General features: G+C 59.0%; 40 protein-coding genes, 1 tRNA gene and 1 pseudogene (2 of these 42 cut by a window edge). 24 read left to right on the top strand and 18 right to left on the bottom strand.

Going from position 1 to position 57671, the window contains the following annotated elements; genetic code table 11:
- The 6 genes and pseudogenes from ACQR3R_RS06660 to ACQR3R_RS06685 all read left to right on the top strand — a co-directional run.
- Positions 1–697 carry the 3' end of a VRR-NUC domain-containing protein gene (locus ACQR3R_RS06660; protein WP_428271224.1) on the top strand. 956 nt of this gene lie to the left of the window's left edge, so 697 of the gene's 1653 nt are visible here — the last part of the coding sequence; the start codon falls outside the window, past its left edge; its stop codon occupies positions 695–697.
- Positions 694–2964, top strand: coding sequence for a helicase C-terminal domain-containing protein (locus ACQR3R_RS06665; RefSeq protein WP_428271225.1), 2271 nt, complete (start codon positions 694–696; stop codon positions 2962–2964). The genes ACQR3R_RS06660 and ACQR3R_RS06665 overlap by 4 nt, the downstream gene beginning before the upstream one ends.
- 136 nt (positions 2965–3100) lie before the next feature.
- On the top strand, positions 3101–4009 hold the full coding sequence (locus tag ACQR3R_RS06670; RefSeq protein ID WP_428271226.1) for a zeta toxin family protein: 909 nt from the start codon (positions 3101–3103) through the stop codon (positions 4007–4009).
- 129 nt (positions 4010–4138) lie between these two features.
- Positions 4139–5122 (top strand): annotated as a pseudogene (locus tag ACQR3R_RS06675) (PAS domain S-box protein); the annotation flags it as partial.
- Positions 5108–6022 (top strand): ATP-binding protein, encoded by a 915-nt coding sequence (locus ACQR3R_RS06680; RefSeq protein ID WP_428272597.1) that lies wholly within the window; start codon positions 5108–5110, stop codon positions 6020–6022. The pseudogene ACQR3R_RS06675 and the gene ACQR3R_RS06680, both read left to right, overlap by 15 nt.
- A gap of 24 nt (positions 6023–6046) precedes the next feature.
- Positions 6047–6634, top strand: coding sequence for a hypothetical protein (locus tag ACQR3R_RS06685; protein WP_428271227.1), 588 nt, complete (start codon positions 6047–6049; stop codon positions 6632–6634).
- 91 nt (positions 6635–6725) lie between these two features.
- On the opposite strand, the gene ACQR3R_RS06690 is transcribed toward ACQR3R_RS06685, so the two are convergent.
- The 3 genes from ACQR3R_RS06690 to ACQR3R_RS06700 form a co-directional block, all read right to left on the bottom strand.
- Entirely contained in the window at positions 6726–7022 is a 297-nt protein-coding gene (locus ACQR3R_RS06690; protein ID WP_428271228.1) for a hypothetical protein, read from the bottom strand.
- Between the two features lie 157 nt (positions 7023–7179).
- Positions 7180–8523 (bottom strand): cation:proton antiporter domain-containing protein, encoded by a 1344-nt coding sequence (locus ACQR3R_RS06695; protein ID WP_428271229.1) that lies wholly within the window; start codon positions 8521–8523, stop codon positions 7180–7182.
- A 181-nt stretch (positions 8524–8704) separates the two neighbouring features.
- Positions 8705–9850: a PatB family C-S lyase gene (locus ACQR3R_RS06700; RefSeq protein ID WP_428271230.1), complete on the bottom strand. Its 1146-nt coding sequence runs from the start codon at positions 9848–9850 to the stop codon at positions 8705–8707.
- Between the two features lie 36 nt (positions 9851–9886).
- On the opposite strand from ACQR3R_RS06700, the gene ACQR3R_RS06705 reads away from it, so the two are divergent.
- From ACQR3R_RS06705 to ACQR3R_RS06740, 8 genes are all read left to right on the top strand, one after another.
- Positions 9887–10009, top strand: coding sequence for a hypothetical protein (locus ACQR3R_RS06705; RefSeq protein ID WP_428271231.1), 123 nt, complete (start codon positions 9887–9889; stop codon positions 10007–10009).
- A 632-nt stretch (positions 10010–10641) separates the two neighbouring features.
- On the top strand, positions 10642–13707 hold the full coding sequence (gene fdnG, locus ACQR3R_RS06710) for a formate dehydrogenase-N subunit alpha (protein ID WP_428271232.1): 3066 nt from the start codon (positions 10642–10644) through the stop codon (positions 13705–13707).
- Positions 13708–14643, top strand: coding sequence for a formate dehydrogenase subunit beta (gene fdxH, locus ACQR3R_RS06715; RefSeq protein ID WP_428271233.1), 936 nt, complete (start codon positions 13708–13710; stop codon positions 14641–14643).
- Positions 14640–15293: a formate dehydrogenase subunit gamma gene (locus ACQR3R_RS06720; RefSeq protein ID WP_428271234.1), complete on the top strand. Its 654-nt coding sequence runs from the start codon at positions 14640–14642 to the stop codon at positions 15291–15293. Before fdxH ends, ACQR3R_RS06720 begins: the two co-directional genes overlap by 4 nt.
- A gap of 6 nt (positions 15294–15299) precedes the next feature.
- Positions 15300–16226, top strand: a complete 927-nt coding sequence (gene fdhE / locus ACQR3R_RS06725) for a formate dehydrogenase accessory protein FdhE (RefSeq protein ID WP_428271235.1) — start codon at positions 15300–15302, stop codon at positions 16224–16226.
- A 49-nt stretch (positions 16227–16275) separates the two neighbouring features.
- A complete protein-coding gene (selA, locus tag ACQR3R_RS06730; protein ID WP_428271236.1) occupies positions 16276–17697 on the top strand; it encodes an L-seryl-tRNA(Sec) selenium transferase in 1422 nt (473 codons plus the stop codon).
- On the top strand, positions 17694–19601 hold the full coding sequence (gene selB, locus ACQR3R_RS06735; protein WP_428271237.1) for a selenocysteine-specific translation elongation factor: 1908 nt from the start codon (positions 17694–17696) through the stop codon (positions 19599–19601). The genes selA and selB overlap by 4 nt, the downstream gene beginning before the upstream one ends.
- A gap of 6 nt (positions 19602–19607) precedes the next feature.
- Positions 19608–19703 (top strand) — tRNA-Sec (locus ACQR3R_RS06740).
- 43 nt (positions 19704–19746) lie between these two features.
- On the opposite strand, the gene ACQR3R_RS06745 is transcribed toward ACQR3R_RS06740, so the two are convergent.
- Both ACQR3R_RS06745 and ACQR3R_RS06750 read right to left on the bottom strand, forming a co-directional pair.
- Positions 19747–21054: an MFS transporter gene (locus ACQR3R_RS06745; RefSeq protein WP_428271238.1), complete on the bottom strand. Its 1308-nt coding sequence runs from the start codon at positions 21052–21054 to the stop codon at positions 19747–19749.
- Positions 21055–21149: 95 nt separating this feature from the next.
- Complete coding sequence (locus ACQR3R_RS06750) at positions 21150–22466, bottom strand: enolase C-terminal domain-like protein (protein ID WP_428271239.1); 1317 nt, start codon at positions 22464–22466, stop codon at positions 21150–21152.
- Between the two features lie 101 nt (positions 22467–22567).
- On the opposite strand from ACQR3R_RS06750, the gene ACQR3R_RS06755 reads away from it, so the two are divergent.
- The 7 genes from ACQR3R_RS06755 (at position 22568) to ACQR3R_RS06785 (ending at position 32353) form a co-directional block, all read left to right on the top strand.
- A complete protein-coding gene (locus tag ACQR3R_RS06755) occupies positions 22568–23533 on the top strand; it encodes a LysR substrate-binding domain-containing protein (RefSeq protein WP_428271240.1) in 966 nt (321 codons plus the stop codon).
- Positions 23534–23546: 13 nt separating this feature from the next.
- Positions 23547–24503 carry a LysR substrate-binding domain-containing protein gene (locus tag ACQR3R_RS06760; protein WP_428271241.1) on the top strand — a complete coding sequence of 319 codons (957 nt, stop codon included), beginning with the start codon at positions 23547–23549 and terminating at the stop codon, positions 24501–24503.
- 845 nt (positions 24504–25348) lie between these two features.
- The gene (locus tag ACQR3R_RS06765; RefSeq protein WP_428271242.1) at positions 25349–26902 is read left to right on the top strand and encodes a UxaA family hydrolase; all 1554 of its coding nucleotides are present in this window, start codon (positions 25349–25351) and stop codon (positions 26900–26902) included.
- A 29-nt stretch (positions 26903–26931) separates the two neighbouring features.
- The gene (locus ACQR3R_RS06770) at positions 26932–28512 is read left to right on the top strand and encodes an aldehyde dehydrogenase family protein (RefSeq protein WP_428271243.1); all 1581 of its coding nucleotides are present in this window, start codon (positions 26932–26934) and stop codon (positions 28510–28512) included.
- Between the two features lie 81 nt (positions 28513–28593).
- Entirely contained in the window at positions 28594–29811 is a 1218-nt protein-coding gene (locus ACQR3R_RS06775) for a fumarylacetoacetate hydrolase family protein (RefSeq protein WP_428271244.1), read from the top strand.
- A 37-nt stretch (positions 29812–29848) separates the two neighbouring features.
- Entirely contained in the window at positions 29849–31177 is a 1329-nt protein-coding gene (locus tag ACQR3R_RS06780) for an MFS transporter (protein ID WP_428271245.1), read from the top strand.
- Between the two features lie 96 nt (positions 31178–31273).
- Positions 31274–32353 carry an AI-2E family transporter gene (locus ACQR3R_RS06785; RefSeq protein WP_428271246.1) on the top strand — a complete coding sequence of 360 codons (1080 nt, stop codon included), beginning with the start codon at positions 31274–31276 and terminating at the stop codon, positions 32351–32353.
- Between the two features lie 4 nt (positions 32354–32357).
- On the opposite strand, the gene ACQR3R_RS06790 is transcribed toward ACQR3R_RS06785, so the two are convergent.
- A complete protein-coding gene (locus ACQR3R_RS06790) occupies positions 32358–32993 on the bottom strand; it encodes an MliC family protein (protein WP_428271247.1) in 636 nt (211 codons plus the stop codon).
- Positions 32994–33114: 121 nt separating this feature from the next.
- Positions 33115–34002: a LysR substrate-binding domain-containing protein gene (locus ACQR3R_RS06795; RefSeq protein ID WP_428271248.1), complete on the bottom strand. Its 888-nt coding sequence runs from the start codon at positions 34000–34002 to the stop codon at positions 33115–33117.
- Positions 34003–34239: 237 nt separating this feature from the next.
- On the opposite strand from ACQR3R_RS06795, the gene speB reads away from it, so the two are divergent.
- Positions 34240–35223, top strand: a complete 984-nt coding sequence (gene speB, locus ACQR3R_RS06800) for an agmatinase (protein WP_428271249.1) — start codon at positions 34240–34242, stop codon at positions 35221–35223.
- 162 nt (positions 35224–35385) lie between these two features.
- Positions 35386–35709 carry an FKBP-type peptidyl-prolyl cis-trans isomerase gene (locus tag ACQR3R_RS06805; protein WP_428271250.1) on the top strand — a complete coding sequence of 108 codons (324 nt, stop codon included), beginning with the start codon at positions 35386–35388 and terminating at the stop codon, positions 35707–35709.
- A gap of 142 nt (positions 35710–35851) precedes the next feature.
- Here ACQR3R_RS06805 and ACQR3R_RS06810 read toward each other — a convergent pair whose 3' ends face one another.
- From ACQR3R_RS06810 to ACQR3R_RS06825, 4 genes are all read right to left on the bottom strand, one after another.
- Positions 35852–37390 (bottom strand): cryptochrome/photolyase family protein, encoded by a 1539-nt coding sequence (locus ACQR3R_RS06810; protein ID WP_428271251.1) that lies wholly within the window; start codon positions 37388–37390, stop codon positions 35852–35854.
- A 21-nt stretch (positions 37391–37411) separates the two neighbouring features.
- Positions 37412–38122, bottom strand: a complete 711-nt coding sequence (locus ACQR3R_RS06815) for an SDR family NAD(P)-dependent oxidoreductase (protein ID WP_428271252.1) — start codon at positions 38120–38122, stop codon at positions 37412–37414.
- Between the two features lie 13 nt (positions 38123–38135).
- The gene (gene folE / locus ACQR3R_RS06820) at positions 38136–38696 is read right to left on the bottom strand and encodes a GTP cyclohydrolase I FolE (RefSeq protein WP_428271253.1); all 561 of its coding nucleotides are present in this window, start codon (positions 38694–38696) and stop codon (positions 38136–38138) included.
- Between the two features lie 66 nt (positions 38697–38762).
- Positions 38763–39203 (bottom strand): DCC1-like thiol-disulfide oxidoreductase family protein, encoded by a 441-nt coding sequence (locus ACQR3R_RS06825; protein WP_428271254.1) that lies wholly within the window; start codon positions 39201–39203, stop codon positions 38763–38765.
- 218 nt (positions 39204–39421) lie between these two features.
- On the opposite strand from ACQR3R_RS06825, the gene ACQR3R_RS06830 reads away from it, so the two are divergent.
- Positions 39422–49945 (top strand): autotransporter-associated beta strand repeat-containing protein, encoded by a 10524-nt coding sequence (locus ACQR3R_RS06830; protein ID WP_428271255.1) that lies wholly within the window; start codon positions 39422–39424, stop codon positions 49943–49945.
- A gap of 128 nt (positions 49946–50073) precedes the next feature.
- Here the strand turns inward: ACQR3R_RS06830 and mdtD are convergent, their stop codons facing one another.
- The 7 genes from mdtD to ACQR3R_RS06865 form a co-directional block, all read right to left on the bottom strand.
- Positions 50074–51468, bottom strand: coding sequence for a multidrug transporter subunit MdtD (gene mdtD, locus ACQR3R_RS06835; protein WP_428271256.1), 1395 nt, complete (start codon positions 51466–51468; stop codon positions 50074–50076).
- Positions 51462–52547 (bottom strand): alpha/beta fold hydrolase, encoded by a 1086-nt coding sequence (locus ACQR3R_RS06840; protein ID WP_428271257.1) that lies wholly within the window; start codon positions 52545–52547, stop codon positions 51462–51464. Before ACQR3R_RS06840 ends, mdtD begins: the two co-directional genes overlap by 7 nt.
- A gap of 44 nt (positions 52548–52591) precedes the next feature.
- On the bottom strand, positions 52592–53980 hold the full coding sequence (locus tag ACQR3R_RS06845; protein WP_428271258.1) for an MmgE/PrpD family protein: 1389 nt from the start codon (positions 53978–53980) through the stop codon (positions 52592–52594).
- A gap of 76 nt (positions 53981–54056) precedes the next feature.
- A complete protein-coding gene (locus ACQR3R_RS06850) occupies positions 54057–55109 on the bottom strand; it encodes a TauD/TfdA family dioxygenase (RefSeq protein ID WP_428271259.1) in 1053 nt (350 codons plus the stop codon).
- Positions 55110–55159: 50 nt separating this feature from the next.
- Positions 55160–56581 carry an MFS transporter gene (locus ACQR3R_RS06855; RefSeq protein ID WP_428271260.1) on the bottom strand — a complete coding sequence of 474 codons (1422 nt, stop codon included), beginning with the start codon at positions 56579–56581 and terminating at the stop codon, positions 55160–55162.
- A gap of 41 nt (positions 56582–56622) precedes the next feature.
- Positions 56623–56934, bottom strand: coding sequence for a DUF4387 family protein (locus ACQR3R_RS06860; protein ID WP_428271261.1), 312 nt, complete (start codon positions 56932–56934; stop codon positions 56623–56625).
- A gap of 3 nt (positions 56935–56937) precedes the next feature.
- Positions 56938–57671 carry the 3' portion of an acyclic terpene utilization AtuA family protein gene (locus ACQR3R_RS06865; RefSeq protein WP_428271262.1) on the bottom strand. Its footprint extends 631 nt past the window's final position, so only the last 734 of its 1365 coding nucleotides appear in the window; its start codon lies off the right edge, out of view — the gene reads right to left on this strand; the stop codon is at positions 56938–56940.

Consider the following 57671-nt stretch of genomic DNA (forward strand, 5'->3'; position numbering starts at 1 on the left):
AATGTTGCCCCGGCTGCGCCGCAAACTTGGCGGCCCGGCGCTGAAACGCCCATCGCCCAGAGCCCTGCAGCGTCTGGATTTACAGCTACCCAGGATCGACCCAACGCTGTCAGTGGAATATTACGTACAGGCGCATTTGGCGCAGGACAGTGCCCCGGTACATTACGTCGAAAATAGCCTGATCAATTCGCTGTTCGGGCTGCTGTGCTGGCCAGCGATTTTTGCGCCATTGCCGGGCGCGTTTTTCCACCCCTTCCAGCGCGGGCCGGTAGACCTGCTGAACGAAGATTTTCACCTTCGCCGCGCCGACCTTTTCGAATCCTGTCTGGCCGAACTCGATGACGGGCGCTATGTGCAGACCGTTCGTGAACGCTATGTCAGCAAGTGGGGCATACAGTCGCCATTCGTGTTTTGGGGAGCGCTCAGTGAAGACCTGTTGAACCAGGCACTCGACTGCCTGCCGGCGCAGCACCTCAAGCAGTGGTTCAATCGCCTGCTGGTCGACATCAAGGCCAATCGCGCCGGCATGCCCGACCTGATCCAGTTTTGGCCGCAGGACAAGACCTACCGCATGATCGAGGTCAAGGGACCGGGCGATCGCCTGCAGGACAACCAGCTACGCTGGCTCGAGTTCTGCCATGAACATCAGATGCCGATTGCTGTGTGTTACGTGCAGTGGGCGGAGCAAAGCGCTTGAGCTATAGCATCGCGGTGCGGGCGTTGTGTGAGTTCACCGCCAAGGTCGGCGATCTCGATCTGCGCTTTACGCCATCACCGACCGCACTGGAAGGCATCGTCGGTCACCGCACCGTGGCTTCCCGCCGTAGCGAGGATTACCAGAGTGAAGTCGCGCTTGAAGGCGACTATCTGACGTTGAAGGTCAAGGGCAGGGCGGATGGCTATGACCCGGCGCAAAACTGCCTCGAAGAAGTCAAAACCTATCGCGGTGACTTGAGCAAGCAACCCGCTAACCATCGCCAGTTGCATTGGGCTCAAGCCAAAATCTATGGGTGGCTGATGTGCCAGAAACTGGGGCTGGCACAGATCAATCTGGCGTTAGTGTATTTCGACATCATCAGCGAAAAGGAAACGTGCCTGGTTGAAGCCTATGGCGCCGAGCAATTGCAGCAGTTCTTTATTCAACACTGCACGCTGTTTTTGCATTGGGCCGAACAGGAAATGGCCCACCGTGACGCGCGTAACCACGCGGCGCAGCAATTGGCGTTCCCCCACGTCGATTTCCGACCGGGGCAACGGCACTTGGCCGAGTCCGTGTTCAAGGCTGTGAGCACCGGCCGCTGCCTGATGGCGCAGGCACCCACCGGCATCGGCAAAACACTGGGCACATTGTTCCCCATGCTCAAGGCTCTGGCGCCGCAGCAACTGGATAAAGTGTTCTTTCTGACGGCAAAGACGCCGGGTCGCAAACTGGCGCTGGACGCCGCGCAAGTCATTCTGCGCAGCGCCGATGCGCCGCCCATGCGCGTGCTGGAGATGATCGCCCGCGATAAGGCCTGCGAACACCCGGACAAAGCCTGCCATGGCGAGTCCTGTCCGTTGGCCCAGGGCTTTTATGACCGTTTGCCAGCTGCTCGCCAAGCCGCCAGTGAGCTGAGTCTGTTGAACCAGGCCGCTCTGCGCGAGGTCGCGCTTGAACACGACGTGTGCCCGTATTACCTCAGCCAGGAAATGGCGCGTTGGGCCGATGTGGTGGTCGCTGATTACAACTACTACTTCGATTTCAGCGCCTTGCTGTTCGGGCTGGCGCAAGCGAACAACTGGAAAGTCGCGGTGCTGGTCGACGAGGCGCACAACCTGGTGGAGCGTGGGCGACAGATGTACAGCGCCAGCCTTGACCAATCGACGCTTAATGCGGTGCGCAAGACTGCGCCGGATGTATTGAAGAAATCCTTGCAGCGGGTCAATCGTGAATGGAACGCGCTGCACAGCCTGCAATTTGGCGCCTATCAGGCGTATGACAAGGCGCCGGAAAAGCTCTTGCAGGCGTTGTCGTCCTCCAGCGCCGCCATTGGTGACTACCTCAACGATCATCCGCAAGGCGTGGACAGTGATTTACAGGCCTTTTATTTCGACATGCTGCAGTTTTGCAAAGTGGCGGAGCTGTTCGATGAGCAATACCTGTTCGATATCAGCAAGCGCGACCTGGACCGCAAACGCAACCTGTCACAGTTGTGCCTGCGTAACGTGGTACCCGCCGGTTTCATTCGTCCGCGCCTGACGGCGGCTCGCAGCACGGTGCTGTTTTCCGCGACGTTGAGCCCGCGCAACTATTACGCCGACCTGCTGGGAACACCGGCGAACACGGTGTGCATAGAGGTTGAGTCGCCGTTTCACGCGGACCAGTTGCACGTGCAAATCATCAGCCGGATTTCCACGCGTTTCGTACACCGCCAGACCTCGCTTGCGCCCATCGTCGAGTTGATTGCCCGGCAGTTCACCGAGCGCCCGGGCAATTACCTGGCATTTTTCAGCAGTTTCGATTATTTGCAGCAAGTGGCCGTTTTGCTCGCTCAAACCCATCCACACATCAACCTCTGGACCCAATCACGGGGAATGGCGGAAGGGCAGCGGCAAGCGTTTCTCGATCAATTCACACCCGATAGCCAGGGAGTCGGTTTTGCAGTGCTCGGTGGAGCATTTGGCGAAGGCATCGATTTACCTGGCGCGAGGCTTATCGGGGCGTTTATCGCCACCCTGGGGCTGGCACAACTGAACCCGATCAACGAGCAGCTTAAACATCGCATGGCCGCGATTTTTGGTTCTGGCTACGACTACACCTACCTGTTCCCTGGCGTGCAAAAAGTAGTACAAGCCGCGGGGCGAGTGATTCGCACACAGCAGGATCAAGGCGTGGTGATGCTGATCGATGACCGTTTTGGCGACAGCAAAGTCAGGCAGCTATTGCCGCGATGGTGGTCAATTTCTACAGCGAATGGTCATTGAGTGAGGCGGAGGATTTCTTTTTATAAACATAGACATACCTTGAAAGACACTGCGATTTGAATAATCAGCCGAAGCGTTCTTTATTCAATCGGTGGGATCTTACTTTCAATCCATTCCTTGATAAGGAAATCAAGGTATGTCACAAGCAGCGCACTATTCTTACACCGCAGCTCACGTCGCTTCAGCCGTCGATGAGATAAAGGCCACGTTATTTCGCGGCATCACCCGCGAAGCCATTCCCAAGGTATTGGTCATCGCCGGTTTGCAGGGCTCCGGCAAAACCTGGCTGCTGGAAAAAACCCTGCTACCGACCCATCGTTACGCGAACTATGTTCGCCTGTACTTGACCGGGTACCGGGAAAAACATCCGCATTACGCACAAATGCTCACGCTGGGCGTGCTGCACGCCTATGAGCACACCGAAGCGTTTGTCCGCGAAATTGGCAGCGAGATCTTCAAGGAAGCCTTCAGGCTTAAGTACAACATCATCATGGAGTGTGCTTTCGACAGCCTCGATTTTGCCGCTTTTGCTCAGTCGGCGAGCAACGAGGGGTATCAATTCGATGTGCATCTGGTGGCGTGTACCCAAGAGTTTGCGCACGTATCGAGCATAAAACGCGCCCTCAAAAGCCTGGAAACCCAGGCGCTCGAAAGATTCGTAACATTTGCCGCACTCGAGACCAGCATGAGCAATGCCCGTGCGATCATCCTGGCATTCGAGACCGCCGCAAAAGCGATCAGCGGCTCGCAGATATCCTTGTACGAACGCGGCCTGGGCGAATTGAAAGAGCGCACCCTGCGCGCTCAAAGCATCTACACCAAGGCCTCCGACGGCGTGTTGACGGTGACCGCGTCGACGCTGCCTTTTTCCTTTCGCGCCTATAGCGAGATTGTCGATAATCACGTTCACGCAATGAGCGAGCGTGACGAGATGGTCAAGGAGTGCCACCACGCGCTGCTGCGCACACTGAGCTATCGCGATCTCATCCCCGGTTTTGCCTATAACGATCTGTACGCTTACATCATCAAATACGTGAACCGATAACATGTGAACGTGCCTGGCCATTGAATTCCGGCTTTTCAAAACCATGGTTTGTCGCATACTTCACGCATACAACAATGACAGGTGTGATCGATGAGTGATGTACGGTCTAAAACCAGTTCCTCTGACGATATGCGTTTTCGTTTGCTTATCGATGCTGTGATTGACTATGCGATTTACATGATTGACCCCGATGGCATCATTACCAGTTGGAACGCCGGCGCCCGGCGTTTCAAGGGTTACGAAGAAGCCGAGATTCTTGGCAAGCACTTTTCGCGGTTTTACACAGAAGAGGATCAACGTGCCGGGTTGCCTCAGCGTGCGCTCGACACCGCCGTAAATGAAGGGCGGTTCGAAGCCGAAGGCTGGCGAGTACGCAAGGACGGTACGCATTTCTGGTCGCACGTGGTGATCGACCCGATTCGTGATCCGTCCGGTACTTTGCTTGGGTTCGCCAAAATCACCCGCGACCTGACTGATCGCAAGATGGCCGAAGAAACCCTCAAGCAAAGCGAGCAGCAGTTTCGCTTGCTGGTACAAAGCGTCACGGACTACGCCATCTACATGTTGGCACCCGATGGGCGGGTGACCAATTGGAACCCCGGCGCTCAGCGCATCAAGGGTTACCGCGCCGAAGAGGTGATCGGCCAACACTTCTCGATGTTCTACACCCCCGAAGATCGCGCCGCTGGAGAGCCGCAGAGGGCGCTGGACACTGCCGTGCGGGAGGGGTGATTCGAAAACAAGGCCTGGCGCGTGCGCAAGGACGGTACCCAATTCATAGCGCATGTGGTGGTCGATCCGATCTGGGGCGAAACCGGTACGTTGCTGGGGTTCGCCAAGATCACCCGGGACATCACCGAGGCCACGCAAACCCAGCGAGCCCTGGAAAAAACCCGTGAAGCGCTGTTTCAGGCGCAGAAGATGCAGGCCATCGGCCAACTCAGCGGCGGTATTGCCCACGACTTCAACAATTTGCTGACGGTTATTCTCGGCAACCTGGAAATTGTTCGCAAACGCGTGGCAGATGATCCGAGGCTTACGCGTTTGGTCGACAACGCGACCCAAGGCGCCATGCGGGGTGTTTCCCTGACCCAGCGCATGTTGGCGTTTGCCCGACGTCAGGAACTCAAATCCGAAGCGGTGGAAATCCCGGTGCTGGTGCGCGGAATCAGTGGCCTGTTACGCAGCTCACTCGGGCCCTCGGTCAAACTCGAAACACATTTCTCCCCGCAATTGATGCCGGTTCTGGCCGACGTAAACCAGCTGGAACTGGCGGTGCTGAATATCGCCACCAACGCTCGTGACGCCATGCCTCACGGCGGCAAAATAGTCGTCAGCGCCAGCACCGAACAGGTTGACGATTCAACAACGCTTTCGTTGATGCCCGGTCAATACGTTTGCCTGAGCATTACCGACACGGGTGAGGGGATGGACGCGGACACCCTCGCTTCGGCGATGGACCCGTTTTTCACCACGAAAGGTATCGGCAAGGGCACCGGCCTCGGGCTGTCGATGGTTCACGGTTTGCTCGAACAACTGGGCGGGCAACTCATCCTCAAGAGTCAGAAAGGCGCTGGGACGACTGCTGAGCTGTGGATTCCCGTGGCCACGGCCCTGTCCCGTGTAGCACCTGCGGTCCAGCAGGTCGAATTAGAGCCGGTTGCGCGTTTGTGTGTATTGGTCGTTGATGATGACAGCCTGGTGCTCACCAGCACGGGTTTGTTGCTTGAGGATCTTGGCCATCGCGTGATTAGTGCGACTTCGGGTACCCAGGCACTTGAGCTGTTCAAGGCCGAGCCAGGCATTGACCTGGTGATTACCGATATGGCCATGCCAAAAATGAACGGTGAGCAGTTGGCGCAGGCGATCCGTGTGATGAAGCCCGATATCCCGATCATTCTGGCGACCGGTTACGCAGAGCGGCTGGAAGGGTTCTCTGCCGATCTGCCACGTCTACCCAAACCCTTTACTCAACTCAATCTGGTGGAAAGCATCATGTCGGCCATGAAGTAAGGGGGGCGGTGAATTGGGCTGAACTTGTCTGCAGGTGCTTCTTCTAAATATTTTCCATGCCTGTGCGTGACCCCTGTGCCAAGAATACTGACTGAAGCAACTGCAGAAGATGCCCTGACCGAACACAATGCCAAGATTTTTGGTTCACCCAAAGAGCGACTGGATTTTTACCGTCGGGAAATCCAGTACGAGACCAGTATTCTGGCCAACCGCACCGATGCTTATCTGGCGGCGCAATCGTTTTTGGTGATTGCGTTCGCATCCTGCATGTCCAATCTGAATCCCGAGTGGGGAAAGCTGTTTACCTTGGTGGTGCCGCCATTTCTGGCGCTGCTGGGTTTACTGAGTTCACTTAATGCCTGGCCAGGTATACGGGCGGCTTACGACATTATTGATCATTGGCATTTCAAGCAAAGTGAGTTGTTGCGAAGCGAGCCGTTGATGGGGCTTGCTTACGACGAGTCGCCACTGTTTAGCGAAATGGAGTCTTCACATAAGGGGTATCGGAAGTCGTTGCTGTTTTCGGTACGCACGCCGTGGATCTTCGCGACGTTTTGGGTGTTGTTGGGTGGGTATGCGGTGTTTATTCAGGTGACCAATCCTGGCGGCTGAACTGACGTTACTGGAGTCTGGCTTGTCAGCGATGGCTAGATCGAAATTGCCATCACCGGCAAGCCGGTTTCCTAACGGTTTGCGTTGATGCTCATGCTCTCGATTCAAGCGCCTGGCGCAGCTGGTTTGAGTGGTCGGCAGACACCGGAATCGGTGGGAAGTCTTCGTTCAGTACTCGCAGATGCTCTATCGCTTCTTCAAACTTTAAATCAGCTTTCCTGCGCATGGCTTGGTAGCGATCGAACAGTTCGAAATCCAGTTCGCTGCCTTCAAGCAGTTCAAAGGCTTGTCGGCTGAGCGCATGGGCTTCTTCGAACATTTTGCGATTGCGTTCGAGTGCGAATGCCCGGCAGGCTTTGATTTCATCGCGAGTAGAATATTGCAACATGACCAGCACCTTGAATTTGAGGTCCCTAGTAACATCGTTGTGTCAGGGGAACCGAGCCTGTGGGGAGTTAATGTTGTGACTGCTGGCTTACACAGGGATTTCAAATTTATGCACGTGAAAATTCGATAATCAGACGCCTGAAGCCGTTCTCGAAAAATCAAATTTGTTGTTTTTTTCGTTGTTCATAACGGGCGAGGATGGGTTGGGTGCTGATGCCATGGATCAAAATGCTCAGCGCCACCACCGACAGCGTCAGGTCGGTGCACACGGTTGCCACAGCAGGGCTGAGACCGTGGTTCAGTGCATAAAACAGGTAGTACAAACTGCCGATGCCACGAATACCGAACCAGCCGAGCAACAGCTGTTGCCTGCGTTGCAGCAAGCCACCCCACGGTATTATCCCGACGCTGAGCGGCCGGATCAGGCAAAACAATACGGCCCCGATCGGCAAGGCTCGCCAATCCCAATGCGCGATCAGCACCACACCGAGCAGTGTCACCAGAAACACTTCCATGGCGCGTTCGACAAGGCCGCCGAACGACAGCATGTCGCTCATCATGATGCCTGCGGCAACCTGATTGGCTTCAAGCTTCTCGGTGTCGCCATGAATGGCGTGTTGGGGATCGACGTTTTGATGGCCGACCACCGGCTGCACCAGGTGCTCGGCCGGCACCGGGTCGTCGCCGGTGGTTTTCACCTCTGCCTGACGCAGGCCGAGGCCGGCGGCGAATACGGAGAGAAAGCCATACGCATGGATTGATTCCGCACCGACATACGCCAGGGCAATCAAGGCAAGGGCCAGATAGTCATTGGGGGAAAGGGTGCTGTCGTCGTTTTTGATGCTCATCGACAAGGTAATACGACCAATGCCGCGCCCCATCCAGTAGCCGAGGAGTAAACCTGCGGGCACTGCCCATAACAGTTTTTGCAGGACCCAATCACTGATCCAGCCAGGATTGCCGTCATGTTGCAGCAGGAGCAGGCCAAGGATAACGAACGGGAAGGCGATACCGTCATTCAGGCCCGCTTCACCGGAGAGACCAAACCGCACGCTGTCGTCATCACGCGCATCGTTCACCTGCACCAACGCCGCCAGTACCGGATCGGTCGGCGCCAGGATCGAGCCGATCAACACCGATGCGCCCCAAGAGATTTGAAAACCGTAGTGCAGCAACAGGCACACCGCAGCAATGGTCAGCACCATGACCGGCCCGGCCAGGCCAAACGCGATTCGCCAGTTTTTGTCCTTCAGCGGCAAACGCAGCTTCAAGCCGCAGACGAATAAAGAGAACAACACCGCGACTTCCGTCAGGTGCTCCATCCAACTCGAAGCGTCATCCGTGTTGAGATTCAGCAATCCCAATGCAGAAGGGCCGATAACCACGCCCAGCACCAGGCAAACGGCTGATGTGGTGACCGGCATCCAGCGCAGATACGACGATGTTAACGCCAGCGTCAACAGCACGGCACCCAACACCGCAACCCATACAATAAAACTCATGCCCGGCTCTCGTTTGGTGAGTGCTACAAACGTAGGGCCTGACTTTCTGGCGCCTGAAGTTTATGAGGGCTGTTTTTATCGGCGGGTTCATTTTTTAGCAGGAATCAGCTTTGCGCTCGCCCTCGACTGTTTTTCGCGGTCGAGGGCGTTTCGGCAGTTTTAGACTGGATTTGCGAGGATCTCAGCGGCGCAAGCTGCGTTCCATGCGCGCGATGCCTTCTTCGAGCAAGGCGCGCGGACAACCGAAGTTCAGGCGTACGAACTGTTGCTTGTCATCGCCGAAATCCAGGCCAGCGCTCAGACCGACTTTGGCGTGCTGCAGAAAAAACTGCTGCGGGTCCTGCAGGTCCAGTGCCGAGCAATCCAGCCATGCCAGATAGGTACTTTGCGGAACGTTCATGGTGATGCCTGGCAATCGGGTGCGCACAGCCTCCACCAGATAATCGCGATTGCCTTGCAGGTACACCTTCAGCTCTGCCAGCCACGGCTCGGCTTCGGTGTAGGCCACACGCGTGGCTTCAAGGCCCAACGGGTTGACGCTGTCGACCATCCCGCAGCGACTTTGATTGACGCGCTCACGCAGTGCCGGGTCTTCGATGATCATGAACGAAGTCTTCAGGCCGGCGATGTTGTAGGCCTTGCTGGCTGACATCAAGGTGATGGTGCGCTGGGCGATGGCCGGGCTTAGCGACGCCGTGGGGACGTGAACTCGGCCATCGAAGCAGAGTTCAGCGTGGATCTCGTCAGAGATGATCCAGGCATCCTGCTGCAGGCAGATATCGGCGATTGCCTGCAATTCTTCCCTTGGGAAAACCTTGCCCAACGGGTTGTGCGGGTTACTCAGCAGCAGTGCACCGCCGCCAGCCAGCGAGTTGCGCAAAGTGTCGAGTGGTGTGGTGTATGTGCCGTCTGCTTGTTCATCGAAGTTCAGCTCGACCTTGTTCAACTGCCAATGGGTCGGCGCATGGCGCAGCGGCGGGTAGTTGGGAACTTGCACCACAACGTTCTGTTGCGATTGCACCAGCGCTTTCAACGCCATGTTGAAGCCAGACTCCACACCCGGCAGGAAAATCAGCGATTGAGGCTCTACACGCCAGGCATATTTGTTCCAGAGGTCGGCGACGATGGCTTCGCGCACCTCGTGCCGAGCCATGCTGTAGCCGAGCATCGGATGCTGCAGTCGTTTTTGCAGGGCCTGGATAATCACCGGGGGCGCAGCGAAATCCATGTCAGCCACCCACATCGGCAACACATCGGCCGGATAGCGGCTCCATTTGGTGCTGCCGGTGTCATGGCGGTCGAAAACCTGATCAAAATCGAAAGTCATGCGCAGTCTCTAAAAAGCGTGGGTAGGCGATAAGCAATGATAAACGCCAAGCCCTGTGGCAGCACCGTTTTTGTAGGCGTCTGGCTTGCCAGCGATGGCGCCTTTGAAATCGCCATCACCGGCGAGCCGGTTTCCTACGGGGCTGCGTTGACGGCATAAATCCGTGATTCACCCCCGACCTGTAGGAGACTGGCTTGCCAGCGATGGCGCCGTTGAAATCGCCATCACCGGCGAGCCGGTTTCCTACGGGGCTGCGTTGACGGCATAAATCCGTGATTCACCCCCGATCCGTAGGAGTCTGGCTTGCCAGCGATGGCGCCTTTGAAATCGCCATCACCCGCAAGCCGGTTTCCTACAGGGCTGCGTTGACGGCACAAATCCGTGATTCACCCCCGACCTGTAGGAGTCTGGCTTGCCAGCGATGGCGTCTTCGGAAATGCCATCACCGGCAAGCCGGTTTCCTACGGGGCTGCGTTGACGGCACAAATCCGTGTTTCATCACCGATCCGTAGGAGTCTGGCTTGCCAGCGATGGTGCCTTTGAAATCGCCATCACCGGCGAGCCGGTTTCCTACGGGGCTGCGTTGACGGCACAAATCCAGGATTCACCCCCGACCTGTAGGAGGCTGGCTAGCCAGCGATGGCGTCCTAGAGGCCGCCGACGGTCGGTTTTCATACGGTATGCCCCTTCATTGACTAAGGTTTGAAGTATCGGCAGGGAAACTGCCGCAACTGTGTTTGCCCAGAAAAACCCGGCTCAAGTACCGGGCTATCATTGATCAGGAGTGAACGATGGACCTCAACCGTCGTCAGTTCTTCAAGGTCGCAGGAATCGGCCTTGCAGGTTCGAGCCTCGGCGCGCTGGGCATGCTCCCAACGCCAGCCTTCGCCGAACAGGTGCGTCATTTCAAGCTCACCCATACCCATGAAACCCGCAACACCTGCCCGTATTGCTCGGTCGGTTGCGGATTGATCATGTACAGCCAGGGTGACCAGGCCAAAAACGTCACGCAAAGCATCATCCATATAGAAGGTGACGCCGACCACCCGGTGAATCGCGGCACACTTTGCCCCAAAGGCGCGGGTTTGCTGGATTTCATTCACAGCCCAAGCCGACTTCAATACCCGCAAGTGCGCAAACCCGGCAGTGCCGAGTGGACGCGTATTTCCTGGGATGAAGCGCTGGACCGTGTCGCCGACCTGATGAAGGCTGACCGCGACGCCAACTTCATTGAAAAGAATGCGCAAGGCCAAACGGTGAACCGCTGGTTGACCACCGGGTTTCTGGCGGCGTCAGCGGCGTCCAATGAAGCGGGCTACCTGACGCACAAGGTCATTCGCAGTCTCGGCATGCTGGGGTTTGATAACCAGGCGCGTGTCTGACACGGCCCGACGGTGGCAAGTCTTGCCCCGACGTACGGCCGTGGTGCCATGACCAATACCTGGACTGATATTGCTAACGCGAATCTGATCCTGGTCATGGGTGGCAACGCAGCAGAAGCGCACCCTTGTGGCTTCAAATGGGTGACCGAAGCCAAGGCGCATAACAAGGCACGCCTGATCGTGGTCGATCCGCGTTTTACCCGGACCGCCTCGGTGGCCGACTATTACGCGCCGATTCGTACCGGCACCGACATCGCCTTCATGGGCGGGCTGATCAATTACCTGCTGACCGAAGACAAGATCCAGCACGAATACGTGAACGCCTATACGGATGTGTCGTTCATCGTCAAAGCGGGGTTCAGTTTCGAGGACGGGATCTTCAGCGGCTACGACGTGGCCAAACGTACCTACACCGACAAGTCCGGTTGGGGTTATGAAATTGGTGACGACGGCTTCGCCAAAGTCGACCCGACGCTGCAAGACCCACGCTGCGTTTATCAATTGATGAAAGTGCACTACAGCCGCTACAACATCGATCTGGCCAGCCAGATTTGCGGGATGCCGGTGGACGCGATCCAGAAAATCTGGGAAGAGATCGCCACGTGCTCGCAACCGGGCAAGACCATGACGATTCTGTATGCGCTGGGCTGGACGCAGCATTCGATCGGTTCACAAATCATCCGCAGTGCGGCGATGGTGCAACTGCTGCTGGGCAATGTCGGGATGCCGGGCGGAGGCGTCAATGCCTTGCGTGGGCATTCCAACATTCAGGGCCTGACGGATCTGGGCTTGCTCTCCAACTCGCTGCCGGGTTACCTGACGCTGCCCGCCGATGGCGAACAGGATTACGACACCTACATCGCAAAACGGGCCCTCAAGCCGCTGCGGCCGGGGCAGCTGTCGTACTGGCAGAACTACGGAAAATTCCACGTCAGCCTGATGAAAGCTTGGTACGGCGCCAACGCCACGGTGGAAAACCATTGGGCCTACGATTACTTGCCAAAACTCGACATCCCCAACTACGACATTTTGAAAATGTTCGACCTGATGGGGCAGGGCAAGGTCAACGGCTATATGTGCCAGGGTTTCAATCCGATTGCTGCGCTGCCGGACAAAAACCGGGTCATGGCGGCATTGGCCAAGCTCAAATGGCTGGTGGTCATGGACCCGCTGTCCACCGAAACCTCGGAGTTCTGGAAAAACGTCGGACCCTATAACGACGTCACGTCAGCCGACATTCAGACTGAAGTCATTCGCCTGCCCACGACGTGTTTTGCCGAGGAGGACGGCTCGCTGGTCAACAGCAGCCGCTGGCTGCAATGGCACTGGAAAGGCGCCGATGGTCCGGGTGAAGCGCAAACGGACGTACGGATCATGAGCGAGTTGTTCCTGCGCCTGCGCAAACGGTACCAGGCCAACGGCGGGGCATTTGCCGACCCGATCCTGAAACTGTCGTGGCCGTACAAGATCACCGACGAGCCTTCGCCCGAGGAGTTGGCCAAGGAAATCAACGGCTATGCGGTGACGGATTTCACCGATGTCACCGGCGCGGCGGTCAAGGGCAATTCGCAACTGTCCGGTTTCGCTCAACTCAAGGACGACGGCAGCACGGCGTCCGGTTGCTGGATTTTCTGCGGCAGTTGGACCGAAATGGGCAACCAGATGGCCCGGCGCGACAACAGCGATCCGTTCGGCATGAAGCAACATCTGGGTTGGGCCTGGGCCTGGCCAATGAACCGACGGATTCTGTACAACCGCGCTTCGGCCGATCCGCAAGGCAAACCGTGGGCCGACAACAAAAGGCTGGTGTGGTGGAACGGCAAGGTCTGGACCGGCACCGACGTGCCGGACTACAAGGCCGACGTCGCGCCGGAGGCCGGGATGAACCCGTTCATCATGAACCCCGAAGGCGTGGCGCGTTTCTTTGCTGTCGACAAAATGGCCGAAGGGCCATTTCCTGAGCATTACGAACCGTTCGAGACGCCCATTGGCATCAACCCATTGCACCCCAACAACAAGAAAGCCACCAGCAACCCGGCGGCGCGCATCTTCGATTCCGTGTGGGAAACCCTCGGCGTGGCCAAGGATTACCCGTACGCCGCCACCAGCTACCGGTTGACCGAGCATTTCCACTTCTGGAGCAAGCATTGCAAGCTCAACGCGATTGCCCAGCCAGAGCAATTCGTCGAGATCGGCGAAGTGTTGGCCAAAGAGAAGGGCATCGTTGCCGGTGACCGGGTTCGGGTCAGCAGCAAGCGCGGTTTCATTGAAGCGGTGGCGGTGGTGACCAAGCGGATTCGTCCGCTGCAGGTTAACGGCCAAGTGGTGCACCACGTCGGCATCCCGCTGCACTGGGGTTTTACCGGGCTGACGCGCCACGGTTATCTCACCAACACCTTGGTGCCGTTCCTCGGCGATGGCAATTCCCAGACCCCGGAATCGAAGTCGTTCCTGGTCAACGTGGAGAAAATTTAGATGGCCAGCCAAGACATTATTGCCCGTTCGGCCACCACCACCGTGCCGTCGTCCGTCCGCCAGCAGGAAGAAGTGGCGAAGCTGATCGACACCACCAAATGCATTGGTTGCAAGGCTTGCCAGGTCGCTTGCTCGGAATGGAACGAGCTGCGCGACGAGGTCGGCCACAACCTCGGCACTTACGACAACCCGCAAGACCTGAGCGCAGAAACCTGGACCCTGATGCGCTTCACCGAGCACGAAACCGATGCCGGCAATCTGGAATGGTTGATTCGCAAGGATGGCTGCATGCACTGCGATGAACCCGGTTGCCTGGCCGCCTGCCCAAGCCCCGGTGCAATCATCAAGCACGCCAATGGCATCGTCGACTTCGATCAGGACCACTGCATCGGCTGCGGCTACTGTATTACCGGGTGCCCGTTCAACATTCCGCGCATCTCACAAAAGGATCACAAGGCCTACAAGTGCACGCTGTGTTCCGACCGGGTTGCGGTGGGGCTTGAACCTGCCTGCGTCAAAACCTGTCCGACCGGTGCCATCGTGTTCGGCACCAAGGAAGACATGAAGGTCCACGCCGCCGAGCGCATCGTTGATCTGAAAAGTCGTGGTTTCGACAACGCCGGGCTCTACGACCCGGCCGGCGTCGGCGGTACGCACGTGATGTACGTGCTGCACCATGCCGATACCCCACAGGTATACGCCGGGTTGCCTAAAGACCCGGCGATCAGCCCGTTGGTAGGGTTGTGGAAAGGCGTGAGCAAACCGCTGGCGCTGCTCGCGATGGGGGCTGCGGTGTTGGCCGGGTTCTTCCACTACGTGCGCATCGGCCCGCAGATCGTCGAAGAGGATGAGTTGCCACCCTTCAAAGACCCGGCGGTGCATGAAGTCGATCCGGCGGTGCACACCTTCGATCCGCGCGGGGAGGACAGACCATGATCCGCAAACAGATTCTTCGCTACACCGCCAACCAGCGCACCAATCACTGGCTGGTGGCGATCCTGTTTTTCATGGCCGCGCTCTCGGGGCTGGCGTTGTTTCATCCGGCGCTGTTCTGGCTGAGTAATCTGTTCGGCGGTGGGCCGTGGACACGGATATTGCACCCGTACATGGGCGTGGTGATGTTCGTGTTGTTCCTGGGACTGGTGATCCGCTTCTGGCGCGCTAACTTCTTTATTCACAACGACGGCTTATGGCTCAAACGTGTCGGGCGAGTGATCAAGAATGAAGAGGAGGGCGTACCGCCGATTGGCAAGTACAACCCCGGGCAAAAGCTGCTGTTCTGGACATTGTTGGCGTGCATGCTGGCGCTGTTGTTCAGCGGACTGATTATCTGGCGCGCCTGGTTCAGTGTTTACTTTGGCATTACCACCCTTCGCTGGGCGATGCTGTTGCACGCGCTCGCCGGGTTTGTACTGGTGTTGAGCATCATCGTGCACATCTATGCCGGCATCTGGATCAAAGGCTCGATCAGTGCGATGTTGCACGGCTGGGTAAGCCGCGCCTGGGCGAAGAAGCACCATGAATTGTGGTACCGCGAAGTGACCCGCGACGAACACCCCGAACGGCCGCTCAGCAAAAAAGGATAAGCACCCTTGGCGACGATTCTTGAGCCTGGCGAAATCGAAGCGGCGGCGAGTTCGCCCCCGTTCCTGCACCTGCCGCCGCACAATTTGTTTACCTTGCGTGCGCAGCGTCTGGAGCAACTGACAGCGGGCCATCCATTGGCCGATTACCTGCGCCTGGTGACGCAACTGTGCCACCTGCAGCAGGCATTGATGGACGATGCCTCGTTGGCCAAGCCATTCGATCCGCAGCGTCTTCAGGTTTGCCAGCAGCATGGGCTGCCACCCTTCGCAGCCGATACGCTGGTGCGTGAGGATCATTGGCAGCCGTACCTCGACGCTTTGCTTGAACGCTTTCAGCCACCGATGCAGACAAGCATCGACAAGGCACTGGGCTCCTTGCGCAACGCCAATGGTGGGCAGCGCAAAGCCTGGGCGGTTGCCTTGCTCAGCGGCCAATATTCATTGCTTCCTGGCGCATTGGTGCCGTTTCTGGGCGCTGCGTTGCAAGTGGCCTGGAGCAATTGGTTGCTGAACACACCCAACCTGGCGCTGAAACCCGGTGACAGCTTGAGCCAATGCCCGGCCTGCGGTTCACCGGCCATGGCCGGCGTGATTCGCCATCGCGCCAAGTACAACGGTTTGCGTTATCTGGTGTGTTCGCTGTGTGCCTGTGAATGGCATGTGGTGCGGGTCAAATGCGTGTACTGCGAGCAAAGCAAAGGCCTGGAGTACGTAAGCCTCGATGATGACCGTCACGCCGCCAACCAGGCGCCGACCCGGGCCGAAGTGTGCCCCGGTTGTCGCAGCTACTTGAAGTTGCTGTACCTGGAAAACGACGCCGAGGCAGAGGCATTATCGACCGACCTCAGCAGCCTGATGCTCGACATGCGTCTGGAACAGGAGGGCTATCAACGGCTGGCACCGAATCTGATGTTCGCGCCCGGGGCAGATTGAACGCAGCGGCTACACTCAGACGCGACGGTCAATCTTTCCAGGAGCCCTGATGTCCTCCAGCCCCGCCGCGCCAACCCTGCGTCTCCCTTCCATCGACAGTCTGCTGCGTCACCCGGCATGCCAGCCGATGGCTGAGCGTTTTGGGCGCGATGCGTTACTGGCGAGCCTGCGCCAATTACTGGATGACCTGCGTGAGCCGGTGCTTTCAGGGCAACTGGCAGCCGTCGAAATAACCCCAGAAGTGTTAGCGGGCAGGGCCGGTGAACGCTTGGCCACCCAGCACCGTAGCCAGGTGCGCCGCGTGTTCAACCTGACCGGCACGGTGTTGCACACCAATCTGGGGCGAGCGTTGTTGCCGGAGGAAGCCATCGAAGCAGTGCAAATGGCCGCGCGTTATCCGCTGAATCTGGAGTTCGACCTGCACAGCGGCAAGCGTGGCGACCGCGACGATCTGATTGAAGGGTTGATTCGCGAATTAACCGGTGCCGAAGCCGTCACGGTGGTCAACAACAATGCTGCCGCGGTGTTGCTGACGCTCAACAGTCTGGGAGCCCGTAAGGAAGGCATCATCTCGCGGGGTGAGTTGATCGAAATCGGCGGTGCTTTTCGCATTCCCGACATCATGGCGCGCGCCGGCGTAAAACTGCATGAAGTCGGCACGACCAACCGCACGCACGCCAAGGATTACCAGGCGGCCATCAACCCGCGCACGGGTTTGCTGATGCGTGTACACGCCAGCAATTACAACATTCAGGGTTTCACCGCGAGTGTGCCGACCGCAGAACTCGCCGCGTTGGCCCACCAAAACGATTTGCCACTGCTGGAAGACCTTGGCAGCGGCAGCCTGCTCGACTTGACCCGATGGGGCCTGCCCGCCGAGCCAACGGTGCGCCAGGCATTGCTCGATGGCGCGGACATCGTCACCTTCAGCGGCGACAAGTTGTTGGGTGGCCCGCAGGCAGGATTGATCGTCGGCCGTAAAGACCTGATTACCAAAATCAAGAAGAACCCGCTCAAGCGTGCACTGCGCGTCGATAAGCTGACGTTGGCGGCGCTCGAAGCCGTGCTCGGTTTGTATCGCAACCCCGACCGACTGGCCGAACGCCTGCCCAGCCTGCGCCTGCTGACACGGCCGCAGGCAGATATCTGCGCCCAAGCCCAACGATTGCAACCGTCACTGGCGCGCGTGTTGGGCGAAGACTGGAACGTCATGGCAGTGTCCGCACTGGGCATGATCGGCAGCGGGAGCCAGCCCGTCGCACGGCTGCCAAGTGCCGCGCTGTGTCTAAGGCCCAAGGTGTCCAAACGCCTGCGCGGACGGCAACTGCTGGGGCTGGAAGGGGCTTTTCGAGAATTGGCAATCCCGGTGCTGGGGCGCATCGATGACGACGCGTTATGGCTCGACTTGCGGCAACTGGACGACGAGCCGGCGTGGTTGGCACAACTTGAGCAACTGAAGGTACGAGGGTGATTGTCGGCACGGCGGGGCACGTCGATCACGGCAAGACGTCGTTGCTTGAAGCACTGACCGGGCAGGCCGGTGATCGGCGCCGCGAGGAACGTGAGCGCGGCATGACCATCGACCTCGGCTATGTGTATGCCGCGCTGGAGCCCGGGGCGCCGCTGACCGGGTTTATCGACGTGCCGGGCCATGAACGCTTCACGCACACTATGCTGGCCGGTGCGCAAGGGATCGATCTGGTGCTGCTGGTGGTCGCCGCCAACGACGGGGTGATGCCGCAAACCCGCGAACATCTGGCGATTGTCGAACTGCTGGGCATTCCACGGGCGCTGATCGCGATCACCAAATGTGACCGGGTTGATCCGGCGCGGGTGACCGCCGTCGAGCACCAGGTCCAGACGCTGCTGGCACCGGGGCCCTATGCCGATGCGCCATTGATAGCGCTGTCGAGCGTGACCCTTGAGGGCGTCGATACGCTGCGCAGCGCTTTGCTCGAGGCGCAAAAACACGTCCTTCAGCGCGCCACCCTGGGTGGTTTTCGGCTGGCGATTGATCGGGCGTTCAGCGTGGCCGGCGCTGGCATTGTGGTGACCGGCACCGCGCTGTCTGGCCAGGTCGCTGTCGGCGATTCGCTGCTGCTTGGCCCCATGGGCAAACCGGTTCGTGTGCGTGGCCTGCATGCGCAAAATCAACCCGCGGAACGTGCGGTCGCCGGTCAGCGCGTTGCGTTGAATCTCAGCGCGGAGCGCCTGGAGCTGAAGCAGATTCACCGTGGTCACTGGTTGCTGGCCGAGTGGCTGTTCGCACCCACCCGGCGCATCGATATCGAGTTGCAGTTGCTGGCCAGCGAAAGCAAGGCGTTTGAACATTTTCAGGCGGTGCACGTGCACCTCGGCACCCAGAACGTCACCGGTCGCGTGGCGTTGCTTGAAGGCACAACCCTGGCGCCCGGCGAGCGGACGGTTGCGCAAATCCTGTTGAACTCACCCGTACAGGCAGTGAAGGGCGATACGCTGATCCTGCGCGACCAAAGCGCCCAGCGCACGCTTGGCGGTGGACGCCTACTTGATCCGTTTGCGCCCACTCGGCAACGCCGCAGCCCCGAACGACTGGCTCAACTGCACACCCTTCAATCAACGATAAGCCTGGAACAGGCATTGCCCGCGCTGCTGGCCAGCAGTGATACCGGGCTCGACCCGCAGCAACTTGAGCGCCAGTTCAATCGTCTGCGGGAGAGCTGGACGCTGCCGCCTGATGTGCGCTTGATCGACACGCGCCAAGGCCAACGCCTGTTCAGTGCCCAGCGTTGGGATGCATTGAAACGGGCGATGCTGGAACAGCTGACACGCTTTCATCAACTCGAGCCCGACCAAATGGGACCGGACCGCGATCGCTTGCGCCGCTTCAGCGGTACGGCACTTGCGCGCCCGGCGTTCATCAGCCTGCTCGACGAACTGCTGCGCAGCGGCGCCATCGTCAACAGTGGCGCATGGTTGCACTTGCCCGAACACCAGGTGCGCCTGAGCGCAGAGGACGAAGCGTTGTGGCAGCAATTGCAGCCGGCGTTCGAACGGGCAGCGTTCGACGCGCCGTGGGTCCGCGAACTGGGTCAGGATGAGGTGGAGGTACGGTTGCTGCTGCGAAAAATGGCGCGCATGGGACGGGTTCACCAAGTGGTACGCGACCTGTTTTACACCGATGCGGTGTTGCGCCAATTGGCGTCTAAGCTTGTGCAATTGGCGGGGGATAACCCGGTGGTTCAAGTCGCGGCGTTTCGCGATGCAGTCGGTTTGGGCCGCAAGCGCAGCATCCAGATACTCGAATACTTCGACCGTCTCGGCCTGACCCGGCGTTTGGGTGACAAACGCCAGATACGGCTCGACAACGCATTGGCCCAGCAACAGGGGCACTGAGTTCAAGGAAGGCAATCGCGCCCGGTGGCGCGGCCGGGCTTCAAACCCGGCTGGGGACGGCATCCGTTCCCGGGCAGGTTCGACTCCGGCTGCCTTCCGCCATTTTCCGCAAGCAGGGCATCGTACCTGCCCGCAATGAATCACCTCAGGCCGGCGTCTCTTGCCCTTGGCGCAGCCGGGTGCTGATCAGCGCGGCAACGATCAACAGGCCTGCGATCACCAGCAAGCCATTGCGCGTGCTGCCAGTCGTTTGCTCGATCAGCCCCATGACGGAAGGCCCGACAAAACCACCGAGCAAGCCGCAGGTCGTGACGAACGCCAGACCACCGGCCAACGCGGTGCCGCTCAAGCGGCTGGAGGGGAACACGAAGACGATGGACTGCACCACGAACAGCATCAGCGCCGTCAGTGAAAAGCCGATAAGCCCTATATAGGAGTTGGAGAACGAGGCCAGCAGCAGCCCGGCCGACATGGTCAGCAGGCCGAAGAACAGAATGCGCCGGCAACGTTGCGGTGACGTGGCCAGCCGCGGAAAAGTGGCAGCGCCGATGGCCGCCGCAATCCATGGTACAGACGTCAGCAAACCGATCTGCAGTGGCGACAACTTACCGTAAGTGCCGATGATGCCCGGCAGAAAGAAGATAACGGTGTAAATGGTGATCTGGTGCACGAAGTACACGGCAATTGCCAGCCAGATCTGTTTATCGCGCAGCATCTGCCCGAGGCGCGTTTGTTGCGGCGCGTCCTGGCTTTCGGCTGTCAAACGGTCTTCGATTTCCCGGGCGTCAGCCGCCGACAGCCACGAGGCGGAGGAAGGGCCGTCAGGCAGTTTCTTCCACACCACATAGGCCAGCGCGACCGCAGGTAAACCTTCAAGCACAAACAGCCACTGCCAGCCATGGAAACCGAGCCAGCCATCGAGTTGCAACAGTGCACCGCCCAACGGCCCGCTCAAGATATTGGCCAGGCACACCCCAAGCAGAAAGTACCCGGTAGCGCGGGCCCGTTGTTCGCGGTTGAACCAGTAAGTGAGGTACAGCATGACGCCGGGGAACAGGCCCGCTTCGGCAACGCCCAGCAGCAGGCGCATGATGTAGAACGAGGTTTCGCCCTGGACGAACGCCATGCCCGCCGAGAGCAAACCCCAGGTGATCATGATGCGCGTGATCCAGAACCGCGCGCCGACCTTCTGCATGATCAGGTTGCTCGGTACTTCAAACAGCGCATAGGTCAGGAAAAACAACCCGGCGCCAAGGCCATAGGCCGCAGCCGATAGCCCAAGGTCGATGCCCATACTGGCTTTCGCCAGGGCAATGTTGGTGCGGTCCAGAAAACTCATGACGTACACCACAACCAGCAGTGGCATCAGTTTACGCAGCAGTAAATTTGTCAAACGCTGTTCATCACAAGCCGCGGGGGCCTGGGCAACCGCAGCAGTGCTTAGGATTGTCATTTTTATAGTCCTAATGTTGGCAAGTGCGCGTGTGTTGGCGCCCGGTAAAAAGGCGCCATTGTGCCGTTGCGCGAACGGCAGGTGCTGTTTATCGATCAGGATTGGGCAAGGTCAACCCACACCGCGCCGTTCGGGTACTGATAGCGTTCGAGTGTTTCAGGCGTCATTTCGATGCTGTAGCCGGGTTGTTTCGGCGGCATGTAGCGACCGTTGCGAATCACCACCGGCTCCAGGAAGTGCTCGTGCAAATGATCGACGTATTCCAGCACGCGATTTTGCAGTGAGCCTGAGACCGCGATGTAATCGAACAGCGAAATGTTCTGCACGTATTCGCACAAACCAACGCCGCCGCCATGCGGGCAGACCGGCACCTCGAACTTGGCGGCCATCAGCAATACGATCAACACTTCGTTGAGACCCCCCAGGCGAGCGGCGTCCAACTGACAGAAGTCCAATGCCTGCGCCTGGAACATCTGCTTGAACATCACCCGGTTGTGGCAGTGCTCACCGGTGGCAACGCCAATGGGCGCAATACGCTGGCGGATGGTGGCGTGACCGAGGATATCGTCGGGACTGGTCGGTTCTTCGATCCACCACGGGTCGAAAGCGGCCAGGCGGCGCATGTTCGCCACCGACTCATCGACGCTCCAGACCTGGTTGGCGTCCATCATCAGGGTGCGTTCCCAGCCGATTTCTTCGCGCAGGATCGCGGCGCGGCGCATGTCCTCTTCCAGGTCGGCACCGATTTTCTGTTTGAAGTGGGTCCAGCCATCCGCCACGGCTTCACGCGCGAGTCGGCGCATTTTTTCTTCAGAATAACCGAGCCAGCCTGGCGCGGTGGTGTAGCCGGGATAGCCTTCGTGCAGCATCTGCGCTTCACGTTTGGCTTTGCCGGGCACCTGGCGGCGGAGCAGGGCGATGGCTTCTTCAGGGGTGATGGCGTCTGTGACATAGCTGAAGTCGAGGCAGGCAACCAGTTGCTCTGGCGTCATGTCTGCCAGCAGTTTCCATACGGGTTTGCCTTCGGTCTTGGCCCACAGGTCCCACACCGCGTTGACGATGGCGGCAGTAGCGAGGTGAATCACGCCTTTTTCCGGGCCCAGCCAGCGCAGTTGGCTGTCACCCACGGTGATGTTGTGCCAGAAGCCGCCCATGTCTGCGGTGATTTCTTCCAGGGTCAAACCGACAATCAGCGGCGCCAGCGATTGCACCGCTGCCACGCAGATTTCATTGCCGCGGCCGATGGTGAACGTCAGTCCATGACCCTCCAGGCCTGCGGTGGAATCGGTGTGCAACACCACGTAGGACGCCGAATAATCCGGTGCGCTGTTCATGGCGTCAGAGCCGTCGAGTGTCCGGGAAGTCGGGAAGCGGATGTCGCGAACGCTCAGGTGGGTGATTCGAATACTCATGGAAAACTCTTTTTATAGGTGACCACTTGGGAAGCCGACTGTAGGGTGGTGGCCGATATAGGCATAATCGTCGATTCGTATAGATGGATATCAAAATTGATATGTCAAAACAGCCCGAAGACTCCGTGCTCGCCAGCCAGGTAGCCGCAAAAACGTTCAGCCCGCTGAAGATTTCCAGTCGCCAGATAGCGCTGCTCAATGCGCTCGGCGAATTCCGCAACTTGCGCCGCGCCGCCGCTGCGATGCACACCACGCAGCCGGCGGCCAGCCTGTTATTGCAACAGCTGGAAGAGCGTCTCGACGCGAAACTGTTCGAGCGTTTGCCGCGTGGCATGGAACCTACGCTGTATGGCGATGTGATGATCCGTTACGCCCACGGGGCCATTCATGAGTTCGAGCACGCCGAAGCGCAGCTCGCGGAACTGGCGCGGGGTGCGTCGGGCCTGGTGCGCATCGGCACCGTGATGGGCCCGGTGCCGACGTTGTTGACCCGTGGCGTGCTGGCGTTCAAAGCGGACAACCCCAAAGTACGTATCTGCATTGAGGTCGGGACCAGCGATACGCTGCTGCCGGCATTGATTCGTGGCGATTTCGATGTGGTGCTGGGGCGCCTTCCGGACCAGATCGACGGCCAGGGACTGGATATTCAGTTGTTCGAAAAGGGTGAGCAGATGCGCGTCATTGCACGCCCCGGGCACGCGCTGGCCCACGCGGCGACGTTAAGCCTGGCAGACCTGGTGCCCTTGACCTGGATTCTGCACCCTATAGGCAGCCCGATGCGCCGTCGCGTAGAAAGTGCGCTGCAGGCCGGGGGCATGGTGCAAACGCTGGACATCGTCGAAACCGCATCGATTCTGGCCACCACGGCGATGATCGAGGCGTCGGACATGATCGCGGTGGTGCCCAATGACGTGGCCGAGCATTACCAGCGCTACGGCATGGTGGTGATTTTGCCGGTCGAGCTACCCATTTCGATGGTCAACCTGGGTTTGCTGACGCGTCAGTCCCGGCCATTGTCAGCCGCTGTCAGTAAACTGCTGGGTTATCTCATTCCCTCTGCCTCATAAGGACGTGTCCTCGATGCCTACGGATATCACTTATTCCGCGTTCAGCAACTGGTTGAAGTTCAAGCATCTGGTGCTGATCGATTCGCTGGCGCGTACTCGCAACATGCACACCACCGCGCAGCAAATGAACCTTAGCCAACCGGCGCTCAGCAAAATGCTGCGCGACATCGAGGAGCAGTTTGGCTTTGCGCTGTTCGAGCGCTTGCCTCGCAGCATGCCGCCCACCGAGTTGGGTGAGTACGTGGTGCGCTATGCGCAAGTCTCGTTGAACGACTCGCAGCGCTTTGTCGATCAGGTCAATCGACTGCGCAAGGGTGGGCACGGTTTTCTGAAAGTCGGCGGGATATTTGCCGCCACTTCGGTGGTGTTGCCCGAGGCGATTGCCCTGATCAAGGCGCGCAGCGCATTGTTGTCCATCGAAGTGGTGGAGCAGTCCAGTGATCATCTGCTGGTGATGCTGGAGCAAAACAAACTCGACTTGATCATCGGCCGCTTCACCGACGAACGCTTCATGCAGTTGTTCGATTTTCAGCCGCTGGGCCCCGAGCCGTTTTGCCTGGTGGTCAACCACCGCCATCCCCTCAGCGAGCAGGGCGCGGTTTCGCTTGAGGCCTTGAACGATTGGCCGTGGATTCTGTACCCGGTCGGCACCCCGATTCGTGCGCGAATGGAAGCCGCCTTCAGCGCTGCCGGTATCGCCACGCCTGCGAATACCGTGGACACCATTTCCATGCCGACCTTTCTGCACCTGCTGCAATCAGGGCCGATGATCGCCATGTTGCCCGAGTCGATGGTGGTCAATCAGGTGCAGAGTGGCTTGCTGAAGGTTCTCGAAACGCCGCTGCAATTGGCACCGCTCGAATACGGAATACTGACCCGCAAACATGAACGCCTCACCGGCCCAACCCGCGAGTTCGCCGACATCCTGCTGGAATGCGCCCGCCAACGCCGAGCCAGCGAAATCAGCTGATTCAGACCATCAGTGAGAGTGGGTTTCACATTCAATATCCCCGTGGCCGAGACTCCCTATGGGAGCTGCGTGCCAGCGAAAGCGGATCGACGTCCAGCATTGATGTCGCCTGAAATGACCCTATCGCGAGCAGGCTCGCTCCCACATTGGATCTGTGTCGCACATCAATTCCGAGCCCGGCAGAAATTCCAACTGTGGGAGCTAGCCTGCTAGCGATGCAGTCCCTCAAGTTTTGGATCAATTCATAGAGCCTTAGCGTTTCATGGCTTGAATCGCTAATCCGCCAACCATAATTTGACCCATTGTTGATCCAGCGTGGCGAGGGGATTCATCCCCGATGGGACGCGCAGCGTCCCCAAAACCTGCGACGGCTTCGCCGCCAAACGGGGATAAATCCCCTCACCACAAGATCACTGCATTCAAACCACATACCCGTTTCATGGATTGAATCGCTAACCCGCCAACCATAATTTGACCCGCTGTTGATCCAGCGTGGCGAGGGGATTTATCCCCGATGGGACGCGCAGCGGCCCCAAAACCTGCGACGGCTTCGCCGCCGAACGGGGATAAATCCCCTCACCACAAGATCACTGCATTCAAACCACGTCTGCATTCAAACCACGTGCCTGCCGCCGGAACGCGCCCCGGGACATGCTGATAACCATTGGTTATCGCGCAATCGGAACCTTTCATTGGGAAATACGCGGGAGGCTCCTTAGAGTCATTACAGCTTCGTTCGGTGAACATCGAACCTGTAATAACAAGAGCTTACCCGCCGGTGCAGCACGTCTCTCAGCTCACGGATTGACGTCAAGGCCGGGCATTGCCGTCTCCTGAGAGGTTCCATGGAACTGATTGCCAAAACCCCGGCGTTCAACGCCACCGCAGCCGTTATTCGCCTTAATCCCCTGGACAACGTACTGATCGCCCGCCAGGCGCTGCCTGTCGGTTTGCGTCTGGAGCAGGAGCAGATCAGCGTCCGTCAGTTGATTCCCTCGGGGCACAAGGTGGCCACCGTTCGGGTGGAAAAGGGCCAGCCATTGCGCCGTTATGGGCAGATCATTGGCTTTGCCTCCCAGACCATAGAGGCCGGCGACCACGTGCATGTACAGAACGTCGAGATGGGCGATTTTTCTCGCGACTATGCCTTCGGTGTCGATGCTCATTCAATGCCGTCCACCGAAGCCTTTTTCCAGGGCATCGTGCGGGCCGACGGCCGAGTTGCGACGCGTAACTACGTGGGCATCCTGACGTCGGTGAACTGCTCGGCCACGGTGGCGCGTGCCGTCGCGGACTACTTCAGACGCGACATCCACCCCGAAGCGCTGGCCGCTTACCCCAACATTGACGGCGTAGTAGCGCTCACTCACAGCGCAGGCTGCGCCGTGGACCCGAGCGGTGAAGCGCTGGGCCTGTTGCGTCGGACTTTGGGTGGTTACGCAATTCACCCCAATTTTGCTGCCGTGTTGATTATCGGCCTGGGCTGCGAAACCAATCAGATTGAAGACCTGCTGGCAACTCAAGGCCTGACCAAGAGCGACCAGTTGCGTGCATTCACTATTCAGGGCGTTGGCGGCACATCCAAAACCATCGCCAGCGGCATCCAGCAAGTGAAAAGCCTGTTGGTACAAGCCAATGAGGTGCAACGCGAACGCGTCAGCGCCAGGCACTTGATCGTTGGCCTGCAATGCGGAGGTTCGGACGGTTACTCGGGGATCACCGCGAACCCGGCGCTGGGCAATGCCGTGGACCGTTTAGTGGCCGCCGGTGGCACGGCCATTCTTTCGGAAACCCCGGAAATCTACGGCGCCGAACATCTGCTGACACGTCGGGCCGTCAGCCGTGAGGTCGGTGAAAAGTTGATCGCACGCATTCATTGGTGGGAAGCCTATTGCGAACGCATGAACGCCGAACTCAACAACAACCCGTCTGCGGGCAACAAGGCCGGCGGCTTGACCACCATTCTCGAAAAATCCCTGGGCGCGGTAGCGAAGGCTGGTTCGAGCAATCTGGTGGATGTGTACGAGTACGCCGCCGCCGTGCGCGCCAAAGGCCTGGTGTTCATGGACACGCCGGGTTACGACCCGGTGTCGGCGACCGGTCAGGTCGCTGGCGGCGCGAATCTGATCGCGTTTACGACCGGACGTGGCTCGGCCTACGGCTGCGCGCCTGCGCCGTCGATCAAACTGGCGACCAACAACCGGGTGTTCGAGCATCAGGAAGAAGACATGGACGTGAACTGCGGCGGTATCGCTGACGGCACGACCAGCATCGAGGAACGCGGCGCGTACATCTTTGAACTCATGTTGAGTATCGCTTCTGGCGAGCGCAGCAAAAGCGAGCAGCACGGCTATGGGCAGAATGAATTTGTGCCCTGGCAGATCGGTGCCGTGACCTGAACCTCCCCACTCACAAGGCGAAAACTCTTATGCAGGTATCTGGACATAACTTCATTGGCGGTGCACGCAGTGCGCTAGGCGAGACACTGTTGCACAGCGTCGATGCCACCACGGGCGAGCAAATACCCGGCGCTTTTTACCAGGCAACGCTAACGGAAGTTGACGCTGCGGTACACGCCGCTGAAGCGGCTTATCCGATTTACCGCAACTTGCCAGCCGTGCGCCGGGCCGAATTTTTGGAGGCGATTGCCAACGAACTCGATGGCTTGGGCGATGACTTCGTCGCCTTGACCTGTCGCGAAACGGCGTTGCCCGCCGCGCGTATTCAAGGTGAGCGGGGACGCACCAGCGGCCAGATGCGCCTGTTTGCTCAAGTGCTGCGCCGGGGTGATTTCTACGGTGCACGCATCGATCAGGCACTGCCCGAGCGCAAACCCCTGCCGCGTCCGGACCTGCGTCAATACCGGATCGGCGTCGGCCCGGTAGCGGTGTTCGGTGCCAGCAATTTTCCGTTGGCGTTCTCCACTGCCGGTGGCGATACCGCCGCTGCATTGGCCGCGGGCTGCCCGGTGGTGTTCAAGGCGCACAGTGGACACATGGCGACTGCCGAGAAGGTGGCTGAAGCATTGATCCGCGCGGCCGAAAAAACTGGCATGCCAGCCGGGGTGTTCAATATGATTTTTGGCGGCGGCGTGGGGGCGGCGCTGGTTCAGCACCCGGGCATACAGGCCGTTGGATTCACCGGCTCGCTGAAGGGCGGGCGAGCCTTGTGCGACATGGCTGCCGCACGCAAGCAACCGATACCGGTGTTCGCCGAGATGTCGAGCATCAACCCGGTGATTGCCTTGCCCGAGGCGTTAAAGGCTCGCAGTGCAGTGATCGCCAAGGAGCTGAGTGCTTCGGTGGTGCAAGGCTGTGGCCAGTTCTGCACCAATCCCGGCCTGGTTCTGGGTATTCGTTCGCCGCAGATGAGCGAGTTCGTCGAGCAACTGCGAGGTCAAATGGCCGAACAGGCGCCGCAAACCATGCTCAATGCCGGGACGCTCGCCAGCTACGGTCGTGGCGTCGCGGCGCTGATCGCACACCCGGGCATCAAGCACCTGAGCGGTGCGGCGCAACAGGGGCATCAGGCACAACCGCAACTGTTCGAGGCCGACATCAAGCTGTTATTGGAGCATGACGAACTGCTTCAGGAAGAGGTGTTCGGGCCTTGCACCGTCGTGGTGTTGGCCGCTGATAAAAACCAACTGTTGCAGGCGGTGCGGGCCCTGCAGGGTCAACTCACCGCCACGTTGCTGGCGGACGACAGTGACCTGGTCGACTTTGTCGAACTGTTCGGACTGCTGGAACAGCGCGTCGGCCGAGTGCTGCTCAACGGCTATCCGACCGGCGTTGAAGTGTGTGATGCGATGGTGCACGGCGGGCCGTATCCCGCCACCTCCGATGCCCGGGGCACCTCTGTTGGAACCCTGGCCATCGACCGGTTCCTGCGCCCTGTGTGCTACCAGAACATTCCCGATGCGCATTTGCCCGACGCCCTGAAAAATGCCAATCCACTGGGCATCACCCGGTTGGTGGATGGCCAGGGCAGCCACCGCGCCCTGGGCTGAACACGCCCGCGATTAACGGCCGTGCGCGGTTCACTGAACGCCGTGCGGCTGATTCACTGACATCAACCAAAGAGTGTTGAGATGAATAACCCCTCTGCTGCAAACAGCTTGCCGCTACCAAGCTCCGATGCCCACGTATTTGATTCGGGAACCTGGGTCGGACGTGTCTGGCTGCCCAATGAAGGGCCGTCGGTGGTCTTGCTGAAAAATGCTGCGGTCTACGACATCAGCGCTCATGTCGCGACGATATCGGCGCTGCTCGAACTCGACGACCCCGTCACTTGGTTACGCGGCCTACGGTTGCCCGAGCCACTGCTTGAGCTGCAAGCCTTGCTGAATAACAGCGACCCGGCGCAGCAGGACAACACACGGCCATGGTTGCTGGCACCGATTGATCTGCAGGCAGTGAAAGCCGCTGGCGTGACGTTTGCCGCGAGCATGCTGGAGCGTGTGGTCGAGGAGCAGGCCAAAGGCGATCCGTCTGTGGCCCAAGCCATTCGGGAGACGCTCGTTGCGCAGATAGGCACCGATTTATCGCAGATTGTGCCGGGTTCCGAGCAGGCCGAGGCGCTGCGCAAAGTGTTGGTGGGGCAGGGCTTGTGGTCGCAATACCTGGAAGTCGGTATTGGCCCGGACGCAGAGATATTTACCAAGGCGCAACCGTTGTCCGCCGTCGGCCACGGTGCGTTGATCGGCATCCATCCTAAATCGAGCTGGAACAACCCGGAACCGGAAGTGGTATTGGCCGTCTCCAGCACCGGCAAAATCCACGGCGCGATGCTTGGCAATGACGTCAACCTGCGCGATTTCGAAGGTCGCAGTGCGCTGCTGCTGTCCAAAGCCAAGGACAACAATGCGTCGACAGCGGTGGGGCCATTCCTGCGTCTGTTCGATGACAGTTTCAGCCTGGACGACGTGCGCCGTGCCGAGGTTGATCTGCGCGTTGTCGGCGAAGACGGCTTCGTGCTCGAAGGCCGTAGCTCCATGCGCCAGATCAGCCGTGACCCGGTGGACCTGGTGCAACAGACCCTTAACGAAAACCACCAATACCCGGATGGGCTGGTGCTGTTTCTCGGCACCTTGTTTGCGCCCAAGCAGGACCGCGATCAACCGGGCGGCGGCTTCACTCACAAGCAGGGCGATGTGGTTGCGATCAGCAACGCGCAACTGGGTACGTTGTGCAACCGGGTCACCACCAGCGACCAAGCGCCGGTTTGGGATTTTGGTGTGCGGGCGCTGATTGAAAACCTGCACCGTCGTGAGCTACTGCAAGCCGCTGTGACCGCCCGGCAGCTCTGAGCGCTGCATGCCTCAACCAATAATAAGAAAGGCATCCATGAAAACACTGAAGAAGTATCAGACGCTGACCGTCATTTTGCTGCTGCTGATCGGCATCGTGAATTATCTGGATCGCAGTGCGTTGTCCATCGCCAACACCTCGATCCAGAAAGACATGCTGCTCAGCCCTTCGCAAATGGGCATTCTGCTGTCGGCATTTTCCATTGCCTACGCCTTCGCCCAGTTGCCGCTGGGCATGGTGATTGATCGGCTGGGCAGCAAAATCGCCTTGGGTGCTTCGTTGCTGGCCTGGTCGGTCGCGCAATCGATGTCGGGGCTGGTCAACAGTTTTGGCGCGTTTATCGGTTTGCGCATCCTGTTGGGCGTGGGCGAAGCGCCGATGTTTCCTTCAGCGGCCAAGGCGTTGTCAGAGTGGTTTGATGCAGAGGAGCGAGGCACGCCCACGGGCATTGTCTGGTCATCCACCTGCGTTGGCCCGTGCCTGGCGCCACCGCTGTTGACGCTGTTCATGGTCAACTTTGGCTGGCGTGGCATGTTCATCATTACCGGCGTCATCGGCTTGGTCTTAGGCCTGTGCTGGTTTGCCTTCTACAAAAGCAAAGCGCAGTACCTGGCCCAACTCGCGGACAGCGGTGAACTGCCGCCAGTACCGCAGACCGTGCCGGTGCCGGTTGCCGACACCGCAGCACCCAAGGTGTCTTTTTTTGCCGACTGGCTGGACCTGTTCAAACATCGCAGCACGTGGGGCGCGATCCTCGGTTTCATGGGCGTGATCTACATGCTGTGGTTGCACCTGACCTGGTTGCCGGGTTACTTCGAGCGTGAGCACGGGCTGGACCTGTTCAAGACAGCCTGGGTGGTATCGCTGGCCTACTTGTTCGGCGCCTTCGGCACGATCATCGCCGGACGGGTGTGTGACAGGCTGGTCAAGCGCGGCATGGGGATTCTGGGCAGTCGCAAGTGTACGGTCGTCAGCGGTTTGTTATTAGCGGCGGCGTTTACCGTGCCGTTGTCGTTTGTCAGTGACCTTACCGGTTGCATCATCCTGTTATGCCTGGCGCTGTTTTTCATCAACATGGCCAGCGCCACAGCCTGGATGATCGTCAATACCATCGTTGCCACACCGCGCGTGGCGTCCTTCGGCTCGATTCAGAACTTCGGCGGCTACATTGCCGGTTCGCTGGCCCCTATCGTGACCGGTTTCAGTATTCAGTACTCCGGTTCGTTCGCCACGGCGTTCATGATCAGCGCCGTGGTTGCGGTGTTGTCGGCACTGGCCTATTTCCTGTTGCTGAAAGAACCGATAGGCGAGGCAGCCGCTCACTTTGTGGCTCAGGATGCCCAACATTCGGCGGGTACTCGATGACGTTTTAAACGCGTTCGATTGTGCGTGGGCGATCAATCCAGCGTCTATGCTGGGCTGACCCTTTCTATTCTTTGCAGCGCGCTGCACGGAGGCTTCATGGAACCCACGCCCATCACCGAAAGAGTGCTGACCCGCAGCCTGCTTGACGTACTGATCCGTGCCGGGTTGATCGCCATTCTGGTGTTGTTTTGCTTCGAGATATTCCAGCCATTCCGCGACTTGATGCTGTGGGCGTTGATTCTGGCGATCACCTTGTACCCCTTGCAGCAGCGTCTGAAAGGGCCAATGGGGCAAAAGGACGGGCGTATTGCGGCGCTGATCATCCTGATCGCCATCGTCATTCTGATGGTCCCGATCTACGTGTTGGGCACCTCGATTGCTGACTCCGTCGAGCGCGCGATGGTCATGGTCAAGGGCGGCGGATTTCACATTCCGCCACCGGCCGATTCAGTGGCCAGTTGGCCTGTGGTGGGTAAGCCGATCTCCGATATGTGGGTGCAGGCGTCTACCGATCTGCCCGACCTGACCGCGAAATACATCCCGCAGATCAAGCATTTCAGCCTGGGGTTGTTGAGCAAACTGGCCGGTGTCGGCATGGGCTTCCTGACCTTTATGTTCGCCCTGATCATCGCCGGTATCTTCATGGCTCACGGTGAGGCGGGCAGCCGTAGCGCGGTGCAGATTGCATCGCGGGTCAGCGGTCCGGCCAAAGGTCCGCAAATGGCCCAACTGTGCACCGCAACCATCCGCGCCGTGGCATTGGGCGTCGTCGGCATCGCGTTTATCCAGATGTTGCTGGTGGGCTTGGGGTTTGTGATCAAAGGCGTTCCCGGCGCCGGTTTGCTGGCCTTGGCCGTGCTGTTGCTGGGCATCATGCAATTGCCGGTGTCGCTGATTACCGTGCCGGTGATTGCGTTTGTGTTCGCGACCGAAGGCGCCAGCACAGCCAGCATTATTTTCGCCATTTATGTGTTTGTGGCCGGGCTGGTGGACAACGTGCTCAAACCCTTGCTGCTGGGCCGTGGCGTCAACGTGCCAATGCCGGTGGTATTGATCGGGGCATTGGGCGGGATGGTCACCAGCGGCATCATTGGGCTATTCATCGGCCCGGTGGTGTTGGCAGTGGGCTACCAGTTGTTCTGGCAGTGGGTGCAGGATCGCCCGCAAGACGTTTGAACGCTTACTCGGCCGTGCAGCTGACGACACCTGAACCCGGTTTTTGCAACTGCAGCACTTCGCCGTTCTGCCAAAAGCTGTAATCGCCCTGTTTATCCTTGCCGGTGTAGCGGGTTCCCACGTCACTCGGCACCTGGTTCAAGGTGATCGACGTCGATGCCCATTTCAGGTAAACCGCGCCCGGACGGGTGTTGAAGAAGGTCGCGGATATCGGCGTGTTGACGCCGGTGCAGCGTAAAGCTTGCGGCCCTTCGGTGAGTCGGTCCGGGTCTTTGGTCCGCACGATTGCCGAGCCTTGACGCAGTTGGTAGGCGCGCTCGGCATAGCGGGCAATGACGCATGCCTTGGGCTGTGCTTCGGCGCCGCACAGGTTACGAATCACGCTCCATGACTGCTGGTCTTTCAAGACTTTATCCGGGCGCGGGTCGGAATGTTCATCGGTGAGCGCCAAGCGATACAGGCGCAGCACTTCCATGTCCATCTGCAGCAGTTGCGGATCGCGGCACACCAGTTTTTCGATGGTTGCCTTGGCCGTGCTGCAGTCGAAGGTGGTCTTGATGGGCGGTATGAATTCTTGCGCAGTCACCTGCGAGGCGGGGGCCGCGAGCAGGCAGAGCAAAAGGGTGGTAGTGGTTTTCATCTCGGCTTCACACACTTCATTACGTGACGCCCGGATTTTGTGCTGGGACCTATCGCAGTGTAAGTCAGTGAGCAAATCCTGCCAGACCACCCAGCGGCGGTTTGCAAAACGGCGGTGGCGATCACTTGAACGTGGCACTCATGCCTGTTTTCAGCGCTTGTATGAGCGGTTCTCTGGAGCGACCATTTTTAACGATCAGCGAAAATTCCGCCGTGTAGCCAAACGTATCGGGGCGCAGCACTTTCAAACGTTGCTCAGCGACCCAGCGCTGCGCCAAATGGTCTGGCAGATAACCAATATAGCTGCCGGACAACACCAGGATTAACTCGGCCTCCATGCTGTCCACGGTGGCGGAGCAGTCTTTGAAACCATGACGCAGTGCCTCCGTGCTGGACCAATACCCGCGCCCGACCAGCCTTTGACCCGTGATGGCGGCAACGTCCAGCTCGCTCTCCTTAAATAAGGGATGACGATCGCTGCAGTAAAGCCAGTGTTGTTCTATGTAGAGGCTGGTGTATTTAAGACCGCTCATTTTAGTGGGCAGAGAGCCAATGGCCAAGTCCAGTTTGCCTTCGATGACTTCACGTTGCAGTTTAAAAGGCCCGAGTATTTTCAAGTTGATGTGCACCCGTGGATTGTGCCGGGTGAACTCGCCAATGATATCGACGATGTTTATTTTTGGGTCACTTAACATTGAATCTAGAATGCCCAGCGACAACACACCGCGCAATTCGCCTTTGAGCTCCAATACATAATGCTCAAAGTTATCTATCTGCGAAAATATATCGACGGCTTGTTGATATATAAGCTGTCCTTTGCTGGTAAGGCTGAAGCCGGACCTGCCACGGTTACACAAAAGCATGCCCAACTGACTTTCAAGTTGGCTCATGTAAGTGCTGATGGCTGAGGTCGACATTTTCAGCTCTTGCTGCGCGGCTGAAAAGCCTTTGCATTTGGCCACGCACAAAAAAATACGTAACAGCCTGAGGTTGTAAAGTGGTTCTTTCATGGGTAATTCACCGTGTGTCTTGTGCCTTCTGATACCAGTTTGGATAGGCGATGTCCAGCACAGGCTGGGCTGTCGGACAGCGTTAGCGGTAGGTTCAACATTTCCAAAACTATGTATTTTGTATCTTGCAATATTGTTGTCGGTTTTTTTAAGCGAAGATTCCTGGCACGTGATGTGGGTCGCAAAGTGAGTAGTAAACCCTCATCAAAATGTACTGAAGATACAACAGGAGTCTGTATGGTTGATAACACGCGTCGAGAGCACTTTCCTGACGGCACAGACTATGATCCACAAAAGCGTCCCCGTTTTTCTGAGATCGCAACGTTTATGCGTGCGCCTTTGGCTAATAGTCTAAATGATGTCGATATCGGGATGATCGGTGTGCCGTTTGACGGCGGTACTTCATTTAAGCCAGGCGCCCGTATGGGGCCGCGTGGTGTTCGCCAGCAATCATGTTTGATGCGAACTAAAAACCCGGCATCCGGTATTGCACCGTTTGAGATGTGCCGCATTCGGGACATGGGTGACGTGTTTATAGAACAGATGTATGCGCTTGAAGCTGCACACACTTGCATCGAGCACTATTACAACGAAATTCAGCGTCGCAACATCATGCCGCTGACGGTGGGTGGTGACCACTCCATCACTTACCCCATTTTCAAGGCCATCGCTAAAGACAGCCCCATCGGCATGATTCATTTCGATGCGCACACCGACACCATGGACAGCCTTTACGGCTCCAAATTTTTCCACGGAGCGCCATTCAGACGTGCCGTTGAAGACGGACTGCTGGACCCCAAGCGCACTATCCAGATCGGCATACGCGGTTCAGAACATTCCGGAACTGCCAATTACAGCCTTGAATGCGGGATGCGGGTGATCTTCATCGATGAGTTTGATGAGTTGGGCGTAGAAGGCGTGCTCACGGAAATCAGGCGCGTGGTCGGCGACGGCAAAACCTACGTCTCGTTTGACGTCGACGGCCTGGACCCGGCATTTGCGCCGGGCACCGGTACACCTGAAGCGGGCGGGCTGTCGATGCGCGAGGCGCTTCGAATGATCAAGGGCTTGCGAGGGCTGAATCTGATTGGCGGGGACGTGGTCGAGGTAGCGCCAGACCTCGACCCCACGGGAATGACCGCGCTGAATGCCGCCACGATCATGTTCGAGATGCTGTGTGTGCTTGCCGAAGCGCGGGTCAATGCAATGCGCCACGATTGATCACCTGAATAGTTGATGTATGGATTGTTTTTTTCTTTATCCAATACATAACCAAAAACGCTAAAAACTGTAATAAATGACAGTAGACGTCGGAGAGCATTTGACAAAGGATTGAGGCGAGGGCGTTAGTCAGTTGCTGCGCCAACACACGAGGAATTGCACATGGGCGTTACACTGGAGACGATTACACCGGGTGACGGAATTACATTTCCCCAGACAGGGCAAACTGTCACCGTTCACTACACCGGTATGCTGGAGAATGGAACACAGTTTGACTCGAGCGTAAATCGCGGCCCACTTAAGTTCACAATAGGCAAAGGAGATGTCATCAAGGGCTGGGACGAAGGTGTCGCAAAAATGAGTGTCGGCCAAAAGAGCAAACTGACTATTTCGCCAGATTATGCCTATGGCGCCTCAAGTGTTCCGGGCAAAATACCCCCTAACGCAACACTTATTTTTGAAATAGAGCTTCTAGCGTTGAGCTAAAAGAATGAAAGTTCAAGCACGCTAAGCGGATGGTCGCGCTGGTTGTACCTTGAAATTCTGCGCACCAACCTTGGTGCGCTTACGCCATGGCCCGTTAAGGTGTTGGGAGTCGTCGAGCCGGAAATCAACGCGTGCCGTGTTTCTAAATCGACTCGCCCGCATCCAGTTTGGCGAGCAAATTCTGCCCGCGTTGCCAAAGCGCTTGTTGTTTGGATTCAGGCATGCGGTCGAGGTTTTTGTAGACCATGCCCATGCGTTGATTTCGGCGCAGCAGGTCGGCGTGGCGCATCACAAAATGCCAGTACAACGAATTGAAAGGGCAGGCATCTTCAGTGGTGCTTTCAGTGACTTTGTACGCACAGTTTCGGCAGTAGTCAGACATCCGTTTTATATACTGGCCGCTGGCGCAGTAAGGCTTTGAGCCCAGGTAACCGCCATCGGCGTGCATCACCATGCCCAACGTATTTGGCAGTTCCACCCAATCGAAAGCGTCCATGTAGATCGCCAGGTACCAGGTGCAGATCTCACTCGGGGCGATGCCGGCGAGCAGCGCAAAGTTACCGGTCACCATCAGCCGTTGAATGTGGTGCGCATAGGCATGCTCCAGGCTTTGGCCGATGGCTTGCTGCATGCAATTCATCCGGGTGTCGCCTGTCCAGTAGAACTCGGGCAGCGGCCTGCTGTTACCGAATGAATTGCCATGGGCATAGTCCGGCATCTTCAGCCAATAAACCCCTCGCACGTATTCACGCCAGCCGATCAGTTGCCGGATAAAACCTTCAGCCGCATTCAGCGGAACGTTGTGCGCCCAATAGGCGGCCTCGACGTCGCTGCACAGCTGTCGCACATCCAGCAGGCCGATATTAAGCGCGGCGCTGATACGTGCATGAAACAGAAACGGCTCGTCGCTGGCCATGGCGTCTTGATAGTCGCCAAAAGCCGCCAGGCCATACTCCAGGAAGTAGTCCCACAATGCCTGGGCGTCGGCATGGGTGACCGGATAGTCGAAGGTGTCGAGGGAACCGTAGTGGCTGCTGAAGTGTTTGCGCACCAGTGTCAGCACTTCCTCGGTGATTGCGTCTGCGGTGAATCGGGCCGGGTAGGGCGCAGACACGCCTTTGGGCAGTGCCTTGCGGTTGTCAGCATCAAAGTTCCAGGCCCCGCCGACCGGAGTGCCGTCGCCATTGATCAAGAGTCCGCTTTTGCGGCGCATCTCACGGTAGAAGAACTCCATGCGCAGCTGTTTTTTGCCGTCCGCCCACGCGCTGAACTCATCGCGGTTGCACAGAAAACGGCTATCGGCGTGCCACGTGATCGGCAACCCACAGTCCTTTAGCGACTGCTCCAGGCGCCAATCACCACATTCCGTGAGGTGCACTTCATGGGGCTTCAACAGTGTGTGCCAACGCTGCAGTTCACTGGGCACCGAGCCGCTGTTTTGTGGGTCGTCGAGGGGGACGTACTGCACGCGCATTCCACGCTGTCGCAATGCCTCGGCAAAATGGCGCATGGCACTGAAGATCAGCACAATTTTTTGCGGGTGATGGGGCACGTGGCTGGCTTCTTCCATCACCTCCACCAACAGCACTGCATCGTGCTCGGGATCGAGCGCGTGCAATGAAGCAAGGTCGAAGGACAACTGGTCGCCGAGGACCAGGCACAACCGCCTGATTTTAGTCATCACAAGCCACCTGGCCAGCGCTCACCACGGCAAACGCTCGCCGTCATAAGCAAAGAACTGACCGCTGTCCGCAGCGCCGAGACGGTCAATCAATGAGAGCAATTCACGCGCCGCGACCCGCGCCGGCCTGGCTGCAGCGGCGCCGCTGAAAGGTTGGGAAAGGCTCGAAATCACGGTGCCGGGATGCAGGCTCAACAGCCGTGTTTGAGGCCGGGTGCGGGCAAGTTCGATGGCGGCGGTTTTAATCAGCATGTTCAACGCCGCTTTCGAAGAACGGTAGGCGTACCAACCGCCCAATCGGTTATCGCCAATGCTGCCGACTTTGGCCGAAAGCATGGCCATTGCGCCGTATGGATCAAGCAACGGCAAAAAATGCCGCAACACCAGCGCGGGCCCCAGGGTGTTCACTTGAAACACTGCCTGGAGCGCCTCTGCATCAATCGCAGCAAAGGTTTTTTCAGGCTTGATGTTGCCCCGATGCAGCAGTCCTGCGGCGTGCACAATTAACTGATACGGCGCTTCGGCGGCCAATTCGGCGGCGGCGCTGGCAATACTTTCAGGCTGTTCCAGATCCAGTCCCGGTGAGGTGTGGCGCGTCAACGCCCGGACAATCGCGCAGCGTGAATCCTGATCCAGCCATTCACAGAACGCCGAGCCGAGTGCACCGCTCCCGCCAATCACCAACGCCCGGTAACCGTCACCGAGGGAGTTCATGTTGAAGGCATCGTTCATTGGATGGCTCCCTTCAATTTCGTCGGCCAATCAATTGCAGGAACTCGAGCCTGGTCGTGGACGACTCGCGAAAGGCGCCCAGCATCACCGAGGTGGTCATCACCGAATTCTGCTTTTCGACGCCCCGCATCATCATGCACATATGCTTGGCTTCGATGACGACGGCAACGCCCGCGGCATCGGTGACGTTGCGGACCGCGTCGGCGATCTGTTTGGTCAGGTTTTCCTGTATCTGTAACCGGCGGGCAAACATGTCGACAATCCGCGCCACTTTCGACAAACCCAGGACGCGCCCGGTGGGGATGTACGCCACGTGGGCCTTGCCGATAAAGGGCAGCATGTGGTGCTCACACAGCGAATACAGCTCGATGTCACGCACGATCACCATTTCATCGCTTTGCGATTCGAACAGCGCGCCGTTGATGACTTCATCAAGGTTCAATTCGTAGCCGTTGCACAGGTACTGCATCGCTTTGGCTGCGCGTTTTGGGGTGTCCAGTAAACCCTCGCGGTCTGGATTCTCACCTACGCCGACTAGAATTTCGCGGTAATGCTCGGCTAATGACGGGTGCATTTTTGCTTCCTCGCAGCGCTGCTGCGCATGATGTCGCGGTAACCCTTGGCAGGAGGGTAAAGCCTGTTACACAACCTTCTTCGGTTTGGGATCGAGTTCAACCGTGCAGGCATTGTCGCGGCAGCGGCGGTTTCCCTCGGGGTGAGGCAGCCATGCCAAATGCGGGCGCAAACGACAGAACAGCCGATAGCCGACGGCAAGCAATGGCCGTAACACGGGCCATGTCAGCGGTGCGGCCCAACGCCCCAAACCGGCAGCCCGCCAACTCCACAGTGTCGCGTCCAGGCCTTTGACCCAGCGCCCATCGGCGAACCGGGCATGCAGTGAATCCTGCATTTGTTCAACGGTGAAACCGAAGGTATGGGCCTCGAATTCCACGCTGCTCATGTCAACCAACAGCAAACGCTGCGGCGCTGCGTGGCGGCGCAGGAGCTTTATTTCTCGGGCGCAGAGCGGACAGTCACCGTCGTAGTACAGCGTGAGTGGCCATTGCTCTTTGTTGTACATGGTATGTCGCCGTGTATAGGTTCTGTACAAGATAGGCCGAAAGATTCGGTCTGACAATGGGCGCGAATTTTTAATCATTCCGGGCGGTTATCGCGAAAGTATTAACACCATTTAATCGATGTCCGCTGCTGGGCATCGACTAGCGTGTATCAGGAATTTAACGGTTTTTGATGACCGTCGCAGTCAAGGAAGAAGTGTCCACTACAAGGAGTAGCCCCGTGGAAGCAAGGTCTGGTATTGCCCTCGTCTCGCGTTTTTCCAAACTGTCCATTGCTGTACAACTGAGCGTCGCCGGACTGTTGTTCGGTGGGATTAGTGCCGAGGCTTTGGCGAGTTGCTCAACGATTGGAGCGACAGTGACGTGCAGCGGCACGCCACTACCGCTCAACACCTTCGCCAGCGCTACTAACAATTTGACGGTCAACGTCGGTACCGGAACGCAAATGAACGCCGTTCTCGGCGGCCATGTGCTGGACCTGACCGGGATCAACATAACACTGAATAACAGCGGCACCATTGACCCGGCGGTTTTGGGCGGTGCTTTGTCAGTGTTGAGTGGCGGTGCGTTCATCGGCACCGTTGCGACCAGCACGGTCAACGTGCTCAACAACGTTGGCGGGATTATTCGCGGCACTGGGGCGTTACTCGGGGTTGGGCTGCCTCTGACCAGCATCGAAGGTCTGGCCATTGCCGTACACAATGCCGCTGCCGGCACCACTAGCATCACCAACAACGGCACCATCACTTCTACGGGGCTGGCGATCGGTGGCGTGACCTTGGCGGATGCGCCAGTCATTGGTGTTTACGGCGGCTCGCAAGTCAACATGACCAACAGCAACACAGGGACTGTCACCGGCCGGGTGGCGTTCGAAACTTCAGCCGCGGGTAACAGCTTTACCAATGCGGGCACCATCAACGGCAGCGTGTCGATGGGGGGAAACAGCACCAACACCTTTACTGCGGTGACCAATTCATCGGTCAATGTCGGTGACGGGGTTCAGATCACTGTCGGTCTCGGCGGCCTGATCAACGTCAACCTGACCTTCGCTCCCACCGGCACGGTAGACGGCGGCGCGAGCGGCACCAACAGCTTGATACTGCAAAACCCGACGGGTGTTGGCGGAGACACCTCCGGCATCGGTACCGCCTCCAGCGCCACTTACGTCAATTTCAATAACCTGACAATCAATAGCGGTACCTGGACATTGCTGGGACCACTGGTCAGCGGTGCCACTACGCTCAACGGTGGCGTCGCCCAATTCAACAACAACGCGACATTTGGCAGCGGTGTGCTGACCTCCAACGGCGGGATCATCGAGGCCAGCAACGCCGGGTTGAACGTCAGCAACCTGATTTCGCTGGGGGCGGGCGGCATGACCGTACGTGGCACCAACGACACGACGTTGAGTGGCGTGATTTCGGGCAGCGGCGGCCTGACCAAAGTCGACGCTGGCCAGTTGAATCTCAGCGCGGCCAACACCTACCTGGGCAATACAACGCTCAACGGCGGTATCGTTCAGTTGGGCAACAATCTGGCGCTGAGTACCGGCACCCTCAATTTCATCGGGGCGACCAGTTTGTCGGCGCCGGGCACTATCAGCTTGAACAACGCCATCAGCCTTGGCGGCACGATGACCGCCACGGGCGCTGGTGCATTGACCCTTGGCGGGTTGATCAGCGGCAGCAGCGGGATTACCAAAACCGGCATCGGCAGCCTGAAGCTCGCTGGTGCCAACACCGGTTACACCGGCACCACGACCCTGAGTGCTGGCAGTTTACTGGTGACCAATAACAACTCACTCGGCAGCGGTGCGCTGACCACTGCCGCTGGCACCGGCCTGGACAGCACCGCCAACGTGACATTGGCCAACAACGTGGGGATGACGGGCGTTCTCAATACGTTCGGCAGCAATGCCTTGACCCTTAGCGGCGTATTGACCGGTACCGGGGGCATTGCCAAATTCGGCAGCGCCAGACTGACCCTCAGCGGTAACAACAGCAACAGCGGCAATACTGCGCTCAACGGCGGCAGCTTGTTTGTAGGCAGCAATACCGCGCTCGGCACCGGCGTGTTGAACGCGGCGACCGGCACCACGCTCGATGCGACCACGGCAGTGACCTTGGCGAATGCTGTCGCGTTGGCGGCGGATTTGAGCATCGGTGGTACCCAAGCGCTGGGGCTGAGCGGTGTCGTCACTGGCGGCGGTAACCTGATCAAAAATGGCACCGCGAACCTGACTCTCAGCGGTAACAACACCTTCTCGGGCGGCACCGCACTCAACGCTGGCACACTGATAGTCGGCTCCAACACCGCGCTGGGCACTGGCGCATTAACCACAGCAGCAGGCAGCACCCTCGACGCCAGCACCACGGTGGCACTGACCAACGCAGTGTCCCTGGGCGGTAATCTGAACATTGGCGGCAGCGCCAACCTGACCCTTGGCGGCATCGTCAGCGGCAGTGGCGGCCTGACCAAAAACGGTGCTGCCAATCTGATTCTCAATGGCAGCAACACCTTCCTGGGTGCCATCGCATTGAATGCTGGGACCGTGACGGCCGGCGCGAATGCCGCACTCGGCAGTGGCAATATTACTGTCGGCGGCGCTGCAACGCTGGACGCTAACAGTGCGGTAACGCTGAACAACAGCGTCATCCTCAACAATGCCCTGACCATCGGTGGCAGCAATGGATTGACCCTGGGAGGCGTAATCAGCGGTGTCGATCAGTTGATCAAGAACGGCACCGCCAACCTGACCCTCAACGGTGCCAATACCTTCAGCGGTGGCTCTACGCTGAACGCTGGCAGCCTCACCGTTGGCAACGGTGGGGCACTCGGCACCGGCGCACTGACCGTGGCCGGTGCGGGCACCCTCAACAGCAGCTCGGCGGTGACGCTGAACAACGCGATCACCCTCAATGCCAACCTTACCGCTGGCGGCGCCAATGCGCTGACCCTCGGCGGCGTCATCAGTGGTGGCAACGGTTTGACCAAAAACGGTACGTCGAGCCTGACCCTCAACGGCACTAACACCTATACCGGCACCACCACGTTGAGTGCCGGCTCGCTGATTGTCGGCTCCAACACCGCGCTCGGCACTGGCGCGCTGAATGCGGCGAACACCACCACGCTGGACGCCAACACTGCGGTAGCCCTTGCCAACAACGTCAACCTCGGCGGCACGTTGACCGTTGGCGGCACTCATGCGCTGACCCTCGGCGGCGTGGTTGCCGGTGCCGGCGGGCTGATCAAAAGCGGCGCTGCCGACCTGACTCTCAACGGAGCCAACACCTACCTGGGCAACACCGCGTTGAACACCGGCAAGCTCACTGTCGGCAACAACACTGCGCTCGGTAGCGGTACTCTGAACGCAGCGGCCAACACCACGCTGGATGCCAACACCAACGTCAGCCTGAACAACGCAGTGGCACTGGCCGGCGCGTTAAATATCGGTGGCAGTGCAGACCTGACCCTGACCGGCCTGGTCAGCGGCGCTGGCAGCCTGGTGAAAAACGGCGCGTCCAACCTGACGCTCAACGCGGTCAATAACTTCATCGGTGGGACTACGTTGAACGCCGGCACGCTGACCGTCGGCAACAGTTCTGCGCTGAGCAGCGGTGCCCTGACCGTGGGTGGTGCAGCGACTCTGGACAGCAATTCGCCGCTGGTAAACCTGACCAACGCTATCGTGCTCAATGCGGCGTTGACCATCGGTGGCACGCAAAACCTTGGGCTGGCGGGCGTCATCAGCGGTACCAGCCAGTTGACCAAGAACGGCGCGGCCAACCTTTCCCTGAACGGCAACAACACCTTCAGCGGCGGCACCACCCTCAACAGCGGCACACTGACCCTGGGTAATACCAACGGTTTGGGCAGCGGCGGATTGATCGTCGGTGGCGCGGCGACGCTGGATAACAGCCTGTCATTTGGCATCGGCAACGCAATCACGTTGAACGCCGGGCTGACCGTCGAGGGCAACAACGACTTGAGACTCAATGGCATCATCGATGGCGCCGGCAGCCTGACCAAAAGCGGTCTGGCGGACCTGACCCTGGCCGGCAACAACAGCTTCACTGGCGCTCTGAACATCCTCTCCGGCAGCGTCACCACCCTCAACACCAACGCGTTGGGCAACACCTTTGGCGTGAACATCAGCGCCGGCGCCGGGCTCAATCTGGGCAGCAACGCAAGCCTGGCGGGGCTGACCGGCAACGGTAGCGTGCAACTGACCGGCAGCAATACGCTGACCGTCGGCGGCTTCAGCAGCTCCAGCACCTTCGATGGCGACCTCAGCGGCAGCGGCGGCCTGATCAAAGTCGGCACGGGTACCTTTAACCTCACCGGCATCAGCGGCATCAGCGGTAATACCACTGTCAATGCCGGCACCTTGAACCTGTCCGGCTCGTTGAACAGCGCACAGGTCAATGTCAATACCGGCGGTAGCATGACGGGTACCGGCTCGGTTATCGGTTCTTTGAATATCAATAATGGCGGCCATCTGTTGTTGTCATCAGGCGATACGCTCGCGGCCAGTACTTTGACGCTCGGTGCTGGCAGCAATGTGGACGTGAAGCTTGCCACGCCGTCAACCGCGTCGCTGATGAACATCGGCGGTAACCTGACCCTTAACGGTAATCTGAACGTCACCGATGCAGGTGGCTTCGGCATCGGCGTGTACCGTCTGTTCAACTACACCGGTTCGCTGACCGATTTGGGCCTGGATGTTGCCAGCGTGCCGCTCGGTTACGCGCTCGGCGATCTGGTGGTGCAGACCGGGGTTGCCAATCAGATCAACATTCAAGTGTCGGCTCCCAATTCCAACATTCGCTACTGGGACGGTAGCCAGACCAACGCTGACGGCGTGGTCGATGGCGGCACCGGTACCTGGAATAGTGTTGGCAATAATTGGACGAACGCCAACGGCTTGGCTAACCAGCCCTGGGCCGGTGACTTCGCGGTATTCCAGGGCACGGCGGGCACCGTGACGGTCAATGGCACGCAGTTGTTCACCGGCATGCAATTGCTCACCGACGGCTACAACCTGGTGAGTGGTGCGGCGGGGCAACTCACCGCCGTCAACGGAACCGGTGGCACCACCGCGGTGCGTGTCGATCCGGGCGTGACCGGCACCCTGGGCGTCAACATCAACGGCAGTGGCATTCTCAACAAACTCGACAGCGGCACCCTCGTACTTAACGGCGCCAACACCTACAGCGGTGGCACGCAACTGGACGGTGGCATGCTGGTTGTCGGCAGCAACACTGCACTGGGCTCGGGCACGCTGACGGCCAACGCCGGGACGCAACTGGACAGCAACGCGACGGTCACACTGGCCAACGCGGCGACACTCAACGGCAACCTCACCGTGATCGGCAGCAATTCGCTGACCCTGAACGGTGTGATCGGCGGCACCGGGGGCTTGATTAAAAGCGGCGCGGCCAACCTGACCCTTGGCGGCAATAATGCCTTCCTCGGACCGGTGGCTCTGAACGCGGGCGGTCTGATTCTGGCGTCCAACTCGGCGCTGGGTTCCGGCACACTGAATGCGGCTGACGGCACCACGCTGGATACCAGCACCGGGATTTCGCTGAACAACGCGGTGAACCTGGACGGCAACCTCAGCATCGGTGGCACTGCGGGTTTGACGCTTGCCGGCACGGTTAATGGCGCCGGCAGCCTGACCAAAAACGGCGCATCGAACCTGACCCTGAGCGGCAACAACAACTTCTCTGGCGGCATCACCCTGAACGCAGGCACCTTGACCACCGGCAGCAACTCGGGGCTGGGCCAAGGCAACCTCACCGTGGCCGGTGCCTCGGCGCTGGACAGCAATAGCGCGCTAAGCCTGGGCAGCAACGTGGTGCTCAACGCCAACCTGAGCAACATCGGCAACAACAATCTGACCCTGGCCGGGGTTGTCAGCGGCGCTGGCGGATTTGTCAAGAATGGCGCGTCGAACCTGACGCTTAACGGCATCAACACCTTCTCCGGGGGCACCACGCTGAACGCCGGCGCGTTGACCCTCGGCAATAGTGCCTCAATCGGCTCCGGCGCACTGACCGTGGGGGGCGCAGCGACCCTCGACAGCAGCTCGCCACTGGTGCTCGCCAACACCCTCAACGTCAACGCCAATCTGAGCCTGGCCGGCAACAACAACTTGACCCTTGGTGGCGTAATCGCCGGCACCGGGACGCTGACTAAAAACGGTCTGGCCGACGTGACCTTGAGCGGCAACAACACCTTCGGCGGCACTTTCGATGTGTTGTCCGGCAGCCTGACCACCCTCAGCACTGGCGCACTGGGCAACAACGCCACGGTCAATCTCGGCGGTGGCGCGGCGCTCAACCTTGGCGCTTCGGGCAGCCTTGCCAGACTCACCGGCAGCGGCACCGCGCTGATCGGCACCGGCAACACATTGAGCCTCGGCGGCACCAACGTCAGCAGTACCTTCGCGGGCATTTTCAGCGGTGACGGCGGGTTAACCAAACTCGGCACCGGCACCCTGACCCTGAGCGGTGTCAGCGACCTGAGCGGCGACACCAACGTCAACGCCGGTACGTTGCAGGTCAACGGTTCGCTGGCCAGCGCCAACGTGCTGGTTAACAGCGGCGGCACCCTCGGTGGCAGCGGTACATTGACCGGTGCGGTCACCGTGGCCGATGGCGGTCATCTGGCGGGCGCCACCGGCAGTACCTTGTCGGTGGATTCGCTGGTGTTCAGCGCTAACTCCAACTTCGACGTCGGCCTCGGTACGCCGGTGTCTGGTGGTGGCAACGCTTTGGTCAATGTCGGCGGCAACCTGACGCTCGATGGCACGCTTAACGTCAGCGACATCGGCGGCTTTGGCAGCGGCGTGTATCGCCTGATCAACTACACCGGCGGCTTGACCGACAACGGCATGCTGATCGGTGCCATCCCCGGCAGCGTCACCGCAGGCGACTTGCAACTGCAAACCGCACTGGCCAATCAGATCAACCTGCTGGTCAGTGCACCCGGCGTCACCGTGCAGTTCTGGGACGGCAACCAATTGATCGCCAATGGCTCGGTTGACGGTGGCAGCGGCGTCTGGGGCAGCGGTACCACCAACTGGACCGACGTCAACGGCACCACCAATCAGGCCTGGACCAATAACTTTGCGGTGTTCCAGGGAGCGGCGGGCACGGTGACGGTCAATGGTGCACAAACCATTACCGGCATGCAGTTCGTTACCGATGGCTACAGTCTGCAGAACGGTACGGCCGGGTCACTGAATCTGGTCAACGGTTCGCTGGGCAATGCTTCGGTGCGGGTTGATCCGAACGCCACTGCGACCCTTGGTGTCGCGCTGAATGGCGCCGGTATCCTGGGTAAGTATGACACCGGCACCCTGGTGCTCAACTCGGTCAACGGCTACACCGGAGGTACCGCGTTGAATGGCGGCAAATTGGTGGTTGGCAATAACGCAGCGCTTGGAACCGGGGTGTTGACCGCTGCCGACGGCACTGCTTTGGACAGCAACACAACGGTCAGCCTCGGCAACGCGGTGGTGCTAAATGGTGGTTTGAACATTAGCGGCTCCAATGCCTTGACCCTCGGCGGCGTAATCAGCGGCAGCGGCAGCCTGATCAAGGCTGGCGCATCAAGCCTGACGCTCAACGGCAGCAACACCTACAGCGGCGGCACTCAGCTCAACGGCGGGGCGCTGATCCTGGGTAACAACAGCGCCATCGGCAGCGGGGCGCTGAGTGTGCTCGGCGATGCCACACTCGACAGCACCTCGGCGTTACAACTGGCCAACGCCGTCAACCTGGGGGCGCAACTGACACTTGCCGGCAATCAGAGCATCCGCCTGATCGGCGCCGTCGCCGGCAGCGGCAGCCTGGTCAAAAACGGCAGCGGCAGCCTGCTGCTTAGCGGTGCCAACACCTACAGCGGCGGTACCATGCTGAACGGCGGCAGCACCACTGGCGATACCAGCAGCCTGCAGGGCGCCATCGTCAATAACGCCACGCTGACCTTCGAGCAAAACAGTGACGGCAGCTACACCGGCAACCTCACTGGCACCGGCACCCTCAATAAAACCGGCACCGGCCAATTGCTCCTGAGCGGTAACAACGCCATCACCGGCAACACCTCGGTGCAGGCCGGCACATTGACCGTTAACGGCGTGCTCAATAGCGTCAATGTCGATGTCGCCAGCGGCGCCAAAATCGGCGGCAGCGGTCAGCTCGGCGGCGCCGTGCAACTGGCCAGCGGCGCGACACTCGTCGGTGGCGGCACGGCCACACCGTTGTCGGTGGGTTCACTGGCGTTGTCTTCGGGAAGCAACCTGGACTTCAGTCTCGGCTCGGCCTCCAGCTCCACGACGGTGGTCAACGTTGCGGGCAACCTGACCCTCGACGGCACGTTGAACATCAGTAACGCCGGTGGTTTCGGCGCCGGGGTTTATCAACTGTTCCGCTATGGCGGCAGCTTGACCGACAACGGCCTGGTGTATGGCAGCCTGCCCGTGTCGGCAGCTAATCTGAGCTTGCAAACGGGTTTGGCCAATCAGGTGAACTTGCTGGTGCAAGGTACGCCGGGTGAAGTGCAATTCTGGAATGGCGGCACAACCAACCCAGACGGCACCGTCGGTGGCGGCAGCGGTGTGTGGGGCCCTGGTACTAACTGGACCGATCCGACCGGCACCCAGGCACTCGCCTCGAACGGTCAGTTCGCGGTGTTCGCCGATCAGGGCGGCACGGTGACGGTGCAAGGAAATCAGAGCTTCACCGGGTTGCAGTTTTTGGTCGGCGGTTACAGCTTGGTGCCTGGCGCCGGTGGCAGCCTGACACCGGTCAACGGCGCCGGCGGTACCCTGGCGCCGGTTCGGGTCAATGCCGGTGCAAGCACTGAAATTTCGGTTCCACTGGTGGGCACGGGTGGCATCGAGAAACTTGACTCCGGAATCCTGGTGCTCACGGGGGCCAACACCTACAGCGGTGGCACCACCGTCAGCGGCGGTACGCTGATCGGTAACACCACCAGCCTGCAAGGCAACATCACCGACAACGCCACCTTGGTGTTCCAGCAGAACACCAATGGCCAGTTCAACGGCCGGCTCAGTGGTCTTGGTGCAATGGCCAAACGCGGCGCGGGCACGTTGTTGTTGACCGGCGATCAGCCGTTCAGCGGCGCTTTCTCGGTGGATCAAGGTGTGCTGCAAGTCGGCAGCCGAGCGGCCCGTGCGTCGCTGGGGGCGCAGGTGACCGTCGCCAATGGCGCCGGGCTGAGCGGCAACGGCAGCGTCGGCTCCATCGTCAACCACGGTGTCGTGGCCTCGGGGGCAGCAGACGGTACGCTGAGCGTGGCCGGCAACCTGACCAACGCGGCGGACGGGGTGTTGGCCCTGACCGTCAGCTCATCCACGGCCACACCGTTGGCGGTCGGTGGCACTGCAACCCTTGGCGGCAGCCTGCAAGTCAACAGCCTGGCACCGTTCACCGGCAACACCACGTACTCGCTGATCACTGCGGGCGGCGGCGTCATCGGTACCTTCAGCAGCACGAACATGCCGCAGTACGCGTTCCTCAACACGGCGCTGAGTTACGGCGCTGATTCAGTCACGCTGGCTGTCAGCCGCAATGGCAATTCGTTCGTCGACGTTGCGGCCACTGGTAATCAGCGCAACACCGCGTCGGCGTTGTCACGCAACGGCGCAGCAGGTGCTGCCTTGCAGGGGCAAATCGTCAACTTGAGCGTTGCCGGTGCGCGCAATGCGTTCGACAGTCTGTCCGGAGAAATTCACGCCAGTACCGCCAGCGCAGCACTCGAAGATTCGCGCTTCATTCGTGAAGCGGTCAACGATCGCATGCGTCAGCCAACCTGCAGTGCCGCAGGCGACCCACGCAAGACCCTGGCACCGACCGATGCCCAACTCAGCAGCAACGGCTGCCACGGCGAAATGGTTGGCTGGATTCGTGCTCTCGGCGCCTGGAGCGATATGGATGGCACCCGCAACAGCGCCCAAGTGGATCGCAACCTCGGTGGTTTCATGCTCGGCACCGACAAGCCACTGGACGACACCTGGCGTGCAGGCATGGCGGCTGGCTACACCCGCAGTAACCTCAATGTCCATGATCGTCATTCCGATGCGTCGGTGGACAGCTACCACTTGGCGGGTTATCTGAGTTCGCAATTCGACGCATTGGCCGTGCGTCTCGGCGCAGCATATAGCTGGCACAGCATCGAGACTAAACGCGACGTCAGCGTCGGCAGCTACAACGATCGCCTGAAGGCCGATTACGACGCTCGCAGCGCCCAGGTATTCGGCGAAGTCGGTTACACCATTGACGCTGCCGGCATCGCTGTAGAACCGTTTGCCGGCCTGTCCTACGTCAACTACGACACCGACACCGCCAAGGAAAAAGGTGGAGCGGGGCGCCTGAAGGCCGATGCCGACCAGGACATCACCTACTCAACACTCGGTATACGCGTCGGCAAGTTGTTGACCCTGGCCAATGGCAGTCAATTGACTCCACGTGCCGCCATCGGCTGGCGACATGCCTACGGCGACACCACGCCTGACGCTGACCTGACCTTCATCGACGGCGGTGCTTCGTTCAGTACACAAGGCGTACCGATTGCCAAGGACAGCGCGTTGCTCGAAGCCGGGGTCGACTTCCAGATCACACCGGCGGGCAAGCTCGGTATCGGTTACTCGGGGCAAGTCTCCAGCGAGACCAACGACCATGCGATGACCATCAGTTTTAGTCAGAGCTTCTGATAGAGATCGAAGTACTTCAGCCGCCCGTAAGGGCGGCTTTTTTGTGCCCATGAGGCTCCCGGTCAAGGCTATCAAAGCCAATGTGGGCCGCACTTCAAGGGTGCCATGTCCCTTCCGGGACAAAGCGCTCACCTTGTACGCTGCGCCTGCTCCTTCAATCGCCAGAAAATGCCCGCCGATAACACTGTCAGTACGCCCATGAACGCAAAGGTGGCCTGAAATGCCGGTCGTGTTGCCTGTGCGTGTCCGGCAAACAAGTGAGTGAAGAACACCAGCAATCCACCGGCGCACGAAACGCCAAGCCCCATGGAAAGCATTTGCACCATGGTCAGGGCGCTATTGCCGCTGCTGGCGTGATGTGGGCCAAGGTCTTTGAGGGTCAGCGTACTCATGGCGGTCAGCTGCAACGAGTTCAGCGCACCAAAAAGGCAGAGCATCAGCACCTGCACGAGCAGACTCCGTGGCCCGTGACCGATCGCGAAACTGGCGATGGTGAGGCCGATAAAAAGGGTATTGGCTACCAGAAAGTTTCGGTAGCCCACGCGGATAATCAGCGGGGTGGTCAGTGGCTTCACAGCGATGCCTGCCAAGGCAACGGGCAGCATCAGCAAGCCAGCATTCAGCGGCGAGTAGCCCTGAGAAACCTGTAAAAACAGTGGCAACAAAAACGGTGTCGACGAGCAGCCGAGGCGGGCGGCGAAGTTGCCCAATAAACCCACACGCAAGCTGTTAACGACAAACAAGCTGGGCGGGTACATCGCTTCACGGTAACGCTTTGCATGTCGCCAATAACCCGCAATCGCAGCCAATCCCGACATCGTCAGCGCCAATGCAAGGCGCCAGTCGAAACCGAAACTCGCAATGCCGTCCAGCGCCAAGGTGATGCACAGCATCCCTGCCGCCAGCAATGCGTACCCGGTAAAATCGAAACGACTCAGGCCTGCCAACGGTTTTCCCGGCATATATTTCCAGGCGCCAAGTATCCCGATACATCCCACTGGCACGTTGATCAGAAAGATCCATTGCCAACTGGCGATTTGCACCAGCCATCCGCCCAATGCAGGGCCAATCAACGGACCAATCAGGCTGGGGATGGTGACAAAACTGATGGCCGGCAACAGGCGGGCTCCGGTGAACAGGCGAATCACGGCGAGCCTGCCCACCGGCAACATCAGTGCGCTGCCCAGTCCCTGGAGGATACGGGCAGCCAGCAGTTGCTCAAGGGTGTGTGCCAGGCCGCAGCACAGCGAGCCTGCAGTGAACAACGCAATGGCCGTGAGGTAGGTGCGCCGCGTGCCGAAGCGATCAGCGAGCCAACCGGAGGCTGGAATCAGCAACGCCATGGTCATCACGTAGGCAACGATGACCGACTGCATGCTCAGCGGACTTTCACCGAAGCTGCGTGCCATGGTCGGCAGCGCCGTGGTGACGATTGTGGCATCGAGGGTCAGCATGAAAAGGCCACCCGCCACCAGCCACAACAACGATCGGTCGGACTGCGGTTTAACTTCAGTGGTCAACATTCATGGGTGTCCGCGATCCAACGGTGCAGCAGCTCGGCGATTTCCCGGCTGTTACGCTCCAGCATCAGCATGTGGCCGTTACCGGTGATGCCAAAGTCTTCGAGCTGCCAGTGAGTTACCGGTACGCCGGCCTGCTGCAGATACGCAGCACTAGCGTGGTCGTAAAGCGCATGAAAAGACGCTTCGCCGGTGATGATCAAGAACGGTATGGCCTGCAGGTTGATCAACTGGCGTGCCGGTTCTTGCTGCAACCAGCCCGGCAGTCGATCTGCTCGAGTCGCGGGGCTTCTGACTACCGACAGTTGCTGATCTTCGCGCAACGCTGGCTCGTACGTCAGCTCGATGTCGGCGATACCCCAGCGGCGTTTTTGCGTGTCATCCAGCACCGGGCTTTCGCCTTTCTGTGCCTGCTGCATGGACATGTTCACCACGGGCGGCCCTTGCGGTTCGACGCACACGACCGCTTTAACCAGGTTTGGCCGAACATCCGCCAACAGCCAGCCATAGGGCCCCGACTGCGAATGAGTGATCAAAACAGCTTCGCCAATTCTATCCAGCAGTGCAGCCCCGGCGGCCTGGAACATCTGTTGGCTTTTCGCGCTGTCGGCTATATAGGGGACTTGTGAGGCATAAAATGCATCGAAGACCGGGTCACCTTTGCGGCCCTCGCCAGGCCATTGCGTGTGCATCTTCGCTTGCGGCCATTCGCCCTGAGCCGTGGCGGTGAAGTAGCGCTCGACAACTGCAACCGGCGCAACGGCCAGTTCGCCGTCCAGTGGGGCGTGCCAGGGTGAACGTCCTCGCGCTGGCTGATCGACCAGGTAAACCTCATATCCTAGCTCTGCGAATACATGAGCCCAACCCGGGCGACCGTCAGGAGTTTTTAGCCAATTGGTAGCGGTTTGGGCGGTGCCATGCACCAGCACCAGCGGATAGCGGCGTGTCACCGTGGCGGGCCTTAGCACCTCGACATACATTTGCCCGCTCATGACCTCCTTGCCGGGAAGGCCAACGTACTCACCGCCGACATAGAAGAAATCGTGGCTCACATTTACAGCGTCAGTCTTATTGTTATGCATTTATTCACATCCGAATCGGGAGGCGTGTACGAATCGCGGGCTGATCAGCCGCGCTCGAGCAGCGCCGTAATGTCACTGATAGAGGCGCAGTGTTCCAATGTTTGCAGCCTGTCAAAAGATTCGCGCACCTTCGCCTGCGGCAGTAAACGTATGGCGCAATTACTGAACTTCTGCCACATCTCTTCATCGCTCATCGGGTCTGTACCACCGCGCCCCAAAGCGTGCGGAGCATGGCTTGCAAGACGACGACCATCGTGGGTCCTTACGCTGATATCCGCGGCGAACTCATCGCGAGTGTCGTTGCGGTTTTTGTCGATGTGTTCTGGATAGGTGCTCAGGGTGATTTTGGCCATCAACTGACGGACATCCGCATCCAGGTGGGCACTGCCTTCGAAGTGTTCCAGGTTGACTACACCGCAGACCAGGGCCCGCGCGGCTACATACTGCACGCTGAATTTAGCGCCCAATGCCGTTTGCGGATCAGGATTGTTGGTGTGAGGTAGGCGCAACCGATTGACGGTGATTTCGATGCCATCGACATCTTCTGCCCGCAGTCCATCCCTGGCCAGTTGGAGCATGGCACGAATGGCTGGATGGGTACTGCCACAACACGGAAACTGCTTCAGACCGACGCTTTTTTGTTCGATTTCCAGGCACTCGCCCCATTGGTCCAGCAGGCGTTCAGGGTGCACGTTGTCCAAACCATCGTAAGAGGCAAAAAAACCTTGTTTGTGTTCCAGTGCATAAGGGTTGGCAGTCAACCCATTGCTCGCCAACTGCGCAGCAAACAGGCCATTACGTACACATTGGCCGACGTGCAGGGGTTTTGTCATGGTGCCGAAATTAGCCTTGACGCCGCAGGCCATCGAGGCGGCAATAGCCAGGGCGGTGGCCGTTGCGGTCACGTCCAGTTTCAGCAGTCGCGCTGCTGCAGCGGCGGCACCGAATACACCCAGGGTTGAGGTCGGGTGCCAGCCTTTTTCGTAGTGATGGGGATGGATAACCCGGCCGAGTCGGCATTCAGCCTCGAAGCCAACCACATAGGCCTCCAGCACCTCCAAACCGCTCGCGCCCAGTGCTTCTGCGAGCGCTATGACCACCGGCACCAAGGCCACCGACGGATGTCCGCCCATATTGCGTGCCATATCGTCGTAGTCGGCGGCGTGGGCTGCAGTTCCGTTGATCAGCACGGCATCCAGCGTGCCGAGGCGCTGGTGGCCACCGAATGCCAATGACGGCCCGCTGACAAGATTACCCTCAAGGGTCTTTTGCAAGACCTTTACCACAGGCTCGGTGGCACCGAGCAAGGTAACGCCAACAGTATCGATGATGCCCAGCTTGGCAAAGCGAATAACATTCGGCGTCAGGCTGTCGGCAGTGATTGCGGACAGGGCTTCGGCAAGCTTCAGAACGATGGATGAGTCTGTATTCATTTCATCTTTAACCGGCTGATTGATGCAGGCTACGTGCTTGAAACACGCAGGCCATGAATGTGACGCGCTACGTCGGTCAGTCCTTGGCGGCTACTGTTTCAAAGCTGTAGCCGCCGGTTCGGGATGGAAAACCACCACGCACCGCACCGCCGCGTTGGTCTTGGTAGATGGCCGACATCAGCGGGCTTAGCTCGCGGGTGTTTGGCATCGACAACCACATACGCAGCAAGTGACGCTTGAGCTCCGGCGCCGGATAGTCTTCGAACTCGGTGCGCGAATGCAGGGTGATGTGGTTGTTCAACAACTGTATATCGCCGGGCTGGAACAGCATGCCGAAATAGAAACGCGGTTCATTGGCCAAGGCGTTGATCAGCTTCATCGCCTCTAACAGTTTTGGCGGTAATGGACCCAGTTCCGAGTTTTCCTGGTGGGCGGTGACGATATGGGGAGGAATGTTTCGGGCCGCGAACTTGCCGTTAAGCTCGGAGTAAATGGGTTGCTGATAGTAGGTCTGTTGGCCCGGCGCCTCTTGGCCTTTCCAACTCCAGTAAGCCGGTTGATAGAGTACTTCCAACAGGTCGGGACGGGATTTGGCAATTTCATTGCGCACCGCAACAGCACTGCAAATTTTGCTCACGCCACCACTTTTGGCCACGCGCAACACCATCAATGCAACGACGTCGCTGGTGTCTGAGTGAAAACCCAGTTCCTGTTTGGACATATAGCCACGGCCGGTGGCGCTGTTAAAGTCGTTGCCGAAGTCCATGACATCGCCGAGCAAATCGCCCTTACTGCTTTGCGACACTGCGGTGCCCAGGTACAGGCCCAAGCCCCAGTAGATCAGGCGCAGTTGTTCCTTGGTGTAGTTCAGCGCGGGAAAACCACGCAGTACCACCACACCACGGCCATTCTCCAAACGCTCACGGACTTCACTGATCAGCTCGTCGAAGCCGCTCAGTACGAATGTCTGTTTACACATATCGGCGAAACCGACACCGGCCCGCTGCACATTACGCAGTGCCTGTTCCAGTGAACTGATGTGCGCGGGTGTGAGGTTGATTACCCATTGGGCAGGGTCTTTCATATCGTCGGCAAGCCAGTTTGCCGGGCCATTGTAATCGTTGTTCATTGAGGTCTCCCTGGTACGATAAGTATCAATAAGCGGCGCCGGGCGCTGGCTTAATCGTTGATTTCTTCAAGAGTACGGCCGCGGGTAAGAGGCCCGAGGAGTGCCACGGCGAGCGCGACAATCATCATGCAGGCGCCCACCGACAAGAGCGCGGCTTGCACCCCGAAATGACCTAAGGTGAAGGCAATCATGAACCCGCTGACGCTGCCGCCGACGCGGCTGGTGGAATAAACAAAACCCACCGCCATGGCACGAATCCGCGTTGGGTAAAGCTCCGATTGATAAGCGTGGTAGCCCACCGAGAGAATGGTGGTACCCATCGTCAGCAGAGCGCCGCAGGCAATGATCAGCAGCGGCAGGCGGAACTCCGCAAACGCCACACCCGCCACCGCAATGACCATTGCCCCGAACACTATTTGCCATTTGCGCTCAATGCGGTCGGCAAAAAACAGCGCCAGGACCGGACCCAGTGGAGCGCTGCATCCCATGACTACGGTATAGGCCAGGCTCTTGCTGACGGTCACACCCTGCTCGATGAGGAAGGTGGGCGCCCAATTCAAAAATCCGTAGATCCCCATGGCCTGAAACACATGGAAGATCACCAGCATGATGGTGCGTGTACGGTAGCGCGGCCCCCACAACTCGCTGAAACGGGTTGTGTGTTCAGCCAGCGCCTTGACCGATGCTTTGGCTGCAGGCAGCGGTTTTCCGGTCTCTTTTTCAACCGCCCGTTCCATGCGGCTGACTTCGGCGTCTGCTTCCTCCAGGCGACCTTTGTCCGCCAGCCATCGGGCGCTTTCCGGAAGCTTGCGTCGCAGCACCCACACTAACAACGAGCCGACGGCGCCTATCGCAATCACCCAACGCCAGCCATCGATGCCCAATGGCTCGTGTGGCACGAAAAGGTAAGCCGTGATGCCGCACACCGGAACCGCCAGGTACGACATGATTCGGTTGATCGCAAACGCTCGCCCGCGCAGGGTCGGTGGCACCACTTCGCTCAAATAGGCGTCGATGGCAATCACCTCGACGCCCAAACCGATGGCCGTCATCAAACGCCAGAAGTTCAAGCCCAGCGCATCTGTTTGGCACGCCATGATCAGCGAGCACAATGCGTAACCCAGCAGCGCGTAGGTGAAGACCGCGCGACGACCAAACTTGTCGGCAATCATGCCGAACCCCAAGGTGCCAATGAACAGACCGATAAAGGTTGCGGCGATATAGGCAGCGGCACCATTGAGGGCGAAAAAACCTTCCGTGGTGCTCACCAGAACGCCGCTGCGCACAATGCCGGGCAGGACAAATGAGGTGGAAAACATTTCGAAGGTTTCGAAGAATCCACCCAGCGCCAGGAGCGTCACAAAACGCCAGAGACTCTTACTCGCCGGCAACCGGTCAAGACGCGCAGCGATCATTTCACAGCTGAGCCCACTGGATGCAACCGCAGCGACAGGACCTAAAGCAGCACTCATTTTTCTTATCCTTATTGTCATGTGTGGCCGGATGAACCGACTTACTCCGGTACGGCGATGGACAACAGGGGCACGTACTGCTGGCCGCCGTAACAGTCACTGTCGGCGAGTTCGCCCTGATAAACCGGTCGCGGGAAAGAGGCTTTGATCGCCCGTGCGGCGTCGTGATAAACCAGCACGATGTCTTCTTCTTTTTGCTGATAAAGCTCCGCCAGCAAGGCACGGGTGATTGGCTGGGTACGCCGCACGCGGGCGTAGTTGTCTTCGTTGGTAAACATCAGGTCAAAAGTCAGGACAAACGGGCCGGCGTTTTTCGAACGCACCAGGCTGCAGAGTTGGGCAACAGTGGTCATGGGTTAAACCTCCAATAGCTTGATGCGGAACATTTCCAGCGGGTTCTCAGGCAGCAACACATGGTTGACGCTGAAGCGATAGACCTGTCCACGTTCCATCTCTGGCGGTGAGAACGGGTAGGCGATGGTGCTGATCAATCCTTCGTAGCCAGGCACCGGCAGGTGTGCACTGACATGCGCGACAAAACTGGCGATTTTGCTGGCGTACTCCTGAGTCGGGGCGGTGATGGTGATCAGCACGCCAATTTCACAGGGCGCCGGCGACTTTTCGACTTCCAGCGGGCCCATCACGACGCCCATGCCGTAGAGCCGAAAATTGATGTCGTAGTCGCTTGCTTGCAGGCGACCGCCGAACAAATCGGCAATTCGTGCGTTGAAATAATGCTGGGCCTTGGGCAGCAATTCATCGAGGGCCATGAACACGTTGGGATCGCGAATGCCCCCGACCACCACGGTCTGAAAACCGTTGGGCTGAGCGCCCTCAAGCTTGATGGTATAGACCTCGGCAGGATGAAACGCGGAGCCACTGACCTTGACTGTACGTTCGGTAAGCGCCGTATACACGGCGCCTTCGGTATCGACGGCGCCGGAAGGCTCGGTCAGCAGGTAGGGGTTGGCGTTTTCATAAAGCGTATGCGCCGCGACAGACAACGGCGTGACCTGTGCCTGGAGGTCCAGTGGCTCGATCTCGAAATGATCGTCGCGAATATAGGCGATCAGGCCATCGGCGGCCGGGT

It is taken from the genome of Gordonia sp. IEGM753, assembly GCF_050321825.1.
Classification (GTDB): Bacteria; Pseudomonadota; Gammaproteobacteria; order Pseudomonadales; family Pseudomonadaceae; genus Aquipseudomonas.

Coding starts and splice junctions, on each gene's coding strand:
- ACQR3R_RS06670 (WP_428271226.1), top strand. CDS start 3,101: ATGTCACAAGCAGCGCACTATTCTTACACCGCAGCTCACGTCGCTTCA.
- ACQR3R_RS06680 (WP_428272597.1), top strand. CDS start 5,108: ATGTTGGCGTTTGCCCGACGTCAGGAACTCAAATCCGAAGCGGTGGAA.
- ACQR3R_RS06690 (WP_428271228.1), bottom strand. CDS start 7,022: ATGTTGCAATATTCTACTCGCGATGAAATCAAAGCCTGCCGGGCATTC.
- ACQR3R_RS06695 (WP_428271229.1), bottom strand. CDS start 8,523: ATGAGTTTTATTGTATGGGTTGCGGTGTTGGGTGCCGTGCTGTTGACG.
- ACQR3R_RS06700 (WP_428271230.1), bottom strand. CDS start 9,850: ATGACTTTCGATTTTGATCAGGTTTTCGACCGCCATGACACCGGCAGC.
- ACQR3R_RS06705 (WP_428271231.1), top strand. CDS start 9,887: ATGATAAACGCCAAGCCCTGTGGCAGCACCGTTTTTGTAGGCGTCTGG.
- fdxH (WP_428271233.1), top strand. CDS start 13,708: ATGGCCAGCCAAGACATTATTGCCCGTTCGGCCACCACCACCGTGCCG.
- ACQR3R_RS06720 (WP_428271234.1), top strand. CDS start 14,640: ATGATCCGCAAACAGATTCTTCGCTACACCGCCAACCAGCGCACCAAT.
- selA (WP_428271236.1), top strand. CDS start 16,276: ATGTCCTCCAGCCCCGCCGCGCCAACCCTGCGTCTCCCTTCCATCGAC.
- ACQR3R_RS06745 (WP_428271238.1), bottom strand. CDS start 21,054: ATGACAATCCTAAGCACTGCTGCGGTTGCCCAGGCCCCCGCGGCTTGT.
- ACQR3R_RS06750 (WP_428271239.1), bottom strand. CDS start 22,466: ATGAGTATTCGAATCACCCACCTGAGCGTTCGCGACATCCGCTTCCCG.
- ACQR3R_RS06755 (WP_428271240.1), top strand. CDS start 22,568: ATGTCAAAACAGCCCGAAGACTCCGTGCTCGCCAGCCAGGTAGCCGCA.
- ACQR3R_RS06760 (WP_428271241.1), top strand. CDS start 23,547: ATGCCTACGGATATCACTTATTCCGCGTTCAGCAACTGGTTGAAGTTC.
- ACQR3R_RS06765 (WP_428271242.1), top strand. CDS start 25,349: ATGGAACTGATTGCCAAAACCCCGGCGTTCAACGCCACCGCAGCCGTT.
- ACQR3R_RS06770 (WP_428271243.1), top strand. CDS start 26,932: ATGCAGGTATCTGGACATAACTTCATTGGCGGTGCACGCAGTGCGCTA.
- ACQR3R_RS06775 (WP_428271244.1), top strand. CDS start 28,594: ATGAATAACCCCTCTGCTGCAAACAGCTTGCCGCTACCAAGCTCCGAT.
- ACQR3R_RS06780 (WP_428271245.1), top strand. CDS start 29,849: ATGAAAACACTGAAGAAGTATCAGACGCTGACCGTCATTTTGCTGCTG.
- ACQR3R_RS06785 (WP_428271246.1), top strand. CDS start 31,274: ATGGAACCCACGCCCATCACCGAAAGAGTGCTGACCCGCAGCCTGCTT.
- ACQR3R_RS06790 (WP_428271247.1), bottom strand. CDS start 32,993: ATGAAAACCACTACCACCCTTTTGCTCTGCCTGCTCGCGGCCCCCGCC.
- ACQR3R_RS06795 (WP_428271248.1), bottom strand. CDS start 34,002: ATGAAAGAACCACTTTACAACCTCAGGCTGTTACGTATTTTTTTGTGC.
- speB (WP_428271249.1), top strand. CDS start 34,240: ATGGTTGATAACACGCGTCGAGAGCACTTTCCTGACGGCACAGACTAT.
- ACQR3R_RS06805 (WP_428271250.1), top strand. CDS start 35,386: ATGGGCGTTACACTGGAGACGATTACACCGGGTGACGGAATTACATTT.
- ACQR3R_RS06810 (WP_428271251.1), bottom strand. CDS start 37,390: ATGACTAAAATCAGGCGGTTGTGCCTGGTCCTCGGCGACCAGTTGTCC.
- ACQR3R_RS06815 (WP_428271252.1), bottom strand. CDS start 38,122: ATGAACGATGCCTTCAACATGAACTCCCTCGGTGACGGTTACCGGGCG.
- folE (WP_428271253.1), bottom strand. CDS start 38,696: ATGCACCCGTCATTAGCCGAGCATTACCGCGAAATTCTAGTCGGCGTA.
- ACQR3R_RS06825 (WP_428271254.1), bottom strand. CDS start 39,203: ATGTACAACAAAGAGCAATGGCCACTCACGCTGTACTACGACGGTGAC.
- mdtD (WP_428271256.1), bottom strand. CDS start 51,468: ATGTTGACCACTGAAGTTAAACCGCAGTCCGACCGATCGTTGTTGTGG.
- ACQR3R_RS06840 (WP_428271257.1), bottom strand. CDS start 52,547: ATGCATAACAATAAGACTGACGCTGTAAATGTGAGCCACGATTTCTTC.
- ACQR3R_RS06845 (WP_428271258.1), bottom strand. CDS start 53,980: ATGAATACAGACTCATCCATCGTTCTGAAGCTTGCCGAAGCCCTGTCC.
- ACQR3R_RS06850 (WP_428271259.1), bottom strand. CDS start 55,109: ATGAACAACGATTACAATGGCCCGGCAAACTGGCTTGCCGACGATATG.
- ACQR3R_RS06855 (WP_428271260.1), bottom strand. CDS start 56,581: ATGAGTGCTGCTTTAGGTCCTGTCGCTGCGGTTGCATCCAGTGGGCTC.
- ACQR3R_RS06860 (WP_428271261.1), bottom strand. CDS start 56,934: ATGACCACTGTTGCCCAACTCTGCAGCCTGGTGCGTTCGAAAAACGCC.